Origin of the sequence: Lacihabitans sp. CCS-44 (genome assembly GCF_024343735.1) — a bacterium.
Taxonomy (GTDB): Bacteria; Bacteroidota; Bacteroidia; order Cytophagales; family Spirosomataceae; genus Leadbetterella.
Genome location: NZ_RJUE01000005.1, coordinates 1 through 57,671, shown reverse-complemented (window position 1 = coordinate 57,671; position 57,671 = coordinate 1). Strand labels below are relative to the sequence as shown.

The 57,671-nt window shown below is 37.7% G+C and carries 53 protein-coding genes, 4 tRNA genes and 2 pseudogenes (1 of these 59 running past the window's edge); 37 read left to right on the top strand and 22 right to left on the bottom strand.

Features of this window, described 5'->3' with window-relative positions; translation table 11 throughout:
- From EGI26_RS04480 to EGI26_RS04470, 3 genes are all read left to right on the top strand, one after another.
- On the top strand, positions 1-366 hold the 3' portion of the coding sequence (locus EGI26_RS04480; RefSeq protein ID WP_255076680.1) for an anthranilate synthase component I family protein. It extends 1,056 nt beyond the left edge of the window; the window shows 366 of its 1,422 coding nt (coding positions 1,057-1,422); its start codon lies off the left edge, out of view; the stop codon is at positions 364-366.
- Between the two features lie 70 nt (positions 367-436).
- Positions 437-892 carry a hypothetical protein gene (locus tag EGI26_RS04475; protein ID WP_255076679.1) on the top strand — a complete coding sequence of 152 codons (456 nt, stop codon included), beginning with the start codon at positions 437-439 and terminating at the stop codon, positions 890-892.
- Positions 893-930: 38 nt separating this feature from the next.
- Positions 931-1,497, top strand: coding sequence for an aminodeoxychorismate/anthranilate synthase component II (locus EGI26_RS04470; RefSeq protein ID WP_255076678.1), 567 nt, complete (start codon positions 931-933; stop codon positions 1,495-1,497).
- Here EGI26_RS04470 and EGI26_RS04465 read toward each other — a convergent pair.
- Positions 1,494-2,072 (bottom strand): hypothetical protein, encoded by a 579-nt coding sequence (locus EGI26_RS04465; protein WP_255076677.1) that lies wholly within the window; start codon positions 2,070-2,072, stop codon positions 1,494-1,496. The two genes, EGI26_RS04470 and EGI26_RS04465, sit on opposite strands and share 4 nt — an antisense overlap.
- Positions 2,073-2,291: 219 nt before the next feature.
- Entirely contained in the window at positions 2,292-2,561 is a 270-nt protein-coding gene (locus tag EGI26_RS04460; RefSeq protein ID WP_255076676.1) for a hypothetical protein, read from the bottom strand.
- A gap of 157 nt (positions 2,562-2,718) precedes the next feature.
- On the opposite strand from EGI26_RS04460, the gene EGI26_RS04455 reads away from it, so the two are divergent.
- From EGI26_RS04455 to EGI26_RS04405, 11 genes are all read left to right on the top strand, one after another.
- A complete protein-coding gene (locus tag EGI26_RS04455; RefSeq protein WP_255076675.1) occupies positions 2,719-3,381 on the top strand; it encodes a SprT-like domain-containing protein in 663 nt (220 codons plus the stop codon).
- A gap of 57 nt (positions 3,382-3,438) precedes the next feature.
- Complete coding sequence (gene porU / locus EGI26_RS04450; protein WP_255076674.1) at positions 3,439-6,753, top strand: type IX secretion system sortase PorU; 3,315 nt, start codon at positions 3,439-3,441, stop codon at positions 6,751-6,753.
- 72 nt (positions 6,754-6,825) lie between these two features.
- Positions 6,826-7,995: a type IX secretion system outer membrane channel protein PorV gene (gene porV, locus EGI26_RS04445; RefSeq protein WP_255076673.1), complete on the top strand. Its 1,170-nt coding sequence runs from the start codon at positions 6,826-6,828 to the stop codon at positions 7,993-7,995.
- 66 nt (positions 7,996-8,061) lie between these two features.
- Positions 8,062-8,886: a 50S ribosomal protein L11 methyltransferase gene (gene prmA, locus EGI26_RS04440; RefSeq protein WP_255076672.1), complete on the top strand. Its 825-nt coding sequence runs from the start codon at positions 8,062-8,064 to the stop codon at positions 8,884-8,886.
- A 10-nt stretch (positions 8,887-8,896) separates the two neighbouring features.
- The gene (locus EGI26_RS04435) at positions 8,897-13,630 is read left to right on the top strand and encodes a hypothetical protein (protein ID WP_255076671.1); all 4,734 of its coding nucleotides are present in this window, start codon (positions 8,897-8,899) and stop codon (positions 13,628-13,630) included.
- A 749-nt stretch (positions 13,631-14,379) separates the two neighbouring features.
- A complete protein-coding gene (locus tag EGI26_RS04430; RefSeq protein ID WP_255076670.1) occupies positions 14,380-17,550 on the top strand; it encodes a SusC/RagA family TonB-linked outer membrane protein in 3,171 nt (1,056 codons plus the stop codon).
- 20 nt (positions 17,551-17,570) lie between these two features.
- The gene (locus tag EGI26_RS04425) at positions 17,571-19,028 is read left to right on the top strand and encodes a SusD/RagB family nutrient-binding outer membrane lipoprotein (RefSeq protein ID WP_255076669.1); all 1,458 of its coding nucleotides are present in this window, start codon (positions 17,571-17,573) and stop codon (positions 19,026-19,028) included.
- Positions 19,029-19,043: 15 nt separating this feature from the next.
- Positions 19,044-19,517, top strand: coding sequence for a hypothetical protein (locus EGI26_RS04420; RefSeq protein ID WP_255076668.1), 474 nt, complete (start codon positions 19,044-19,046; stop codon positions 19,515-19,517).
- 22 nt (positions 19,518-19,539) lie between these two features.
- Positions 19,540-20,718 carry a histidinol-phosphate transaminase gene (locus EGI26_RS04415; RefSeq protein ID WP_303626717.1) on the top strand — a complete coding sequence of 393 codons (1,179 nt, stop codon included), beginning with the start codon at positions 19,540-19,542 and terminating at the stop codon, positions 20,716-20,718.
- An 83-nt stretch (positions 20,719-20,801) separates the two neighbouring features.
- The gene (locus EGI26_RS04410; protein WP_255076667.1) at positions 20,802-21,908 is read left to right on the top strand and encodes a hypothetical protein; all 1,107 of its coding nucleotides are present in this window, start codon (positions 20,802-20,804) and stop codon (positions 21,906-21,908) included.
- A 193-nt stretch (positions 21,909-22,101) separates the two neighbouring features.
- On the top strand, positions 22,102-23,286 hold the full coding sequence (locus EGI26_RS04405; protein WP_255076666.1) for an MFS transporter: 1,185 nt from the start codon (positions 22,102-22,104) through the stop codon (positions 23,284-23,286).
- 195 nt (positions 23,287-23,481) lie between these two features.
- On the opposite strand, the gene fmt is transcribed toward EGI26_RS04405, so the two are convergent.
- The 3 genes from fmt to EGI26_RS04390 all read right to left on the bottom strand — a co-directional run bounded on the left by fmt (position 23,482) and on the right by EGI26_RS04390 (position 25,370).
- A complete protein-coding gene (gene fmt / locus EGI26_RS04400) occupies positions 23,482-24,411 on the bottom strand; it encodes a methionyl-tRNA formyltransferase (protein ID WP_255076665.1) in 930 nt (309 codons plus the stop codon).
- A 13-nt stretch (positions 24,412-24,424) separates the two neighbouring features.
- Entirely contained in the window at positions 24,425-24,892 is a 468-nt protein-coding gene (locus tag EGI26_RS04395; RefSeq protein WP_255076664.1) for a DUF4293 domain-containing protein, read from the bottom strand.
- A gap of 61 nt (positions 24,893-24,953) precedes the next feature.
- Positions 24,954-25,370: a cupin domain-containing protein gene (locus EGI26_RS04390; RefSeq protein ID WP_255076663.1), complete on the bottom strand. Its 417-nt coding sequence runs from the start codon at positions 25,368-25,370 to the stop codon at positions 24,954-24,956.
- Positions 25,371-25,512: 142 nt separating this feature from the next.
- On the opposite strand from EGI26_RS04390, the gene gldG reads away from it, so the two are divergent.
- Positions 25,513-27,162: a gliding motility-associated ABC transporter substrate-binding protein GldG gene (gene gldG / locus EGI26_RS04385; protein ID WP_255076662.1), complete on the top strand. Its 1,650-nt coding sequence runs from the start codon at positions 25,513-25,515 to the stop codon at positions 27,160-27,162.
- A 50-nt stretch (positions 27,163-27,212) separates the two neighbouring features.
- On the opposite strand, the gene EGI26_RS04380 is transcribed toward gldG, so the two are convergent.
- The 15 genes and pseudogenes from EGI26_RS04380 to EGI26_RS21300 all read right to left on the bottom strand — a co-directional run bounded on the left by EGI26_RS04380 (position 27,213) and on the right by EGI26_RS21300 (position 36,298).
- Complete coding sequence (locus tag EGI26_RS04380; RefSeq protein WP_255076661.1) at positions 27,213-27,578, bottom strand: hypothetical protein; 366 nt, start codon at positions 27,576-27,578, stop codon at positions 27,213-27,215.
- 347 nt (positions 27,579-27,925) lie between these two features.
- Positions 27,926-28,477 (bottom strand): transcription termination/antitermination protein NusG, encoded by a 552-nt coding sequence (nusG, locus tag EGI26_RS04375; RefSeq protein WP_255050084.1) that lies wholly within the window; start codon positions 28,475-28,477, stop codon positions 27,926-27,928.
- 15 nt (positions 28,478-28,492) lie between these two features.
- Positions 28,493-28,684 carry a preprotein translocase subunit SecE gene (secE, locus tag EGI26_RS04370; RefSeq protein WP_255038556.1) on the bottom strand — a complete coding sequence of 64 codons (192 nt, stop codon included), beginning with the start codon at positions 28,682-28,684 and terminating at the stop codon, positions 28,493-28,495.
- Positions 28,685-28,725: 41 nt separating this feature from the next.
- Positions 28,726-28,796: transfer RNA gene (locus tag EGI26_RS04365), tRNA-Trp, on the bottom strand.
- Between the two features lie 48 nt (positions 28,797-28,844).
- Positions 28,845-30,068 carry a TCR/Tet family MFS transporter gene (locus EGI26_RS04360; RefSeq protein WP_255076660.1) on the bottom strand — a complete coding sequence of 408 codons (1,224 nt, stop codon included), beginning with the start codon at positions 30,066-30,068 and terminating at the stop codon, positions 28,845-28,847.
- A gap of 128 nt (positions 30,069-30,196) precedes the next feature.
- On the bottom strand, positions 30,197-31,129 hold the full coding sequence (locus EGI26_RS04355) for a sugar phosphate isomerase/epimerase (protein WP_255076659.1): 933 nt from the start codon (positions 31,127-31,129) through the stop codon (positions 30,197-30,199).
- Between the two features lie 41 nt (positions 31,130-31,170).
- Positions 31,171-31,485 carry a type II toxin-antitoxin system RelE/ParE family toxin gene (locus tag EGI26_RS04350; RefSeq protein ID WP_255076658.1) on the bottom strand — a complete coding sequence of 105 codons (315 nt, stop codon included), beginning with the start codon at positions 31,483-31,485 and terminating at the stop codon, positions 31,171-31,173.
- Complete coding sequence (locus EGI26_RS04345; RefSeq protein ID WP_255076657.1) at positions 31,470-31,706, bottom strand: hypothetical protein; 237 nt, start codon at positions 31,704-31,706, stop codon at positions 31,470-31,472. The genes EGI26_RS04350 and EGI26_RS04345 overlap by 16 nt, the downstream gene beginning before the upstream one ends.
- 124 nt (positions 31,707-31,830) lie before the next feature.
- Positions 31,831-33,018, bottom strand: a complete 1,188-nt coding sequence (gene tuf / locus EGI26_RS04340; protein ID WP_255050089.1) for an elongation factor Tu — start codon at positions 33,016-33,018, stop codon at positions 31,831-31,833.
- A 103-nt stretch (positions 33,019-33,121) separates the two neighbouring features.
- A tRNA-Thr gene (locus EGI26_RS04335) sits at positions 33,122-33,193 on the bottom strand.
- A 13-nt stretch (positions 33,194-33,206) separates the two neighbouring features.
- Positions 33,207-33,279: transfer RNA gene (locus EGI26_RS04330), tRNA-Gly, on the bottom strand.
- 14 nt (positions 33,280-33,293) lie between these two features.
- A tRNA-Tyr gene (locus EGI26_RS04325) sits at positions 33,294-33,379 on the bottom strand.
- Between the two features lie 408 nt (positions 33,380-33,787).
- Positions 33,788-34,882, bottom strand: a complete 1,095-nt coding sequence (locus EGI26_RS04320; protein ID WP_255076656.1) for a hypothetical protein — start codon at positions 34,880-34,882, stop codon at positions 33,788-33,790.
- Between the two features lie 5 nt (positions 34,883-34,887).
- A complete protein-coding gene (locus tag EGI26_RS04315) occupies positions 34,888-35,724 on the bottom strand; it encodes a hypothetical protein (protein ID WP_255076655.1) in 837 nt (278 codons plus the stop codon).
- 12 nt (positions 35,725-35,736) lie between these two features.
- Positions 35,737-36,298, bottom strand: a pseudogene (locus EGI26_RS21300) (RNA polymerase sigma factor).
- A gap of 74 nt (positions 36,299-36,372) precedes the next feature.
- Between EGI26_RS21300 and EGI26_RS04305 the strand changes: the two are divergent.
- The 4 genes from EGI26_RS04305 to trpB are packed head-to-tail and all read left to right on the top strand — an operon-like array spanning position 36,373 to position 39,713.
- Positions 36,373-36,951, top strand: coding sequence for a Crp/Fnr family transcriptional regulator (locus EGI26_RS04305; protein WP_255076654.1), 579 nt, complete (start codon positions 36,373-36,375; stop codon positions 36,949-36,951).
- A gap of 31 nt (positions 36,952-36,982) precedes the next feature.
- The gene (trpC, locus tag EGI26_RS04300; protein ID WP_255076653.1) at positions 36,983-37,774 is read left to right on the top strand and encodes an indole-3-glycerol phosphate synthase TrpC; all 792 of its coding nucleotides are present in this window, start codon (positions 36,983-36,985) and stop codon (positions 37,772-37,774) included.
- Positions 37,775-37,822: 48 nt separating this feature from the next.
- Positions 37,823-38,458, top strand: a complete 636-nt coding sequence (locus EGI26_RS04295; protein WP_255076652.1) for a phosphoribosylanthranilate isomerase — start codon at positions 37,823-37,825, stop codon at positions 38,456-38,458.
- 58 nt (positions 38,459-38,516) lie between these two features.
- The gene (trpB, locus tag EGI26_RS04290) at positions 38,517-39,713 is read left to right on the top strand and encodes a tryptophan synthase subunit beta (protein ID WP_255076651.1); all 1,197 of its coding nucleotides are present in this window, start codon (positions 38,517-38,519) and stop codon (positions 39,711-39,713) included.
- Between the two features lie 5 nt (positions 39,714-39,718).
- Here trpB and EGI26_RS04285 read toward each other — a convergent pair whose 3' ends face one another.
- The gene (locus EGI26_RS04285; RefSeq protein WP_255076650.1) at positions 39,719-41,224 is read right to left on the bottom strand and encodes a ComEC/Rec2 family competence protein; all 1,506 of its coding nucleotides are present in this window, start codon (positions 41,222-41,224) and stop codon (positions 39,719-39,721) included.
- Between the two features lie 181 nt (positions 41,225-41,405).
- Between EGI26_RS04285 and EGI26_RS04280 the strand changes: the two genes are divergently transcribed.
- Positions 41,406-41,744: a Dabb family protein gene (locus EGI26_RS04280; protein WP_255076649.1), complete on the top strand. Its 339-nt coding sequence runs from the start codon at positions 41,406-41,408 to the stop codon at positions 41,742-41,744.
- A gap of 6 nt (positions 41,745-41,750) precedes the next feature.
- Positions 41,751-42,533, top strand: coding sequence for an SDR family oxidoreductase (locus EGI26_RS04275; protein ID WP_255076648.1), 783 nt, complete (start codon positions 41,751-41,753; stop codon positions 42,531-42,533).
- A 49-nt stretch (positions 42,534-42,582) separates the two neighbouring features.
- Here the strand turns inward: EGI26_RS04275 and recF are convergent, their stop codons facing one another.
- Complete coding sequence (gene recF, locus EGI26_RS04270) at positions 42,583-43,647, bottom strand: DNA replication/repair protein RecF (RefSeq protein WP_255076647.1); 1,065 nt, start codon at positions 43,645-43,647, stop codon at positions 42,583-42,585.
- A 180-nt stretch (positions 43,648-43,827) separates the two neighbouring features.
- On the opposite strand from recF, the gene EGI26_RS04265 reads away from it, so the two are divergent.
- The 16 genes and pseudogenes from EGI26_RS04265 to EGI26_RS04190 form a co-directional block, all read left to right on the top strand.
- Positions 43,828-44,112 carry a 4a-hydroxytetrahydrobiopterin dehydratase gene (locus tag EGI26_RS04265; RefSeq protein ID WP_255076646.1) on the top strand — a complete coding sequence of 95 codons (285 nt, stop codon included), beginning with the start codon at positions 43,828-43,830 and terminating at the stop codon, positions 44,110-44,112.
- A gap of 47 nt (positions 44,113-44,159) precedes the next feature.
- The gene (gene pdhA, locus EGI26_RS04260; RefSeq protein WP_255076645.1) at positions 44,160-45,179 is read left to right on the top strand and encodes a pyruvate dehydrogenase (acetyl-transferring) E1 component subunit alpha; all 1,020 of its coding nucleotides are present in this window, start codon (positions 44,160-44,162) and stop codon (positions 45,177-45,179) included.
- Positions 45,180-45,321: 142 nt separating this feature from the next.
- Positions 45,322-46,017: a tetratricopeptide repeat protein gene (locus tag EGI26_RS04255; RefSeq protein ID WP_255076644.1), complete on the top strand. Its 696-nt coding sequence runs from the start codon at positions 45,322-45,324 to the stop codon at positions 46,015-46,017.
- Positions 46,018-46,095: 78 nt separating this feature from the next.
- Complete coding sequence (ribH, locus tag EGI26_RS04250) at positions 46,096-46,575, top strand: 6,7-dimethyl-8-ribityllumazine synthase (protein ID WP_255076643.1); 480 nt, start codon at positions 46,096-46,098, stop codon at positions 46,573-46,575.
- A gap of 69 nt (positions 46,576-46,644) precedes the next feature.
- Positions 46,645-47,976 carry an aspartate kinase gene (locus EGI26_RS04245; RefSeq protein WP_255076642.1) on the top strand — a complete coding sequence of 444 codons (1,332 nt, stop codon included), beginning with the start codon at positions 46,645-46,647 and terminating at the stop codon, positions 47,974-47,976.
- A gap of 2 nt (positions 47,977-47,978) precedes the next feature.
- Positions 47,979-48,422 (top strand): DinB family protein, encoded by a 444-nt coding sequence (locus EGI26_RS04240; RefSeq protein WP_255076641.1) that lies wholly within the window; start codon positions 47,979-47,981, stop codon positions 48,420-48,422.
- A complete protein-coding gene (gene serS, locus EGI26_RS04235) occupies positions 48,410-49,681 on the top strand; it encodes a serine--tRNA ligase (RefSeq protein ID WP_255076640.1) in 1,272 nt (423 codons plus the stop codon). The genes EGI26_RS04240 and serS overlap by 13 nt, the downstream gene beginning before the upstream one ends.
- Before the next feature lie 266 nt (positions 49,682-49,947).
- Positions 49,948-50,727 (top strand): succinate dehydrogenase cytochrome b subunit, encoded by a 780-nt coding sequence (locus EGI26_RS04230; protein WP_255076639.1) that lies wholly within the window; start codon positions 49,948-49,950, stop codon positions 50,725-50,727.
- 30 nt (positions 50,728-50,757) lie between these two features.
- Positions 50,758-52,737 (top strand): fumarate reductase/succinate dehydrogenase flavoprotein subunit, encoded by a 1,980-nt coding sequence (locus EGI26_RS04225; protein ID WP_255076737.1) that lies wholly within the window; start codon positions 50,758-50,760, stop codon positions 52,735-52,737.
- Between the two features lie 37 nt (positions 52,738-52,774).
- Positions 52,775-53,527 (top strand): succinate dehydrogenase/fumarate reductase iron-sulfur subunit, encoded by a 753-nt coding sequence (locus EGI26_RS04220; protein ID WP_255076736.1) that lies wholly within the window; start codon positions 52,775-52,777, stop codon positions 53,525-53,527.
- Between the two features lie 232 nt (positions 53,528-53,759).
- A complete protein-coding gene (gene rseP / locus EGI26_RS04215) occupies positions 53,760-55,091 on the top strand; it encodes an RIP metalloprotease RseP (RefSeq protein WP_255076638.1) in 1,332 nt (443 codons plus the stop codon).
- Positions 55,092-55,095: 4 nt separating this feature from the next.
- Positions 55,096-55,587 carry a DUF6702 family protein gene (locus tag EGI26_RS04210; RefSeq protein ID WP_255076637.1) on the top strand — a complete coding sequence of 164 codons (492 nt, stop codon included), beginning with the start codon at positions 55,096-55,098 and terminating at the stop codon, positions 55,585-55,587.
- A gap of 94 nt (positions 55,588-55,681) precedes the next feature.
- Positions 55,682-56,146 carry a MarR family winged helix-turn-helix transcriptional regulator gene (locus EGI26_RS04205; protein ID WP_255076636.1) on the top strand — a complete coding sequence of 155 codons (465 nt, stop codon included), beginning with the start codon at positions 55,682-55,684 and terminating at the stop codon, positions 56,144-56,146.
- Positions 56,147-56,155: 9 nt separating this feature from the next.
- Entirely contained in the window at positions 56,156-56,602 is a 447-nt protein-coding gene (locus EGI26_RS04200; RefSeq protein WP_255076633.1) for a hypothetical protein, read from the top strand.
- Positions 56,603-56,608: 6 nt separating this feature from the next.
- The gene (locus tag EGI26_RS04195; RefSeq protein ID WP_255076632.1) at positions 56,609-57,043 is read left to right on the top strand and encodes an NUDIX domain-containing protein; all 435 of its coding nucleotides are present in this window, start codon (positions 56,609-56,611) and stop codon (positions 57,041-57,043) included.
- A gap of 131 nt (positions 57,044-57,174) precedes the next feature.
- Positions 57,175-57,671, top strand: a pseudogene (locus EGI26_RS04190) (IS4/IS5 family transposase); the annotation flags it as partial.

Sequence of the window (57,671 nt, the reverse complement as noted above, 5' to 3'; positions counted from 1 at the left end):
GTGATACATTTGGTTTCGAAAGTTACAGGACACATGACCGATGGTACAAACCCGTTGCAACTGGTGGCAGATACATTCCCTGCAGGTACGCTTTCGGGTTCACCAAAACACATGGCGATGTCATTAATCAACGAAATGGAACCAACAAATAGAAGTATTTACGGGGGAGCAATTGGCTTTATGGACTTTAAGGGCAATTTTAATCATGCGATAGCCATCAGAACATTTCTGAGCAAAAACAATACTTTGTATTTTCAGGCAGGTATGGGCGTAGTAGCAAAATCTGTCATAGAAACAGAAATGGCAGAAATTCATTTGAAACTAGGAGCATTAAGAAAAGCCATTGAAATGGCGGCAGAAATTTAAAAAGTTTCATAAAAAAGCGATAAATTTTTTTTTGAAAAAATAAAACGAAATTTGAAAAAATAAAACGAAAATGGACCCATTACTAAAAAAACTTAATTTTAAAGAACACAAAAAGATTGCCATTCTCAATGCTCCAGAGGAGTTTTCGGAGCAAATGAAAGTTTTCTCTGATTATTTAGAGGTAACAAAAAAACTATCGGAAGAAAAACTTCCGTTTGTTTTGGCATTTGTAAAAGAACAGGCTCAAATAGACGATTTAGCTCCAAAGATTGATGCCATTCTGGATAAAGACGGACTGTTTTGGTGGGCTTATCCCAAAGGAAGCTCAAAGAAACACAAGTGTGATTTCAACAGAGATAATGGCTGGCAAATAATGGGTAAGTTGGGTTATGAATCTGTAAGAATGGTAGCAATAGACGAAGATTGGAGTGCCTTCAGATTCAGAAAGGTAGAATTTGTAAAAACTATGACAAGAGACCAAAGTTGGGTGATGACGGAGGAGGGGAAGAACAAAACGCAGAAATAAATATCAAGCTGAAACAGGAAGTTTAAATAAGAAATAACATGAAAATATTAGTACTTGACAATTACGATTCATTTGTATATAACTTGGTTTATATTCTCAAAGATTTGGGAGGAAATGTAGACGTAATTCGCAATGACAAAATAGCTGTAGAGGATGTAAGAAAATATGACAAAATATTGCTGTCTCCCGGCCCAGGTATACCTGAAGAAGCAGGAATAATGATGGATTTATTGGCAGAATATAAGACTTCTAAGAGCATTTTTGGAGTATGTCTTGGGCATCAAGCCATTGGCGAAGCATTTGGCTCAAAGCTACACAATATGGATGAAGTATTGCACGGCGTTACTACAAAATGTATAGTTCAGGATAATAAGGAGCTGCTTTTCAAAGGCATTCCACATTCTTTTGAAGTTTGCCGCTACCACTCTTGGACAGTTGTACCAGAAAGCATGCCTATAGACCTAAAAATCACAGCTATAGATGAAAAAGGGTACGTGCTAGGCGAATCTCACCAAAAATATGACATCAGAGGTGTGCAATTTCACCCAGAAGCGTATTTGACCGAACATGGTGTAAAAATGGTAGAAAACTGGATGAAGAGCTAAGTATCAACAACTCTGGATTTCCAAAGTCCATAACCCAATATAAAGTTACCTGTTGAAATAAGGACAAAAGAAACCACAAAGTCTTTATCAACATTATGATTAAAAATATTAAAACCTCCAAAAACGTCATGAAGTGACAAAAACACCAACCCCGCCCTGACAAAATTAACTCCACTGGCGTTTTTGAAATAAAAAATATAACTAAACACCAAAGCTTGGACAACTGCATCTATAATTATTAAAAAAGAGATAGAAATATCTAGGTTTGAATCATTATAAATCATATATCCAATAGCAAATGACATCACCTGAGGGCCTAAGATTTTCAAAAAATCGTTCAACTTTGTAAGTCTAAAATCCTTTAAGGTGTTTCTAAATACCAATATCAAAGCAATCTTTGAAAAAAGATAAAAGGACATTCCTAGTTTAAGAAAATCAAGATCTTCATAAAAGACAATAATAATCTCACCAATGGTGATAAGCAGAAAATACCACAACACACTTACACGGGGTTGGAAGAAATTTGCCTTAAAAAAAGGATAGGTAAGTAAAATATTGGCACCAACTAAAAACAAAACTTGAAGAGGTGGATCAAAAAATATTTGAAAATAAATTTTAGCAATACAAAATAGGGAATATATAAGCAATAAAAAAATGTTTTCATATACAACACTGTCTCGAAATATTGTTTTAATCATATTCATAGGCTATTTAATATTAGAAAGAGAAGCACAACAAACTTACTAAAACAATTGCGTTTTAGTCAAAAATAGAGCTCAACAAGCAAAGCTTTTTTACAAGTCATTACAATTCAAATCTTTAATTGAATCGTTAGCTTCTTTTACTTCGGCTGCTGTAAGTGATGGGCAATCTTTGAGGTAATTGGAGGCTGTACTTTTGAAAGCTTCACACTTGCTTTTGCTGGTAAAGTCAGAAAAAAAGGCAGTGGCCGCTGCAGTAAACTTTTCTGCAGATTTTTCACAACCAGCCAAAGGATCAACTAATTTTGAACCACAAGAAGACATTAATAAAATTACTGACAATAGGCTTAATACTTTTTTCATGTTATTTGTTTTTTTGTCAAATTTAGTCCTTGAAGGCAATTAAAAAAGGATTAAAATCATATAATTGAATAGAATTTTATTTTGCGGTTTTGAGTCAGAATAATTTTCAAAGCAGAGTTTCAGTTATATTTGTAATTAATATTTAAATAGAATTTAGTTGTTTGGATTTCTAAAGAAAAAACCAGAATCAGTAGTAAAAACATCTTCAGAAAAGCTAGAAAAATTACTTTCGGCAAAGATTCCTATTGCCTCTTTACCATACGTAATGAACCTTTGGAAAACTCACCCTTTCAACTTCTCTATCACAAAATCCAGAAAATCTTGTTTAGGAAACTACCGCTTGAAAGATGGTCAGCACTTTATCACTGTGAACGGCGATTCAAACGCATACTCGTTTTTGGTGACCCTAATTCATGAAATAGCACATCAGCATGTGGCTCTTACAGCTAAGCTTTTCAGAAGAAAACCAGCCCCGCATGGAGTTGAATGGAAAACTACTTTTTCAAACCTCATGCAACCTTTACTTACTGAAGAGGTTTTTCCAGGAGAAATTTTAAAAGTATTGCAAAAACACATGATAAATCCAGCTGCTTCATCTACTAGAGATCCATCTTTAGTAAAAGTATTGGGTATTTTCAACGAAAAAGAGAATTCAGACGCTCCCTTATTGTCAGAAATCCCCTCCGGTAAAATATTTGTTTTTAATAATAAGAAATATCGAAAGCTCGAAAATAGAAGAACAAGAACCCTGGTTGAATGTACCTCTTCAAAGAAAAAATATACGATAGCTTCTTATGCTCCGATTCAAATAATCGATTGATATGAATACCAACTTTACTCTCAGAACGTTCTATTCTTGTTGTATTATAAACCATTTATGAGAATATCATTTTGCTTCTTTATGATTATCAGTTTTGGGCTTTTTGGCCAAAAATCTGTCTTATCAGAAGGGGAATGGATAAAAGTAAGTATAAGAAAATCTGGAATTTATAAGATAGACTATCCTTTCATTAAAAAGTACTTAGCCAACTATAAAACGATAGACCCAAAAAAAATACGAGTATTTGTTGGTCATATTAAGGGCTTACCACAAAACAATCTAGGCGAAAGAATTGAAGACTTAAAGCAAATTCCTGTTTTGGACAACGACATTGATAGAAAATTGGACATTAATGATCAAATATTATTTTATGGAGAATCTCCACATGAAGAATATTTCGACACCCAAATTTCTAGAATCACCCACAAGCTAAATCCGTATTCTGACGAAAACTATTATTTCATAAATATTGGAAATGCAGACGCACTAAAAATAGAAACCCTAGCCTCCTCTAGCCAGTCAAGTTCTTCGGCCATATCGGCACTTACTTATTATGCTTTTGAAGAAAAAGAAATTAAGAACTTGCTTTCCTCTGGCAGAAATTGGTTTGGAGACTTTTTCTATAATACTTATTCACTAAATGTCGCCAATTCTGAGGCACAGACAGACATTAGATTCAATATGAGTGTGTTGGGAATGGGTAGAAGCGACCAAACCATAAATATAAAAATTGGCAATGAAAATGTCACAAAGCTTACTTTACCCAAGTCGCTATACAATTCTGCCGATAATTATGCGAGATACAATAGAGTCTCCAATCCTACAGATTTTGAATTAACACTATCCAAATCTAACCCTAATATTACGCTAGAGTTCAGTTTGAGCACCGTCGGTTCTGCCAATGCAGGAGCTTATGTAGACTACTATGAAGTTCAATATGAGCGTAATATCACTTACAGCCCTAAAGAGTCTATAAAATACTGGTACTTAAAAAAGTCGAGGGAAACCAATTTCCGCATAAATCTACCCGACAAAAACACAGAAGTGTGGTTAGTGGACAACCCATACATATCTAAAAGATTTGATGTAAAAAGTGATGGGACATTTGGAGCTGACCTCCACGAGCAGTCCATATCACAACTCTTCGTATTTAATAAAGAAAATACTGATATTCCTACATTTGTTGAGAAAGTCACAAACCAAAACATAACTGGTTATAGTACTCCAAACTTGATCATAGTTTACCCTGAAAAATTCAAAGCAGAAGCCGAAAGACTAATTGTATTTAAAAAACAAACACAGAACATTGAGGTGTTGGGTTTCAGCACAAAAGAAATTTTCAACGAGTTTAGCTCAGGAAAAACCGACCCATCCGCCATTCGAAACCTTTGTAGGCATTACTGGCTAAAAGACAAAACAAAACTTAAATATTTGCTGCTGATTGGAGATGCTACCTTTGACTATAAAAACAATAATGAAATCACTTATGTAGATACAAAAAACTTCGTCCCAACTTATCAATCGAGAGAATCTTTGGAACCTATCTATAGCTTTTCTTCCGATGATTACTTTGGGTTTCTTGAAGACCATGAAGGAGCTTGGACAGAAGGATTTAGTCAAAAAAATATTTGGATTAGTAACCGAGACAACGACCACTCGATGGATATCTCTGTGGGAAGGCTTCCTGCCAAAACAATGTTTGAAGCTAAAGGACTCATAAGTAAAATCATTAACTACCAAAGTACTGATATAAAAGAAGGCGACTGGAAGACCAAGATTGCTTATGTTGCCGACAACAGAGACTATAATATTCATCAACAAGATGCAGAGTCACTGAGTCAACTTTCAAAATTAGCATACGGAGGGTTTGAAATAGAAAAAATATATATGGATCAGTTTCCAGTAAGCACAAATACCACTGTTCCTAAAGCAACGGAGGCTATAAGCAATGTGCTAAAAAATGGTTCGTTCTTGATTAATTATAACGGCCATGGCTCTGAAGATGGATGGGCAAATGAAAAACTACTGACCATAGCCAACATTCAAAATTTCAGAAACTCAACCAAACTTCCCATATTTTTTACGGCTACCTGCCAGTTTGGCAAATTCGACAACCCTTCGTTGGTTTCTGGAGCTGAGCTTGCATTACTCAATCCAAGTGGGGGGTGCATAGCACTGCTAACAACCACTCGCCCTGTATATTCTAGCACAAACGAAAGAATAAACAGTGCTTTTTATAACAATGTAGGTAATGCGAAAACTTTAGGAGAACTTTTTGTATTGACAAAAAACCAATCAATCGAAGGAGAAATCAATCGCAATTTTAGTCTTTTAGGAGATCCTAGCCAGCCTCTTCCAGAATTTAAAAATAATATAGAACTCCTCAAAGCAAATGAAAAACTACCCAGTGGCCAAACATGGAAGTCTTTAGAGAAAATTCAAATTGTGGGTAAAACCGAAAAAAAAATAACTGGAAAAATAAAAATTTCTATTTTTGACAAACCTACTCAAAGTGTAACATTAGGTACATTTGCCGATGGCCCAAAATTCACTTATCTTTCATCAGAAAGTAAATTATTCGAGGGTTTGTATTCTCTTATCAATGGTGAATTTATAGCAAACATTATTTTACCTAAGGACCAAGCTTTCGGCTCTGGGAAAGGTTTAATGACTTTTTACGCCACAAATGAAGATTCTACAGAAAATACGTATGGTTATTTTGATGATTTTATTCTTACTCAGCAATCTAGTTCAGAAATTGAAGATAACACCGGCCCTGAAGTAAAAATAAGTCAAAAATCAAATGAAATTCTACATTTCGAAGTCTTTGACGAAAATGGGATAAATATTTCAGACTACGACGCCAACCACAAAATTCAGGTTTTCATAGATGACACTCTTATAAGTAGTCTTAATAGGCTTTACATTCCCTCCCAAGGTGCTTACCAAGGTTACATAAATTTCTACACAGGAAACTTAGCAAATGGAAAACACAAATTGAAATTTATTGTATTTGACAACTATAATAATAAGACGGAAAAGACGTTTGAATTTAACATCGAAAAACCAGACTTTGCCATAATAAATTATCTCAATTATCCCAATCCGTTTTCCAACTATACAAATCTTATTTTTAATCACAATAGAGTTGGGAATGATTTACTTGCTCATTTGGTGGTTTATGATGTATTTGGAAGAACTATTGCTGATTATCAAAAATCCTGCAAAAATTGTGACGGAAAAATTGAATTTGGACTGGATTTTGAGGGAAATACTCATATTTCGAGTCAACTATATTATAAACTAAACCTATTGTCTGTTTCAGAAAACCAAACTGCCCATACCTCTGGGAGATTAATCTTTTGGAAATGACAATAAAAATACATTATTTTGAACACTTTTTTGATGAAAATTAGGATAAAAGAATTCGTGAATACCTCATATATGAATAAAAAATCGCTTTTAGGAATCTCCATTCTTCTGATGATTTCTAGCATTGTCCATGCTCAATCCCAACCAAAGAACTACCAAGTTGTCACTACCGCTGTACCTTTTCTCACGTTAACTCCCGACTCAAAATCTGCTTCTATGGGAGACGCAGGCGTTGCTTCGGCTCCTGATGCCAATGCAATGTATTGGAATACATCAAAACTTGCTTTTGTTGAGAATAAGTTTGGGGCGAGTTTTTCTTATGCCCCTTGGCTAAGAGATATCGTTCAAGACATGGGTTTGATGAGTGCAAATGGCTATTACAAAGTAAGCGACAAACAAACTATTGGGGCTAGCATAACTTATTTTGACCAAGGAGACATTCAGTTCACCAACACTTTCGGTGATAATCTTGAAAAATTTCATTCGAAAGAATTCAACTTAGCCTTAGGAATAGCTCAGAAACTAAACTCAGACTTTTCAATGGGTCTGAATCTTAAGTTTATTAATTCCAATTTAGTGGGAAACACGGTGATAAATGGCCAAGCTGGAAAACCCGGCAGAACAGGAGCAATAGATTTGGGTTTTTATTACAACAAAACAAGACCAACAGACAAAAATGCCGACAAGCCTAAAAAAACTGATGTTGATTATGGCCTAGTACTTCAAAATCTTGGTGGTAAGGTAAACTACGGCTTTGGAGAATACTTTATACCCGCAAATCTGAAATTTGGCACCAAAATATCTCATAAACCAGACGATCTGAACACATTCACTTTTTTGATTGATCTGAACAAATTATTGGTACCAACTCCATTGGCCAATACACCCATAAGTAACAAAAGTATCTTCTCTACTATGTTTTCGTCTTGGAGTGATGCACCCGGTGGTTTGCAGGAAGAGTTAGAAGAAGTAATGGGTTCTCTTGGAGCGGAATATTCTTATGCCGATTTGATAGCCTTGAGAACTGGCTATTTTTATGAATCAGGGAACAAAGGAGCTCGTCAGTATTTTACTACAGGATTTGGCATAACTCTAAAAGAAATTTATAAATTAGATATGGCCTACCTAATACCGACCAAAGCAGGAAATCCTTTGGCAAATACTTGGAGAATTTCTTTAAATATCGGAATTCCAACCAAAAACCTAAAATCTAAAGAGATTAAAGGAGACGAAGAAGAATAACAAACATAAAATATTATACAAAAAGCCCGATGTCGGGCTTTTTGTATTTATAAAAAACCAAAGAAAATGGATTATTTTGAACTTTCACTGACCGTAGAACCTGATTTTTCTGAAATACTAATGGCCGAACTGGCGGAAATTGGTTTTGACTCCTTTGTAGAAACGGACGAAGGACTTCAGGCATATGTGCTTGAAAGTGAGTTTCAGGAACGCAGCCTGAAGCAGTTGATGGAAACTTATGCCGACAAAACACCCATGAGCTACAGTCTCAAAAAAATAGAAAAACAAAACTGGAACGAGGAATGGGAGTCTAATTTCTCTCCTATTGAGGTATTAGATAAAGTATATATTAGAGCTACTTTTCATGAGCCTGCAGATCAAAAATATGAGCATGAAATAATCATCACACCCAAAATGTCCTTTGGGACGGGTCACCACGAAACTACTTCGCAAGTGATGGAATTACAGCTTGAAATAGACCATCAATGTAAAAGTGTATTAGACGTCGGCACTGGAACGGGCATTTTGGCCATACTTGCAGCCAAGCTCGGGGCTACCAAAATACATGCTTTTGATATTGACGAATGGTCTGTAGAAAACACAACAGAAAACATTCAGCTAAACGATACTAATCTAATAACCATTGAGTTAGGAACCATTGACAGCCAAAAGACAGCAATATACGATATTGTTTTGGCTAACATCAACAGAAACATTCTTTTGGAGGAAATCCCAAAATACGCAACATTCACGAGCGACTACCTTCTATTGAGTGGCTTTTATGAGCACGACATTGCCGATATTCAGGCAAAAGCAGAAGCCCATGGTTTGAAAAAAATAAAACATATAAGTAAGAATAACTGGGCAGCAGTCGTTTTTAGAAAACATTGAGCGTAATACTATGCACCTAAAGCCGATTATTGTATTATTATTTGCATACACACTGTTCTTGGCAAAAGTCCAAGGTCAGGTACTTACTTTGGCCAACGAACCAGAGCAATTTATCGTGGATTTTCCGAAGCAAATGGAAAAACAGCTCGGGGCGTATGCCAAAGCTCCAATGGGCGAATTCTCGACTTTCTTCAAAAACACATTAGATCAAAAAGGCAAAGTAGAGGCCGTAGCTCTGATACAATTTTTAACAAAAAAAGGCATTAAACCACTCGAATTGCTCCATGCCACCAATATTCTACAGTTTTACCAAAAATCAGGCAATGTTGATATCTCCGTATTGGCCACATTTACACAATACTTAAGAAAAACCCTAGAACCTCAAAACACAAAGATTATCAACGAGGTTTTGTACCAAATCAGTAGTTTCTTTAAAAATAGTAACATATACACTTCAGCATTCAACAAAGTTAGAGTCGTAAATGGCCAATATAAATTTGCTTTTTTTGACAAAAAACAAGATTTCTTCAACCCCGCTGTAGTTATACCAGAAACCACCCAAAAAGAAAACGAAAAAGAAGATATTGGCTGGGGTGAAAACGAAAAAGCCGAAGAATATGACCCTTGGAATGACCCAAGCCTTAATGTCAGTCAAAGTAGCAAACAAGAAGAGGTTTTGGTAAAAATTCCGAAAATAGAAGGAATTCACATTATTTTTGAAAATGCCGATTTGGTACTTATCAGTCCTTCAGACTCTATTGTAATCAATAAGGCATCAGGAGCTTACGATTTCATAAACGGGGTTTTTGTAGGACAAAACGGCGAGCTCAGTTGGTTGGCTGCTAACGAAAATGCCAAGGCGACTTTTGACAAATATTATCTAAAATCAAGCAATGGTAAGCTACTTGCTGATAAAGTAAAAATTGAACACCAGAATATTTTAAAAAAACCAGTGGAAGGCGTTTTAGAAATAAAACTTGAAAAAAGGCAAAAAAATGAAACCTCATCATATCCACGATTTAAGTCTTATCATAGTGATGCCGAAATTGTTCTGAACATTCCGAGCTACGAATACCATGGCGGATACACGTTAGTAGGTTCTAAAATATCAAGCGGCTCAGCTTTTGACCCATACACCAAGCTAACGGCCAACAAAAATCAAAAGAACACTTTTGTAGTCATAGGTAGAAACTTCACGATAACAGACTCTTTAATTACTTCAGACAAAGTTAGTTTCGTAACAAAGTTTGGTAATGACTCGGTATCCCATCCAGCTGTAAGGATGGAATATAGCCTCAAGAAAAACCATTTGCAGCTCAATAAACTACAGAAAAGTGGCTTCAGGTCGAGTATGTACTCCGACACTTTCCATCAGGTAGATATTCGTTGCGACGCCATGTCGTGGGATTTGACTGGTGGCAAAATGGACTTTTACATAGTATCGGGCAAAACTGAAATCCCAGCACTTTTTGAGTCGTTCAACTATTACAACCCAGAGCGAGTACGTGCTTTGGGTACAGCCTCAGGCTTTAATCCTTTGATAGCTGCGGGTAATCTTTTTGCAAGAAAAAAAGTCAACGCTTTCACAATTGAAGAAATGATGAATATCACCAAAAAAGAGCGTTTTCAAGTGAGTAACGGTATGTTAATCGGCAACCAAATGGGCTTTTTTGACTATGATCCCTACAAAAATATTTACTCTCTAAGCCGCAAAGGCCAGCATTATTTTTTGTCATTTAATGGCAAAACCGACTTTGACGACCTCGTGTTATCATCCTTGGCATCAGGGAATGGCTCGGGAAATGCATCTATAAACTTGGAATCCAAGGCTTTGGACATAAAAGGCACGCAAGACTTCAAACTTAGCGATTCCCTTGGCATCAGTTTTGTACCTGCGGACCAAAGTATGAAAATCGTTGGTAACAAAGTATTCAGATTTAATGGAAAAATTGTTGTGAAGAACTTCAAATTCTACGGCGACTTCGAGGTAGAATATGAAAATTTTCTTGTTAAACTCAAAAGAATAGACTCTATTACTTTTATACCACTTGAAAGTTTCAAGAAAGGAGGCAAAAACGAAATCGGGGCACACTTTGCATACGGGCAGACTGGTACGCTTTACCTTAACAGCCCAAATAACAAGTCTGGTCGTAAAAAATTGGATGAATTTCCGAAGTTAAACATCCCAGGCGGTGTAACAGTAAATTTTGCGGAAAATGGGAGAATTCAAAAATATGAAAACAACGTGATTTTTAAAGCCACAAGTTTGAATATTGATAGTCTAAATGCCGTCAATCCTGTTTTTGCTGGAACATTTACCCCTGGAAATATATTCAAGGCAGTTCCTGAAAACCTTGTGGTATTGGCCGATAGCACCATGGGAATTGTTCATAAAGCCAAAATCCCCTACAAACTCTACGGAACCGAAACAACCATAAAAACTGATTCTGAAATAATTCTCAACAAACGAGGAATAAAAACATCGGGTGAAATTGCTCATTTAGCAGGTAAACTTAAAGCTACCGAAGTGCGTTTTTATGATGATTACTTGACTGCCAAAGGCGAAACTGGAAGAATAATAGAAACCACCAACACCACCACGTATTTTCCAGAAGTGGCCATTTCAGAATATCAAATGCTCTGGAATCCGGCTCTTGACAGCATGCTTGTAAATTCGGCTAAAGGCTTTAACTTCTATGCGGGTTCTTCCGTGCTTAAAGGAGATATAATTTTAAAGAAAAATGGACTTTTCGGCAACGGAACTTTGGATAGAATCGACTCCGATACAAAATCTGAAAATTTCAAATTTAACAAATCGGGTTACTTGGCTGACAAAGCCACTTTCAATATCAAATCCGCCGAAACGAGTGGAAAACCAGTATTTTCTGGCAAAAAAGTAGGTGTGGACTTCAACGTACTAAAATCTATGGTCAACATTGCCTCTCAAAACAGTGATTTCAGTGACGCTCAAAGTTCTGTTTTGGAGTTTCCCTACTCATCTTACAACACTACTATAGACAAAGCCACATGGAGCATCAAAGAGAAAAAAATAACCATGGAGGGTGTGTTAGAAAACTCTTTATTTACCTCTACGTTGACCTCTCAATATGGCTTGAAATTCAACGGAACTGCAGCTACTTATGACATAGCCAATCTCAATTTGAAAATATCAGGTGTAAACGAGATTCACTCCGCAGATGCAGCCATAATACCCAACAAAGGACTTGTGGCAGTAAAAAAAGACGGCTTACTTGAAGACTTCACAAACGCCAAAATAATAGCAGATACGCTTAATAGATATCATAATTTAACAAAAGCTTCAGTAAAAATAAACTCTAGAATATCGTTTTCGGGTAATGCCGACTATCAATTTGTCAATGTAAGTGCTGACACGTTTAATATCAAACTGGGTAATTTTGAATTTGCCGAACTCGCCGCCGACGGTTCATTATTGAGTTCGAAAGCTTCAAATAAACTTTCTACCATAGCCAAAGCCAAGGTCTCAGAAAAAGACGGAGTTTATCTATCTCCAAAAATGCTCTATAAAGGAGAAATAACAATGTTAGCTCCTTTCAAAAATCTATCTTTAAACGGTCAAGTATTGCCTGATCTCAAGAAATACCCCATGCTCGGAGGCTCTTGGATTAATTATAGTGGCAACAAGTCAGAGGCCATCAGCATAAACGTGGACGAAACCCTCAAAGATGGTGGTAAGCCACTTTATGTCGGGCTTCATCTAAAATCAAACGCCCAAATGGACGCCATTTATCCGACATTTTTATCTTCGAAAAAATCAGAGGATGACCTTGATGTAATGGCTGTTACAGGTATATTCAAAAGAGACGAACCTAACAAAAAATTTGTGGTGAGTTTGGCCGACGAAAACGCAATTGGCAACAAATATGAATTTTATGACGAAAAAGGTATTATAGCCCTAGAAGGCCAATTTAATTTATTAGGCGGGCCATCCAAAATATTCGAAACAGTAGGAATTGCCAACATTAGGTTAGATTCTATGAAATATCAGTTTTCTACACTAATGAAATTTGATTTCCCGATATCTATCCCTACCACTCAAAAACTGGGTGGCAATATAGTAAAAGCCAACCTCGATGCCGGAAACAGTGACCCAGCCATAGAGCCGGAGTCGCCGTATTTTATATCAAAACTCAGCCAATATGTGGGTTACAAAGATGCTGAAGCTTACAAAATAAAAAGCCAAAAAGAACACCTACCATTGTATAAGCATTCAATGAAGTTTCTGAGTACAATAGTGCTTTCAGACGTAGACCTCAAATGGAATCCTATCTCCAATTCTTACTACAGCGTAGGCAAAATTGGTATCTCAAACATTGGCGACGTGGACATAAACGCAATGACGCAAGGCTACGTTGAGATTGCAAAAAGTCCTCAAACAGGTGACGAAGTACATGTATTTTTTGAAATATCGCCAACAACCTGGTATTACTTTGTGTACAGAAACGGTGCTTTGGGCGTAACCTCCACCGACGAAGAGATAAACAAAATCCTGAACACACCCGCAGCTGGTGGCAAAGAAAAGAAGTCGGGCTCTGAATTCATTGATGCAGCCGAAGCCATGAAATTCAGAAAGAGGTTCCTTCAAGTTTACCTAGGCATAAAAGAAAACGAAGTAGTAAAAAAACCAGCCGACAAGGCCAAACTCACCCCAACACCTAACGCCAAAACTCCTACCAAGAAAGAAGAAGAAAAAGAGGGATTCTAAGATTTGTCACAATTTTACTCTTTCCAATAAAACATACTTAATAAAGAGTATGAGGCCTTATTGTGGCCAATTCTGATGGTGATGAAGGGATAAAAACCAAGGAAATCAAAAAATACTTCATAGAAATAGTACAACAATGCCGAAATCTATATCATGTGTGATTTTTTGACAATTAGGTCGATATTTTTGCAAAAATGAATAAAATAAGTTTCAAAAAATATGAATTCTAACCAATAATTGTCAAAATAAGCAAAAACATGTATAAATATTTGCCAATTTTCAAAAAATCAATTTCTTAAACAAAACAATTTTTCTCAAAATACTCTCAAGATATTGAACAAAACAGATTTTTAATTTACCTATTTCAATATTATTCAAAAATACACTTCTTTTTATTTAAAATAATTTTCTAAATAAAATCCACCACATTAATATTGGTACATAAATATTAAAAAATTACAATATTTATAATTCTTCAAGTATTCATTTCCGACCGCAGAAAGTGAATATTTAAAAGGTTTCTTTTTTTGGACACAACCAAATATAAGCGGGTTTCTTAGGGCTCTTTTGAGTCAGTACAACGACAATAAATTTAATAAGATTTTAAAAATGAGTAAGGTCAAAAGACCTGAATCCATTTAAAGACTTTGCCACCGAAGCTTAGCTAATCAATCACTGAGCGGTCGGAGTTTTGTATTCGCTATGGCGATGGTGGCATTTATTTTCTAAACTGTTAACCAATGAAAAAGATGAAGAGAATTCTACGATTAAGTTTTATCCTTCTTTTCGCACCTGTGCTGTTGATGGCACAAGAAAAAAAGGTCACGGGCATCGTCAGCTCAGTGTCTGATGGCATTCTACCTGGCGTTTCCGTTTTAGTGAAAGGCACCAGCCAAGGTACAGTAACAGACGCTCAAGGAAAGTTCTCTGTTACATTATCAAACCCCGACGCCGTTCTGGTTTTTAGTGCAATAGGTTTTACACCTATGGAAGTGGCAGTAAAATCTAAAACTTCCCTAGACATTTTGATGGAAACAGATTCTAAACTTCTAAACGAGGTAGTCGTAACTGCACTGGGTATTTCAAGAGAAAAAAAGTCGTTGGGCTTTTCACAACAAGAAGTGAAAGGCGAAAGTCTGACAGAGTCGAGATCTACTAACGTGGCCAATGCCCTCTCAGGCAAAGTGGCTGGTGTAAGAATAAGTGCAAACGGAGGCCCAGGAAGTGGCTCAACTATCCAAATTAGAGGTTCATCGTCGGTATCTGGTAATAACCAACCACTCATTGTGGTGGATGGTGTGCCATTGCAGCAGGACAATAATAAACAATTTGGAGGTGGTATTTCGGAAATCAACCCAGATAATATCAAAGAAGTATCAGTACTTAAAGGACCGAACGCAGCTGCCTTGTATGGTTCAAGGGCGGCGAACGGTGTAATCCTGATTACGACCAAAAATGGTGCTGGCACCAAAGGATTGGGTATAGAATTCAATACAAACTACACCATGGAAAGACCACTTGTTAAGCCTGATTTTCAGGATATCTACGGTGGTGGAAATGGCTACAGAACTTGGTATTCAGATGGTTGGAGTGGTGTATTGGCACCAGATGCTTACGATCAATACGCTGCGGCTTATGGTTCGGTGTCTCCGGGTAGAACTACTGGTACCGACGGTACCGACGAAAGCTGGGGTGCTCCCATGGATGGCCGATTGGTTAGACAATGGTGGACCGGAAAGGACGTAGCTCCTTTAACTCCGCAACCCAACAACTGGGAGGAATTTTGGGATACGGGTACATCCGCTACCAATTCAATAGCCCTTTCAGGTGGAAACGACAAGGGAAGTTTCAGGATAAGTTATTCTAATCTTACTCAAAAAGGTATAGCTGCTTTCAATGGTTTCAACAGAAACAACTTCAAGCTGAATTCGGCTTACACCATCAATAAGTTTTTGTCAGTAAATACTTCTGGTGAGTATATCAAATCGGGTGGAAACAGAACCTTTACAGGTGGAGACCAATTTATCTGGTCGCACAGACACATTTCATGGGATCAACTGGCCGACTGGAGAGATTACACTGGCGTACATATTCAAAGAGCTGTAGCCGGCAGACTTCCTGACAATGACCCTCCTAACTGGCAGCACACATTTTTCACTAATCCATTCTATTTGAATGAGTTATTGCCAAACATCAACGACAAAGACAGACTTGTGGGCAATATTTCATTGAGTATAAAAATCAATGAACACCTAAAAGCTTTGGTAAGAACTGGTACTGACATGTGGACAGATACCAGAACGAACATCGTGAATTTTGAAAGAGTTAGAAATGGTAATAAAACTCCAGGAAGATATTCGGAGGAGGTACTGAGAAGTCAAGAAACTAACCACGATTTCCTTTTGACTTACGACAGAATGTTTGGTAAAAACTTCTCACTGGTTGCTTCGGCTGGTGGTGCACAAAGAACCAATTTCTACAAAAGAAACTTCACAAACGTGGGTGAATTGGTAGTTGACGGCGTTTATAACCTTGGAAACTCCAATCCAAGCCAAAACACCGTAGCCAGCACTATTACCGAGTCTGAAGTACAAAGTGTTTATGCTTCGTCGCAGTTTGGATACAAGAATGCTTTGTTCTTAGACGTAACTGCTCGTAACGACTGGTCTAGCACATTGCCATCAATTGATAGATCTTATTTCTATCCGTCGGTATCAGGAAGTGCAGTTTTGACAGATTTGCTCTCTATCTCTAACCCAATATTATCCTATGGAAAAGTAAGAGCATCATGGGCACAAGTAGGAAATGATGCAGATCCATATCAATTGGCTCAAACTTTCAGAGCGTCGGGTTCATGGAACGGCAGTATTCCTCAGTATTATGAAAATTTGACCATTTCAAATGCCACTCTTAAGCCTGAAATCACAACCGGTATAGAATTTGGTTTAGACTTGAAATTCTTGAAAAACAGATTATCACTTGATGCGACTTACTACGAACAAACGACTAAAAATCAAATACTTGGTGTAGAAATTTCAAAAGCCAGTGGATACGACAAGAGAATCTTGAATGCTGGTAAAATATCTAACAAAGGTGTAGAAATTTCATTATCTGGTTCTCCATTGAGTGCAAGCAGCAAACTGAAATGGGAGATCGGTGTAAACTATGCCAGAAACAGAAACTTGGTAGAAGAACTTGCCGAAGGCTTGGATACCTACACTTTACAAGAGAGAAGAGGACTAATCTCAATAGCCAAGGTTGGTCAACCTTACGGTACATTGTTCGGTATTGGTTTTGTACATTCTCCTGATGGTCAAGTAGTTTACAGCAATGGCTTACCAGTTGTGGATAACACTCCTAAGATACTTGGAAACGTACAACCTAAATGGACAGGTGGCCTGAGCAATTCATTCACTTACAAAAGATTTGTGTTGAGTGCATTGCTTGATGCTAAAGTGGGTGGCGACTTATTCGACGAAGGAACAGGTACCGCCAGATGGACTGGTCAATATGAGGAAACTGCCATTGGTAGAGAAGAAGGAGTAATTGGAACAGGTGTTATGAACATCGGTACAGCCGAAAACCCTAACTACGTGGCCAACGATGTGGTTGTAGCAGCCAATCAACTCTATGGATATAACAATCCAAGAAGATACCACGAGGCCTCAATTTATGATGGTACTTATGTAAAATTGAGAGAGATGTCGTTTGGCTACAAAATACCAGATAGAATTGCTCAAAAACTTAAAATCCAAAGTGCGAAGTTTTCGGTAGTGGGTAGAAACCTAGCCATACTGTTTAAAAACACGCCGCATATCGACCCTGAAGTGGACAGATTCGGAGGTAACTCACAAGGATTTGCTTATGGCGAATTACCAAATTCAAGAAGCTTAGGTTTCAATCTAAATCTTGGTTTTTAATCAATTAAAATTTCAGAATTATGAAAAATAAAAGTTTGATATTCCTGGGTGTTTTTTGCTTGAGCATTTTCTCTTGCACCGACGGTTTCGACGAAATGAACACCGACCCAAACAACCCAACAAACATCAGCCCGCAGTATTTGTTGCCTTTTGCTATCGAAAGAAGCGTAGATCGTTACTGGGGCGGCAATGCCCGTTTTGAAAGATTAAATATAGACGGAGCCATGCTTTGGGTGCAGCAGTTATCTCGTAATATTTATTCCAATGAAGGAGACAATTACGGAATAACGCCTACTTTTTATAACAATACTTGGAAGTCTTTTTACACTGACGGTCTTGTAAACTTCCAAAGAATTATTGAGCAGTCAAAAGCTGACGGAAACCTTCCGAACACAAATTATGAAGGTATAGCTCTAGTAATGAGATCATGGACTTTCTCTCTTTTGACAGACCTTTACGGACCAATTCCTTACAAAGAAGCCATAAAAGGTTCGGCGGCTGAGCCAGTTTACAATCCAACTTTTGACAACATGGATGTGGTGTATTCAGGTCTCTTAGCAGATTTGAAAGAAGCAAACGAAAAACTTAAGGTTGGCGGACCAGCCGTTTCAGGAGATATTCTTTATAATGGAGATATTATGAAATGGAAGAAATTTGCAAACTCATTAAGAGTACGATTAGCCAATAGACAAGCCGCCAAAAAAGCTGCTGAAACGAAAGCTGTTTTAGCAGAAATTCTCGGCAACCCTTCAACGTATCCAATTTTTACCTCAAATGATGACAATGCTGTTTTGAAAAACACCGATTCCCGTCCTTCAAACAACGAGTTCAATGAAGTAATGATAGTAGGTGGAAGAACAGACTGGAACTTAAGCAAGACTGTTGTTGACAAACTTTTGGCTCTGAAAGATACCAGATTGGCTGTATTCGGAACTCCAGTGAAAGGTGTTTATGAGGGAATTCCGAACGGATTACCAGACGCTATTGCCACTACATATTTGAGTTCGGCGGCCACATTGGGCAACTATTTCACCAAAGCCAGTGCTCCTAGTGTACTGATGACCTACAGCGAACTTCAACTTGACTTGGCCGAAGCAGCAATAGATGGGGACATAACTGGTAGTGCTGATGAATACTTCAAAAAGGGTATCAATGCATCATTTACACAGTTCGGTGCTACTATTCCTGCCGACTATTTCACGACGGTTGGAGCGGTGAGTAAAGAGAAAATCTTAGACCAAAAATGGATTGCCCTTTTCGGACAAGGCGTAGAAGCTTGGACAGAATACCGCAGAACGGGCTATCCAATTATGCCAGCCAAAGACCCGAGAGCGGTTTTTGAAAACAACGGAATTATTCCTACTCGTTTACCCTACCCTACTACAGAGTATTCGTTGAACAAGACCAAATTAGATGCTGGTATAAGCCTAATAGGCAAAGACGACATGCAAGTAAAACTTTGGTGGTCAGAAAAATAAAACATAGAAAAAATCATGAAGAAATTAATAAACATATTCGTAATAACGCTATTGGGAGCTGGTTTAAGCTCGTGCGAAAAAGCTGATCCATTCGTGGCAAGGGTTGTATCCCCAGTTCTACTTTTGGTACAAGGAAGTGATGGTGTACTTTCTAGCGGAATGACAACAGAACCAAGCGTTCCTGCACTAATAGCATCAGACGCAAGCGTAAACCTAAAAGTCCTTGAGTTGGACAAAACAGGTATTCTTGATTACAAGGTGGGTATAGACTCACTTCCTGTTTCAGGCGTAAAAATCACTTTCAAACTACGCACAGGAGCAGTAATCAAAGAAGTTTCGACAGACACAAAAGGCGTGGCGGCATTATCTACTACTTGGGCATCATTAGGAGTGGCAACTCCCAAAGCGGGGTCTGCCGTTAGGCTAACAGCATCAGGTACTTACAAAGATGTCTCATTTTCGAAATATTTCATAATCACCGGTAAATAATAAAACTTTAAATATCAAAACAATGATGAACAGACGTAATTTATTGAAAAATGGCTTGCTAACTTTGGGTGGATTGGGCATAGCTCCTCACCTTATGCAAGGTGCATTTGCAGCCACTACATTAAAGGTTGATGCTAAAAATAGGATCGTTTACAGCCCATATATGCGTGAACACTTCTTAGACGAATCTATAAACCCCGCCCCCATAATCAAAGCCAAGTTAAATTCTAACGAAAACCCATACGGACCTCCGATGAGTGCTCAAACCGCCATCAAGGAGTCCGTAGCGGGCGGCAATCGTTATGCTTGGAAAGAAATGTTTGACTTGGTTGCAAAAATTTCGAAAAAAGAAGGCGTGCCTGCTGACCACATCATGATGGGACCTGGATCATCTGATTTGTTGGAAAAAGTAGCTCTTGTATTGTTTATGAATGGTGGAAACATCGTTTCGGCCGACCCAACTTATATGTCGCTTATCAGAGTTGCAGAGTCTGTTGGTGCCAAATGGAAAGCCGTGCCATGCAAAAAAGACTGGTCGCACGACTTACCAGCCATGGAAGCAGCCATAGACAAAGACACCAAATTGGTTTACATCTGTAATCCAAACAACCCTACGGGTAGCTTAACCTCAGCAAAAGAACTTTTTGATTTCTGCTCAAGAGTTTCTGAAAAAGTGCCGATTTTCATAGACGAAGCCTATTTAGAATTGGCCGCTGGTCAGACAGAATCTATGGTTTCATTATTGGGTCAAAAGAAAAACGTTATCATAGCCCGTACATTCTCCAAAGTAATGGGAATGGCTGGTATCAGAGTAGGTTATATGGCAGCTCTTCCAAGCTTCTTGGAGTCTATCAATAAAATAACAAGAGGCGGAATGGGTATTTCATTGACATCTATTTTGGGTGCCACTGCTGCTATTGACGACAAAGAATTCCAAGATATGAGCATCAAACTCAATGCCGAAGCCAAAGAATATGTATACGGTGAACTCACCAAAATGGGTTATACTTATATTCCTTCTTATACCAACTTCATCCTTTTCCCAATAAAAATGAACGGAAAAGAAATGCTCAAAAAGATGGCAGACAAAGGCGTAGGTGTGAGATCGTTCGACATCCAAAACCAGACCTACTGCAGAGTAAGTATTGGTACCATGGACGAAATGAAGATGTTCACCAAAGGATTTGCAGAATTAAGTTAACCCTTCTCCTATAAAACAAAAATTTCGAGCTGCGGCCATTGTCGCGGCTCGATACTTCAACAACACCTTTAAGACTGTCAGTGATGAACGAAGCATTACAAAAATCTCTAACGCTTATTTTTCTAATCTTGCTCGGGATATTCCTGAAAGCAAAATACAAAAACAAAGACATGGTGGGCGGTATCAAAGAAATGGTGCTTACAGTGGCACTACCCTCAACCATCTTTATTGCCCTGATGAAAATTCCGCTTGACTCCACCTTAGCTATGGTGCCGCTCATTACGGTGGTCTTCAACTTCTTCTTGTATTTTCTCATTCCACCAATATTAGGTTTTTTCAATATCGACAAAAACTCTTCGAGAGGCCGAACCATCAAGATGTTGATGCCCTCATTGGCACCTGGACTTTCTTGCTTTCCGTTTGTTGCGGAGTTTTTGGGAGAAAAGAGCCTCGCCTTGGCAGCCATGGCAGACGTAGGCAACAAGTTTTTTGTGCTTATTTTCCTCTATATTATTGCCCTGAATATGTTTCTGGAAATAAACAAAAACGAAAATGCAAATGCTTGGACAAAAGTTAAAAGCCTACTGATGAGCATGGTAAAAGAACCTATCAACTCCATAATGATAGTAGCCATAGTACTTTTGGTATTTAATGTCAGTTATAAAAGCCTACCCACACTCATCACCGACATATTCGACAAAACCAGTGCCATGATGACCCCGCTTATTCTGCTTTTCATTGGCTTGGCAGTAGAGCTAAAGCAAAGCCAAAAAAGAGTCATCGTTTCCCTGTTGTTTTTTAGGGCTGGCATAAGTATTTTATTCAGTGCACTCCTGATTACCCTGCTCGGCATCAATGACCCAACCCTCATGTTGCTGGCCCTAGTGGTACCACTGAGTTCGGCCAGTTTTTGGCCATTTGCACACATTTCGGCTTTCAATCTCAAAGAAGATAAACTCGATATAACCAAAGAAAAAAGAACGTTCGACATAGAATTTGCCGTTTTGATTTTAGCCTTTTCGCTACCTTTTTCATCAGGACTTATCTTAGGTATATTATCGTTTGGAACATTCTTTGCTCATAGCTCCACCATGATATATATGGGTATCGGCATGATTGCCATATCTGTAATTCCCATCTTTATCAATAAACTTTCACTTCGCTTCTCAAATACAATCGCTAAAAACTGAAATCATAAGGGGTTTCTGGATTCAATTCTGGAAGCCCTTTTTGTTTCTCAAACCAGATTTTTTATCCGCACAAAATATAAACATTCTCATAATCAATTTGATATAAACCAAAAGTCCGAACATTCGGCGTGATTATTGGCATAAAACAAATAGCTAAGAATTAATTTTGTGTACACTTTAGCATTTGGAAACCATGACAATAGCAAGTCAACAATTAGACAGAGGGCTCGCCACCAACATCGAATCTACCCGATCTCGAATTAGATGGGCCGTTTCGGCATTTTATTTCTTTCAAGGTTTGTGTTTTGCATCTTGGGCGAGCCGAATACCAGATATCAAAACAGCCTTGCAACTTTCCGACGGAGCCATGGGTTCTATACTTTTTGCCCTTCCGGCTGGACAAATGCTCACTATGCCTTTTTCAGGTTATTTGGCCGGAAAATATGGCAGCAAAAAAATTATGTACTTTGGTCCTCCCTTATACGCTCTGGCTATGATTGCTCTAGCTTTGGCAACCAGTCCATTTCAGTTGGCACTAGCCTTATTTTTCTTCGGAATTTCAGGAAACTTAAGCAATATTTCTATAAACACACAAGCCATAACGGCCGAGAAAATGTATCGCCGCCCCATAATGGCCTCATTTCATGGCTCGTGGAGCTTGGCAGGATTTGCAGGAGCTCTCATCGGACTTTTGATGGGCGTGTTGCAGGTTTCCCCTTTGTTTCATTTCATCCTTGTTGCGGCTATATCCATAGGAGCTACTTTGCTCAATTCAAAATACCTTTTGGAAGAAGTGAGCGTTCGACAAGAAAAGACAAAACTCTTTCCAAAACCCGACCGTTTCATACTTTCGTTAGGCGTAATTGGTTTCTTTGCCATGTCCTGCGAAGGAGCCATGTTTGACTGGAGTGGTGTATATTTTAAAGACATTGTGGGAGCAACCGGCGGTTGGGTGACTTTGGGTTATGCCAGTTTTATGGTGATGATGACTACTGGCAGGTTTATTGGCAACAAACTCACCGCACAGTTTGGAAAGAAAAAAATGATGCAAATCAACGGTGTTATGATAGCCGTGGGTTTATTGATAGCCGTTATTTTCCCCTATATTCCCACCGCAGTTTTTGGGTTTTTATTGGTTGGTTTTGGTATATCCACCAATATTCCAACTGTATTCAGTTTGGCCGGAACACATAAAAATATGTCTGCCAGTACAGCCCTAGCCTCCATTTCCAGCATCAGCTATCTCGGCTTTCTTTTAGGCCCGCCCATGATTGGCTACGTTTCGGAAGTCTTCAATCTCCGTATTTCTTACTTACTGATCGCCGTTTTTGGTTTGATGATAAGTTTGCTGGTGAGTAGGATTAAGGCGATTCGGTGATGGCTCCTAATACTAGTTTTAAATCGTTGTATTTTCCATAGGCTCTTGGATTTTCAATAAATTGGTATCTTTTTGATTTTGGATAACATAAATCCGCTGTCCGGGATGTTCTGCAGGACAATCCAGAAGTGATATAGTAAGGATTTTCAATCCGCTTTTTCTCTTGCTGAACTTGAAAGATTGTCAAAAACCTATCTAAAACCTATAGCCCCTCAAAAACTCCTCAGTAGTCATTCGTTTTTTGCCTTCGAGTTGAAGGCTTTTTATGGCTAAGTAGCCGTTTGAAGTTTGAATGAGTAGATGTTTTTTGTGATCGGTTTTTAGTATGAAATGTTCAAATTTCAGATTGTCTAATAATTCTGGTAATTCTTCACTAACAATTTCTGTTTCAAAAATCTTCAAAACTTTACCATCTAAAGTTGTCCATGCAGCGGGGTAAGGGCTTAAACCTCGCACAAAATTGTATATAGTTTTAGCATCTTTCTGCCAATCTATTTTGCAAGTTTCCTTAAATATCTTCGGAGCAGGTTTTAATTCTTGCGAAAAATCTTGCTTCAGACTAGGATAAACTCCAGATTGTATGGCCTTTACAGTTTTCACCATCAAATCGCCTCCAATCCACATCATGCGGTCGTGCAAATCTCCAGCAGTATCCGTAGCTTTGATTTCTATGTTTTCAGAAAAAATAATATTGCCCGTGTCTATCTCCTTTTCAATGAAAAAAGTGGTTACACCTGTTATGGTTTCGCCATTTATAACCGCCCAGTTGATGGGAGCAGCACCACGGTATTGTGGCAGCAAAGAACCGTGTAGGTTTATAGTACCCATTTTTGGCATAGCCCAAACTGACTCAGGCAGCATTCTGAAAGCCACCACCACTTGAAGGTCGGCTTGATAAGTGGCCAGTTCTTCCAGAAAAGCCTTATTCTTTAATTTTTCAGGCTGCAAAACAGGTATTCCCTGCAGAACTGCGTATTTCTTTACGGGCGACTCGCTCATTTTTTGGCCTCTCCCCACGGGCTTATCAGGGGCAGTTATGACAGCCACTACCTCAAAGCCATTTTCCACCAATCTTTGCAAAGTAGCCACTGCAAAGTCAGGCGTACCCATAAATATAATTCTCATTTATTTCTAGATTTTAACGCATTCTGTCGGCATCCTTCACCAACTTTTCGTCTTTTTTGATGAATCTATTGGCCAACCAATTGGCAGCCAAGGCCACAAAAGCAGCCCACATGCCCAAGCCGTAGGTACCTTCGCCACTGCCCAGTTTTATGGCGTCTGTTTGGATATGATAAACCGTGATGGCCAATGCCGCACCTATCAGTAAAGAATTCAGAGCCACAAAAAGCATCTGACGGATACGATTTTTATACTGAAAAATAGTAAAAACTGTGAGAATCAGGGCCAAGCCACCCAAAACAGCCACGTAATAAATGTCTTTATTAAAACTCGCCAAATTGCCTGTTTGATGAAAAACATGATATGGATTCACCACAACTTTTTCACTCGGACTTATGGCCTTCACAAACGAATTTGTACCTAAAAATACGCCTAGTGCTAAGGCTGTTAACAACAACAAAACGGATTGAACTCTCTGTAACATATCAAAATTTAAATATTTGCAAAATTAATATATAGATTCAGTATTCGAACAAAGTATTTGATTAATGGGTCAATTTCAAGATAATATCGCTGAATTCAGGATAAAGTTTTAGCAATTCGTCTCTTTCGGCCATTTCAAAATCTTCAAAATCAAAACCTGGCGAAACGGTGCAACCTACCAAAGCATAGTCTGAGTTTTCGGGCAAATAACTCCCAAACCAACAATTGGCAGGTACTACAGCTTGAAAAACTTCATCTTTTTCAAAATCTCTACCCAGTTTTATAAAATTCAATGTTCCGTCTGAATCTATATAGCAAATTTCCATAGGATAACCTTCGTAGAAATGCCACATTTCGTCAGATTTTATTTTGTGAAATGCCGAAAAATGACCCTTTTTTAACAAAAAATAAATGCCAGTAGAAAAAGCCCGTGCTCCAGAAAACCTTTCAGGAAGGCCCTCATGACCAAAACTTTCCAAAGATTTATACGTTTCTTAAAAAAAACCACCTTCTGGGTGAGCTTCCATGCCGAGTTTTTCTATCCAATAATCCGCCGATTGCATTTCTAACTTTATTTTTAGCCAAATTTAGCGTAATTTTAGGTCAAATTTAAATTACCGAATGAGCAAAATATTGAAAAACAATATTATTCTGATTCTCTCCATAATAGCACTCAACATCTTAGGTTTTTGGGTTTATTTCAGAGCAGACTTAACTGCCGACAAAAGATATTCTATTTCAGAATCAAGCAAAAATCTCCTTAAAAACCTCAATGACGAAGTCATCATAAAAGTTTATCTCGATGGCGAAGGCCTACCAGGAGGTTTTGAAAGGCTAAAAAGAGCCGTAAAGGAAACTTTGGTAGAGTTCAAATATTTTGGCAAAGACAATATTGATTATCAGTTCATTAACCCTTACGATGGCTCAGAAGAAGAACGCAATACACTTTTCAAAGAATTGGTAACAAAAGGCATGCAGCCTACTAATATTTTTGCTAAAGAAGACGGTAAAAAAGTCGAGAATCTGGTTTTTCCTTACGCCACCATTTGGTATCAAAACAAAGAAGTTCCGGTTTTGCTCTTAAAGGCCAATTTAGCCCAAGATTCACAAACGAAGCTCAATCAGTCTTACGAAAATGTAGAATATGAACTGGCAACAGCCATTCAGAAACTTACAAACACCAAAAAGAAAAAAGTAGGATTACTTTCCGAATTTACCAATTTACAACCTATAAACTTCGCGGGATTAATCAATACACTTCAAGAATACTACGACCTTTACATCATTGATTCCAAAAAGTCGCCATCATTTGCAGGTTTAGACGCACTTATTGTTCCAAAACCCGACAAACCGGTGGACGACAGCACAAAAGCCAAAATTGACCAGTACATCATGAATGGTGGTCGTGTTCTATTTTTTGTGGATGGCCTCAAAGTAGACTCTGTGGGTTTGGAAGGCTCCTTTGCCCAACCATTAGATGTCAATCTTGATGACATGCTTTTTAAATACGGAGTTAGAATAAATAAAAACATTGTTAAAGATGGATTAAATGCGGCCATCATACCGATGGTAGTAGGCAATATGGGCGACAAGCCCAATATTCAACCTATGCCATATCGTTATTTCCCATTGATAAACAACTTTAGCAATAGCCTAATTACCAAAAACATAGACATGGTTTTTACGAAATTTACGGCAAGTATAGACCCTGTAAATGGCAACGATGGCTTGAAAAAGACACCACTTTTATTGACTTCACAATATACCAAAGTATTGAATGCTCCGGCTCTAATTACCTATAATGAGGCTCGCACAGACACAGACGAAGCTGAATATCAGGGTGGAGTAAAAGCTGTCGCTTATTTGATAGAGGGAACTTTTAAGTCTATACTTCAAAAGAGTTTTACAAATTCAGAAATAAAAACTACTTCGGTTCCAACAAAAATATTGGTTTGCTCTGATGGAGATATTATTGTAAACGAAATTGACAGAAAAACCGGCAACCCCTATCCTATGGGATTCGACAGATTCTCGCAACATCAATATGGTAATCAAGACTTTGTGATAAATACCTTGAATTATTTATTGGATGAGCAAGGTTTACTTACAGCAAAATCAAAAAGTGTAGGATTAAGGCCATTGGATAAGTTGAAAATCAGCAATCAGAAAACTAAATGGCAGCTGATTAATATAGTTTTGCCATTGGTCCTATTGGTGTTATTTGGTTTCTTGAGATTCTATTATATCAAGAATAAATACGCTCAGGCATAAAATACAAAAGGCAGCCAATGGCTGCCCTCTGTACTTTTTATTACCTAAACTTATAAAATAATTTTTTTCTCTACTTCCACTTTCTCGGTGTTTACAACGTTAAGGTCTTTCACAAAAACCTCTTTGTCATTGGTAATTTCGAGCTGGTAGGTACCAGAATCCAATTGAGCCAAATCGAAGCAGTAAGCAGCTTTGTCGCTTTTCTTATCAGCATATTTGGTCACCATCACCGAACCGTTTTTGTCCTTCAACTCTACTTTCAGATTATCCCCTTTTTCTTTCTCAACGAAAACTTTTAGCGAGTGAGAGTTCTGAACATTGTACATACCAACTTTAAAACTTTGTGGCTTTGGAGTAGCCATAGAAAGTGAAACTGAGAACAACAACAACGCGAATGTTTTAACTAGCTTTTTCATAATTGTACTTTTTTTAAATTTTAATTGTAATAGCTTTTCATTTAATTAACGATACAAATGTAATAGTACTATGTACTACAAGGTACTATTTATACATTAGTGGTTGATTGGTTTATGTGAACGGTAATTATCTTGTAATAGCTTTGAATGATAGATGTGATAAAGCCCCCAAACGTTGCATTGGATATGTTAAGAAAGGTTAAAAGAAATATTAGACCGAAAACTTTAGCAAAAAACTCAACGAATTAATAACCAAAAACAGCGATACTGAAGAATTCAAAGGTATAAAACGCAAAAAGAGCCGACTCTTATGAATCGGCTCTTCCAATATTTTTTAAAAACCAGTATTACATCTTTTCTACCTGAAGATATCCCAACTCCACTGGAGTGCTTCTTCCAAAGATTTTTACGCTTACACTTAGTTTCTTCTTCTCGTCGTATACCTCTTCTACAGTTCCTTCAAAGCCATTAAATGGACCATCCACAACTTTAACAGACTCCCCTTTTGCAAACGATACGCCTGAATCAACACTTTCCTCAGAATTTTGTTCTTGAACACCCAAAATTCTATTCACTTCAGATTGTCTCAAAGGCTCAGGCTCTATAGATGCACCACCGTTTTTACCTAAAAAACCGATTACACCAGGAATACTCTTGATTAAGTGAAGAACCTCTCCATTACTCAAGTCTGCATTCACCAATATATACCCAGGGAAGAAATTTTTCTCTCTAACAGTTTTCTTGCCGTTTTTTACAGAAACAACTTTCTCAGACGGTATCATAATCTCAGGAATAAAATCCGTCAATTTTCTTCTACCTGCCTCATTCTCAATGTAGTTTTTGATTTTTTTCTCTTGTTGAGAAACCGCTCTTACTACATACCAATTGAATTCACTCATGATGGGAATTTATAATTATATTGATTGATATAACAATCTAAGGGCGTTATCAATCAAAAAGTCAATACTACCTACTACTAAAGCAAATATAATAGATGCAATCAACACGAGCGTGGCACTTGCTTGTAATTCACTCATTTTAGGCCAATGAACTTCATTGGTAACCTCATGCCATGAATCTTTTACAAACTGAACTAAACTATTCATAATTCTTTATTTTTTTCAGACAATTCTCTTGTCATTTTTTGCACAGGTACTAGGACTCGAACCCAGACCGACGGTTTTGGAGACCGTAGTTCTACCTTTAAACTATACCTGTTTATATCAATCGGGCTGCAAATTTAGTTTATTTTTTTTGTCAGAGCAATTAATCCTTTAAATTTTCTTTCTTAATTGTCCTAAAAACCAATAATAAACTTATCAAAGACAGCAATCCACCCATCAAAAACGGTGCCCCAGGGAAATAGATAGGTGCATTTTCTTTGGTGAATGTTCTAAATAAACCCAACATCAACGGCTGACCAACGATAGCGGCAATGCTCATCAAACTTGTCAAACCTCCTTGTAATTCCCCTTGCTCATTTTTCCCTACTTGATTAGAGATAATTCCTTGAAAAGCTGGGCCAGCCAACCCACCAACTGCAAATGGAACCATAATGGCGTACATCATCCATGAAGAAGATGCAAACGCAAAAGCGGCTAAACCCAATGCATTTATGGCCAAACCTAAGAATAATGACTTTTCCTGGCCAAGTTTTGGAATAATAACCCTGATTAAACCTCCCTGAACTATGGCTACCATCAATCCTACAAAACCTAGGGATAAACCCACTTCTAACTTTGACCATGAAAATTTCTCAATTCCATAGAAGGACCAAGTGCCTTGAGTAGCAAAATTTGACACATTCACTAAAAACAAAGACAAAACCAATGCCAAAACGTAAGGATATTTTTTTAGATTCAACAAACTTCCGATTGGATTCGCTCTTTTGATGTCAAACTTTCTTCGGTTTTCTGGCAATAAAGATTCCGGTAAAATAAAATAGCCATACAACCAATTGAGAAGGGCTAAACCAGCCGAAACCCAAAACGGAATGCGAGTCCCATATTCACCCAAAATACCCCCTAAGGATGGCCCAATGATAAATCCTAGTCCAAATGCAGCACCTATCATACCAAAACTTTGAGCTCGTTTTTCTGGCTCAGTAATGTCAGCAATATAAGCATTAGCCGTAGTAAAACTCGCTCCCGCAATTCCTGAGATAATACGACCAACAAAAAGCCAACCGATATTTGGAGCCAATGCCAAAAAGATGAAGTCTAAGCCAAAACCAAAAAGAGACATCAACAGCACTGGTCTTCTACCGTATTGATCACTCAAACCACCGATTATTGGTGAAAAAATAAACTGCATCAAAGCATAAATAAAAACCAAATAGGCAGAATATTGGGAGGCTTCGCTTACTGTTCCTCCAGTAAGCTCTTGATACAAACTTGGCATTATAGGAATAATTATACCGATGCCAATAACGTCTATGAGTACAGTTACGAGGATGAAAAATATAGCCTTTGAGTTCTTTTTGTCCGACATAAATATGGGTTAATCCTACAAAGATACGAAAATTCAGGAAATTGGATTGAATAAGAAAATTCTAAACTAGGTCCGATAACATTTATTCTGCATAAAATATCGAAACTAAAAAGATTAAAACCGACCTATTAGACTAATGCTTCGTTTACAACTTTTCTCATTTTATCAATCCCCATTTTACAAGCAGCCAAAGTGTCCATTTTCCAAACATCTTCATTGAAAATCTCCAAAGAGAGTACGATTGGCGTATTTTTTTTATTCAAAATACCTAAAATTTCCTTGAAAGGAGCCACTCCATCTCCCGGCATAACACGCATTCCATCTGTGATTGTGTTTTTATCGGCATTGGCAGGGAAGTCATTCATGTGGAACATCTGCATTTTCTTCCCAGCAATCATACTCAGAGCCTCAAAAGGTGAACCTCCTCTGAAAAGATGATAAACATCCGGTAAAATTATGGCATCAGGATGACCACTTTCTGCGGCTACAAACAAAGTTTCACCAAACAAATGGAGGTTTTTAGAAAATCCCCAAAGTTCTAGTTGTGGTAAAACACCCATTTCCTTGCCCAATTCTACCACTTTATTAAAGCGTTCCGCAGCTTTTTTAAGATCAACATCAGCACCTGTTGTTGCACCGAAAGGTGGAGCAGCAATGCGTTTACAACCAATCTGAGCCAACATATCCATTTCCCGCTTGAGCTGTTCCATGGCCTTACCTCTTTCTGTTTCGTCATCAACAATCCATTTGGCAAAGCCAATAGAATCTTCAATCACAATACCCAAATCGTTTGATTTTTTCTTTACATCAGAAAGTTTTCCTCCATCTTTTACAAACTTCTCTAAAGTATTCATCCAGATTTCTATCCCATCAAAACCTACTTTGGCAGCCGTTTCGATTTCGGCCATTAAACCAATGTTTTGTTTACGAATGGTGCTGGTGTTTAAGCAAAACGTGAAATTGTGCTTGCTTTTCTTGGGTTTGGCAGCAAAGCTGTCTATGCTAATTGAGGTAACTGCAGCTCCTGAGAGAACTGTCTTTAAAATATCTCTACGTTTCATTTTTATGGGTTGAATAATTACAGAAATATACTAAAAGAATTTTAGTTTTTATGTTTCATAAGAAGCTTTTCAAACTTAACAGGGTTTTGCCTCGAATCCCAAATTGCCAAAATTCTTATTTCAAGTTCGTGGTTTTCGTAAACTATAAGATATTTCTCAGAAATCTTAATTCTAACAAAGGGCAAATTTGATGGTTTCCCCATTTCAGGAAAATGGCTCATTTTCTCTATTGCGGAAGTAATTCTAGAATATAATTTTAAACTGTAGGCATCCGAATTGTTATGCTCTTCCCAAAACTCTAAGATTTCGTTAAACTGTTTGATGGCAGATTCCGACCAAACTATTTGCTTTGCCATTTAACAAATTTTTCCTTTAAATCTGAGTGGGAAATGAAATTACCAGATTCAATTTGCTTCCTTGAAATTTCTATTTCGTCAATTTGTGACTGGCTAAAAGTTGCAACAAGCTGATTACCATCTTCAAATTCAATTAAATCCAAAATTTCGTTCAAAAGAGAATCTTCCCTTATGCTATCAATCTTACTTTTAACTCTGGTTTTCAATTCTAAAGAAGTCATAAAAATCAATTATTAAAATCAAATGTAAAAAATTGAAGCTAATAAATCAAATATAGATGCTATATACACAAAAAAAGCACCCCATTTCTGGAGTGCTTTCTTATAATATGATTAATCTAATCGATTACTCAAGGATTTCAGTTACCTGACCAGCACCTACTGTACGTCCACCTTCACGTATCGCAAAACGAAGACCTTTGTCCATCGCAATAGCGTTAATCAAGTTTACAGTAATAGTGATATTATCACCAGGCATAACCATCTCAACATTTTCTGGAAGGAAAATCTCACCAGTTACGTCAGTAGTTCTGAAGTAGAACTGAGGACGGTATTTGTTAAAGAATGGTGTGTGACGTCCACCTTCTTCTTTCGAAAGAACGTAAACCTCAGCTTTGAATTTAGTGTGAGGCTTCACAGAACCTGGCTTACAGATTACCATACCTCTTTTGATAGACTCTTTGTCGATACCTCTCAACAAAAGACCTACGTTATCACCAGCTTCACCTCTGTCAAGGATTTTACGGAACATCTCAACACCAGTTACTACTGACTTAAGACCTTCAGCTCCCATACCAAGGATATCTACTGCTTCACCAGAGTTGATGATACCAGTTTCTATACGACCTGTTGCTACAGTACCACGACCCGTGATTGAGAATACGTCCTCAACTGGCATCAAGAATGGCTTGTCAGTAGCACGAGCAGGAAGCGGAATAAATGTATCAACAGCTTCCATCAATTCTTCGATTTTAGCAACCCACTGAGGCTCGTTGTTCAAACCACCAAGAGCTGAACCTTGAATCACAGGAATATTGTCACCGTCGAATTTGTAGAATGAAAGTAACTCTCTGATTTCCATTTCTACTAGTTCAAGTAATTCTGGATCATCAACTAAGTCAACTTTGTTCATAAATACTACAAGCTCAGGAACACCTACCTGACGAGCAAGAAGGATGTGCTCACGAGTTTGTGGCATTGGACCGTCTGTAGCAGCTACCACGATGATGGCTCCGTCCATTTGGGCAGCACCAGTTACCATGTTTTTAACGTAGTCAGCGTGACCTGGACAGTCAACGTGTGCGTAGTGACGATTAGCAGTCTGATACTCCACGTGAGAAGTATTGATTGTAATACCACGCTCTTTTTCTTCAGGTGCATTATCAATTGACGAGAAATCTCTAACCGCAGCTAGACCTTTATTGGCCAAAACTGAAGTAATAGCAGCTGTCAATGTAGTTTTACCGTGGTCAACGTGACCGATTGTACCGATGTTTACGTGAGGTTTACTACGGTCAAAATTTTCTTTTGCCATTTTATTTGATAAAATTTATGTTGTTCAAAATTGTTTTTACTAAAAAAGAGTAATCAGAACTTCTAATTACTCGAAAATCTTTCCACATTCAAAATCAGTGCTGAGCCTTTGAGCAGAATCGGACTGCCGACCTCTTCCTTACCAAGGAAGTGCTCTACCACTGAGCTACAAAGGCTTTATGGAATTAGAGCGGGAGACCGGGCTCGAACCGGCCACCTATAGCTTGGAAGGCTATCGCTCTACCAAATGAGCTACTCCCGCTTAAACACTTTTATTGGTGGGGGCGGATGGATTCGAACCACCGTAAGCGTAAGCTAGCAGATTTACAGTCTGCCCCATTTGGCCACTCTGGTACACCCCCAAATACTCTCAAAGAACACACCCTTTTCGAAAGGAGATGCAAAAGTAGAATCTTTTTTTAGAACCACAAAACTTTCACAAAAAATTTCTTGATAAAATTTCAGATTTTCCGTCTTCTTCCCTTCAAAAAATCAATATTTGCCTTATTATAAGGATTTAGAATAGTTGTGCAACTGATGAAAGTATTTTAATATTACATCTTCTAAAATGTAAATATTCGCTGTTTGATTCTGAATTCTAAAAATACGTCCTTGATACTTTTATCAGCTTACAATATTGAATATTGTTCAAATAATAAAAACCAACGAGAAATGCCCAAATCAAGCGTTTTTTTAATCAAGAAAGAGATTTAAGGTCTAAAATGCAAGAAAGGGCTATTCGCCCTTTCTTGCTTGGTTTTCTGAAGTTTTTACAACCTAAAACCTACACTAAATGCTTGTATATCATTAAAGCTGGTTTGGTTTTCCTTGAAAAGTTTGTTCATGTCGTATCTCACAAAAAGCGTCATTCCGTTCTTTTTACCAATTTCGGCGGTTACTCCGTACACAAAATCGTTGAGTCCGTAACTACCTTTTACCTTGTTCTCACTTCTTTTAGAATACTTTTCCATGCTGTATCCTCCAATTCTATATCCTGCGTAGCCACCGAGTCCGATTTTAAACTTATCTTCTTTGAATCCAAAATTTAACAATACCGGAAAATTCAAATAAGGCATCACCAGCTTGCTCTTTTCAGTTTCTTTGGTGTTTTTCACAAACTCCACTTTTGTCTTACCGCCAACTTCTACTTCTTGTGCCACGTTGCTGTTTTGAAGCATGAAGTTGTACCAGGCTATTTCAGGGCCATAACTAAAGGCCAAGTCCATTTTTTTTCCTTTAAGTAAGGTTGCATTTTTCCTCAAAGAAAGAGCCACATACCTCGACTGCCATGTGCGAAGACTGTTGAGTTCATTTGGCGATTTCGATTCATTGGCGTGTGCAAAATTATTTAGCCCCACATATATGCCAAAGTCGCTTTTTGAAAAGAACTTCTTCTCTTTCGGTGTTTTTTGTTTTTTATCATGGTGGTTTCCATGCTCTTTATGATCTCCGTGGTCGTCCTCAAAAGATTCAATCTCATCTTCCACCTCTTTTTCAATACGTCTTTCCATTTGTTGTTCTGTCTCCTTAATGGTCGTGTCTTTTTTAGAAATGATGTCTTTGGTAATGATTTTGATTCTTTGACCCTCTTTCGAGAACACTAGTAGAGTATCTCTTTTATCGCCACCTTTTGTTATCAAAATCAAGGCACGCTCTCGTTCGTTGGAATCTACGCCAACTGCTTTCAATACATTGTCCAAATTCAAAGACTTGGGCAACTCAATGGTTTTATTGTTTCCAGTTATGACTTTCACCTTGTTATTCGTGCCTTTATCGTTGAATTCAATAATGGTGGTGTCTTTGGGATATCCAAAAGCAAATGCTTGAAATCCAGTGAGTAATGTAATTAATAATAACTTTTTCATAATTGTTAATTGTTGTTTAATCTTGCTTTTATCCAGTTTATTTTGTCTTTTATTTGGTTTGTTTCTGACACTATAAATCCTTCTTTGTCTAAGGTCAACTCCTCAATAGGCTTGAATCCCAACTTGTTAAAATCTACTTTTTCGCCCTTTTTCAAATTCTTCACCTCATCCAAAACTCTTGTTACGAGCGATTTATCATCTGAAAAATATTCGTCAGAACTTGTAGTTACAATACTATTAGAATTCTCCAAAATTTTAGGATTCCCCCCAAAAGTGTTCAATTGATTCATAGCTAATATAGGTGTAAGAAAAATCAAGGTTTCTTCTATGTTTTCACTTTTAAATTCCGCCTTATTGGCCAATACTGTTTTTGAATCAATTCCTACTTTAGAATTGGTGTTCGTCGAACTAATTTCTTTTTGCTCATTAACATTATCAACCCTTTCACTTGGCACAACCGCCAATGCAATTACTTCATTTGGCTTTAGAATTAAAAATTCTTTAATTACTGTGCTCTCAGATTTAATTAATGGAACTACTTCAGTTATATTTTCATCAGATTTGCCGATCATTTCGTTCGTTTTGGAAGGAGAAATAACCTCGTCCGAACTTGGTATGGTTAAAGCCAAAGTATCATTAGAAACTTTTGACTTGTTGTAAAAATACACACCTACCAAAGAAACAATAAAGAATGAAGCGGCCATAGCAAAGTACCTGTAAGGCACAATCCTCTTCTTTTTTTTGTTTTCTAATTTACTCATAAACAATTGATTAGCCCTTTCACTTGGTTTCATCTCTTGGTTTGTGAGTTTTTCCCTAAAAAAATCATCTATAGGATTCATATTCAATTTTTTTTAAACGATATATCCGTACCTCTCATTTTTTGTCAATTGTTCTTGCAAAATTGCTCTTGCCCTGCTTAGCTGCGATTTCGAAGTTCCTTCTGAAATTCCGAGCATTTCAGCTATTTCGTTGTGGTTATAACCTTCAATAGCATAAAGATTAAAAACTGTCCTGTATCCATTTGGAAGCGATTGGATGAGTTTCATTAATTCGTCGGACTCAAAATCTAAACTTTGATCATAAGAATTATAAGAATCGTTTACTTCATCTATCCCCACTTCTAGCATTTTTTTTTCCTCGCAAATACATCAAAGCCTCATTCACAACTAATCTTTTTGCCCAACCTTCAAAACTTCCCTTAAAACCAAACTGACTAACTTTGTCAAAAATCTTCATCATACTTTCCACCATTAGGTCTTCTGCGGCCATTCTATCACTGATATATCTGCAACAAATAGCTAAAAACTTGTATGAAAACTTTTCGTAGAACATACGCTGTGCATCAGCGTCTCCCTTTACGAGAGCCTTAGCTAAATCGTACTCAGTTTCGAAAAGTGATAAAATTTTTGCCATATAATCGGTTTCAATCTCAAGATGCAATTTTTTTATGTTAGGGTTGCATTATATTTGTAAAAAAATATAAGCTTATGTTTACTTCTTTTGTGGAATCATTGAAAGCGATACATCCTATAAAAAAGGAAACTGAAAAACTACTTATCAAAAAACTTACTCGCCATACGGGTAAGGCTGGCGATATCTTGGTGAAAGCAGGTGACATAAACGACAGGCTATACTTTATTGAAAAAGGTATGGTGAGGTCATATTATACGATTGAGGAAAATAAGACAAAAACTGATGTTACCTCCTGGTTTGTTGGAGAATTTGGTTTTATCTATATTCCTCACAGCTACATTCCTAAAGTTCCTTCTGTCGAAACTATCGAACTTTTGGAAGATTCGGAGATGATTTCAATAACAAACAAAGCCATGCAGGAGTTGTATGATACTGTTCCGGAAGCAAACTACATTGGGCGAATACTCACAGAAATGTATTTGGTGATGTACGATGAGCGAATACGTTTCCTTAGAATGATGAGTGCACAAAAACGCAACGATGCGTTCAGAGATATGTTTCCTGACATTTATGACCGAGCACCGAAAAAATATATTGCTTCATTTTTGGGCCTTTCGCCTGAAACCTTGAGTAGAGTAAGAAAAAAAGCCTAATTAGAATTTTTTTAGAAAGAAAAGACAATAGATGACGATTTTAGATCAAATAATTGAAAACAAAAAAACTGAAGTAGCCCGAGCTAAAGAAAAAGTATCTATTGAAGAACTCAAAAGCTCAATTTATTTCAACAAAAAAACCCTTTCTCTAAAATCTGCATTAATTGCTGATAATTCAACAGGAATTATTTCGGAATACAAAAGGAAATCACCGTCAAAGGGAAATATAAACGTAGGTGCAGGCATTGCCGAAACTACCATGGGCTATACCAAAGCTGGAGCGGCAGGCATAAGTGTACTCACTGATACCATGTTTTTTGGAGGATTTAAAGAAGATTTGTTCATAGCGAGAGAAAACAACCCTTCTACTCCACTGCTTAGAAAAGACTTCATGATTGATGAATATCAAATATATGAAGCCAAAGCTTGGGGTGCGGATGTGATTTTGTTGATTGCCGCCAACCTAGAAAGTAAAGAAATAGAAATTTTGAGTAAAAAAGCACACGAATTGGGCTTGGAGGTGCTTTTAGAGGTTCATAACAAGGAAGAAATAGATAAAAGCCCGCTGTCTAATGTAGATATAGTAGGTGTAAACAACCGCAATCTGAAAAACTTTGCTGAAAACAATGTAAATGCTTCCATCGAGCTTTTTGATTTTATACCCAACGACAAAGTGAAAATATCAGAAAGTTGTATCAGTCATCCAGATACCGTAAAACAGTTAAGAGAAATCGGTTATAAAGGGTTTTTAATGGGCGAAAATTTCATGAAAACAAGCAACCCAGCCAAAGCCTTAGAGGAATTTGTAGAATTAATAATGTAAACTATTGCCTTGATGCCTTTTGCCTTGGTGCCTTAATGCCTTCAAAAAATGCTAAAAATCAAAGTATGTGGAATGCGGGAAAGTCAGAATATTCTGGCTTTAGTGGAGCTACAACCTGATTTTATGGGTTTTATTTTTTACCCCAAGTCGGCAAGGTTTACCGGAGATATTTTAGAAAAGGAAATACTAAAATCCTTACCTCGGAGTATTCAAAAGACAGGAGTTTTTGTGAATGAAAGCTTCGAAAAAGTAATTGAGATTTCAAAAGAATACAGCCTAAATTTTGTGCAATTACATGGAAATGAGACCGTTGAGTTTTGTGAAAAGCTAAAAGAAGAAGGCCTAAAAACCATAAAAGTATTTTCGGTTGACAATTCATTTGACTTTTCAGAAACCATTCATTTTGAAGACTTTGCAGATTATTTCTTGTTCGATACCAAAGCAGAAGGCGGTTATGGTGGACATGGAAAAGCTTTCGACTGGAAAATTTTAGAAGAATATAAAGGCAGAACCCCATTTTTGCTAGCGGGAGGTATTTCTTTAGAAAATTTAGCAAATTTAGATAAAATAAAAAATAAGCATTTTGTGGGAATTGATGTCAATAGCAAATTTGAACTCAGCCCTGCAAACAAAGATATTGAAGCTTTAAAAGAGCTTTTTGGAAAAATTAAACTTAACCAATAATTCGATAAGCCAAAGAAAAATCTTTGCGACCTAGCGACTTAGCGGTAAAACCAAAAAAATGAAAAGTCTAAAAGAAAACTCACCATTTCAGGTGGACGAAAGAGGGTATTACGGAAATTTCGGTGGGGCATTTATTCCCGAAATGCTCTATCCAAATGTAGAAGAATTGCGTGAAAACTATCTCAAAATCATGTATGAGCCGAGTTTTCAAGAGGAGTTCCAGCGTCTGCTGAAAGATTATGTAGGTCGTCCCACGCCGCTTTTTCATGCCGAACGACTTTCAGAAAAATACCAAACCAATGTCTACTTAAAAAGAGAGGACCTTTGCCATACAGGAGCTCACAAGGTAAACAATACACTTGGACAGATACTTCTTGCCAAAAAACTCAATAAAAAGAAAATAGTAGCCGAAACCGGTGCCGGGCAACATGGCGTAGCCACCGCGACGATGTGTGCATTAATGGGCTTGGAATGCATCGTGTACATGGGCGAAATTGACATCGAACGCCAAGCACCAAATGTTGCCCGAATGAAAATGCTTGGAGCCGAGGTTAGGCCAGCAAAAAGCGGCTCAAGAACCCTGAAGGATGCCACCAACGAAGCCATGAGACACTGGATAAACAACCCTACCGATACGCATTATATCATCGGTTCGGTGGTTGGGCCTCACCCCTACCCCGACATGGTGGCGAGATTCCAGTCGGTTATTTCGGAAGAAATAAGAACCCAGCTTTTTGAGCAAACTGGCTCCGAAAACCCAAATTATGTGATAGCTTGTGTGGGTGGAGGATCCAATGCAGCCGGTACTTTTTATCATTTCCTAGACGAACCTTCTGTAAAAATAATAGCGGCAGAAGCCGCAGGCCATGGTGTAAAAACTGGAAAATCAGCCGCGACAACATTTCTTGGTAAACCGGGCATATTACACGGAAGCAAGAGCCTTTTGATGCAAACATTTGATGGCCAAGTAGTGGAGCCACACTCCATTTCTGCTGGTTTGGATTACCCCGGTATAGGGCCATTGCATGCCCACTTGTGGGAAAGCAAAAGGGCCACTTTTTATGGAATTACCGACGAAGAGTCACTTGCGGCAGGCTTCGAACTCACCAAATTGGAGGGTATAATCCCAGCCATAGAATCGAGCCACGCTTTGGCAGTTCTTAATTATTTGGGAGCCGGAAAAGACGAAACTGTGGTAATAGGACTATCTGGCAGAGGCGATAAAGACTTGGCAACTTACATGAAGCATTTGTAAGGGTTTTACGCTTTTCGCTCAAAACGGCCTGTATTGGTATCAAATTCCATTTCTTGGATATCCCATTTACCGCTTGGGGCATCACGTTCATATTTTTGAGCAATTATCATTCGGTTTCCATCCGAACGGAGATTTATCATACCAAAACGTGTAAGAAATGAGTTGATGTCCTTCTGAATATCAGTAGTTTTTACATCTAATTCCTTCAAAAGTTCGGCCTTATTTGCAGCATTTCCGTCAATAATAGCCTTTCTTTGAAGTTTCAAATCAGCCACTTTCTTTCCCCAATCGTTCAAATTAATGAGATTTTTATAGGTGATTTCTTTATTTGACCTGGCCAATTCAGTACTAAAAATCATGGGTCTTTCGCCATAGCCATGCTTACCCAAAGCTCCCAAAGTATCAGGTCTTGGATGAGAATAGGGCTCATCGTCTCCACTCGAAATAACCGTGGCGGCAGCATTTACTGCTTTCAAAAAGTCCAAATCAAAGTGATTGGAACCATGGTGACAAGCTTTTGCGGCATCAACTACTAGCTCATCGAGAATATTATTGTCGGCATAATGTTTATGCATAATCTTACCAAATTCTTCGTTCAAATCACCTCCAAGTAAAAGCCGAAGATTTCCGTACCTGAGTTTTATTATCACCGAATGCCCATTTTTATCCTTACCGCCTTTGTCGATTGATTTCAGACCTTTCTTTCCGTTTTTTGTTTGCGGAATCGGCCCAAGAATTTTCATCGAAAACTCTTTACCATTTACAAAATTTTGGTCTGTAAAAGCATCCAAGTAATTGTTTTCGATATTGAGCATCATAAAATTTACATTCGTATTGCTTTTTAGTGCCTCGGCAAGCGTTTTTGGGTAAGTAGATCCTTTCCCACTTAACTTGTTCGGATCAGTAATTATAGCATTCATTTCTGTGGTGTTACTTACCAACTCAGTTATTAATCCTTCCTCAATTTTTCCGAAAGAAACTTTCCCTGCTTCTGGTCGTTCTACAATACCTTGGTGATAAACATTCGAAAAACGTAATGCCTTATTTTTGAACAAACCACGAAAACCGCCATAATGATCCATGTCACCATGACTGATTATGGCCTTGAAATCCAATTTAATCGGCACGTTTTTTTTGTACAAATTAAACCTCCAAGTAAGGTAGCGATTCATATTGTCCCCTTCGCCGGCATCAATTATAAAGTGCTCGTCAGCAGGAGTTACAACATGGCATCCGTCCCCTTGGCCAATATCTATAAAGTTGACCTCAAGCACTCTTTCTTTTCGGATTTTACTCACAGAAATCCACCCAAAATTGTTTCTGGCTTTTACTTTTACTCGGTTATTTTTGATTTCTAAGTCAATAATCTGTATAAAATCGCCAAACAACAGATGCTGCACCCAGTCTTTTGAATTCTCATTTTTAAAGACTTTAGCGTCAGGAAATTCAGCAAAAGTGTAATAATAATTATTTGCTCCTTCCACATACTTTGAGATGTCCAACTTTGCCATGCTTTTGTTTTTTTGATAAATAAAACTACATCTCACGATTATTTCTTCCTAATTAATTTTATTAAAAGGAAGGTATTTCTATTTTTGCTGAGATTATATTTTTAATAAAATTCAACCATTCTCAAACATGCATATTTTCAGCACCTTATCATTCAAATCATTCTTAATCGCGGCGTTATTTATGGCAATTTCAACTTCTGGTTTTTCACAAAAAAAAGAATTAAGACATGTGGTGATGTTTAAATTTAAAGAAACATCCTCTGCAGCAGATGTTAAAAAAGTGGAAGATGCTTTTCATGGATTAAAGGGTAAAATCAAACAAATAAAAGACTACGAATGGGGAACAAACAATAGCCCAGAAGGCCTTGACAATGGTTTTACGCATGTATTTTTTGTAACATTCAGCAGCGAAGAAGACAGAGCAATTTATTTGCCACACCCTGACCATAAGGCTTTTGTGGAAGTTTTGATGCCGCACCTTGACAAGGTAATGGTTTTGGATTATTGGGCTAAAAAATAAACTACAGTGAATCTAAATCTAAAAGAAAAAGTAATAATTGTCTCCGGTGGTGCGAAAGGAATTGGAGAAGGAATTGTTAGTCAGTTGGCCTTAGAAGGTGCATTTCCGGTAATTATCGGAAGAAATGCAAAAGACAACGAATTGGCCTTGGAAAAGGTAACCGCTGCTGGTGGATTTGGATTTACGGTAGAAGCCGAACTTTCGAATCCTGATGAATGCAAAAAAGCTGTAGATGCGGTTTTAGCTCGTTTTGGAAAGATACATGGTTTGGTAAATAATGCAGGAGCCAACGACGGAATAGGCCTCGAAAATGGCGATTACGAAGGCTTCATGGCCTCACTTCACCGCAACGTGGTACATTATTATCTGTTGGCGAAATATTGCCTTCCGTCATTGATAGAAACAAAAGGCTCTATAGTAAACGTAACCTCAAAAACCGCCGAAACAGGTCAAGGAGGCACCTCAGGATATGCTGCAGCCAACGGTGCTCGCAACGCCCTAACCCGTGAGTGGGCAGTGGAATTGTTGAAGTATGGTATCAGAGTAAATTCAGTTGTGGTGGCAGAATGTTACACGCCTCTTTACGACAAATGGATAAAAACCTTACCCAATCCTGAAGAAACTTTAGAGAAAATAAAGGATAAAATACCACTAGGAAAACGTATGACCACAGCCGAAGAATTGGCAAATATGGTGGTTTTCCTATTGTCAAATCGCTCGAGTCATACCACTGGCCAGCTCATACATGTGGATGGTGGTTATGTGCATTTGGATAGGGCTTTGTTGTAAAATAACTGAATGCTGTCGGTTGTGTCCTCACAACCGATGGCAATAAACTTCACCCGATTTCTAAAAACCTAACCTCAATTCCTTTCAACAATTCCTTGGTTCTGTTCGGGCGAGCATCTGTCAAAAAAACCTGACCAAAGACTTTGTTATCAATCATTTCCACCAATTTCTTGATTCGCTTTTCGTCTAGTTTATCGAAGATATCGTCTAACAAAAGTATAGGTTTAAAACCTTTAATTTGTGTAAGTATATCAAACTGAGCCATTCTTATAGCCATAATAAAAGCTTTTCGTTGGCCTTGCGAACCAAATTTCTTCACCGGTTTTCCTTCCATCCAAAACTCATAGTCGTCTTTGTGAATACCTTTGGTGGTACGTTGTGCTGCCAAATCATTGGCGATGGATTTTAGAAAAGTCGCTTCAAAGTTTTCATCCGCCCACTCAGAGTTATAGTTGATTTCCACCATTTCTCTGTTGTCTGAGAGTTCGTCATAATGTTTCTTAAACAAGGGCAAAAACTGTGATACGAAATTATTCCTAAGTTCAAATATTTTCCTACCCGTTACCAAAAGCTGATCTGAGTAAATTCTAACCAAATCTTCATCAAAATAATTATGCTCGGCAAATTGCTTCAACAAACTATTTCGCTGATCAAGTGATTTATTATAAGACAAATACAGTTTTAAATATTCTGCGTCAATTTGTGAAAGTATGCCATCAAAAAGTTTTCGTCGTGTTTCACTTCCATCGCGTATGAGGTCTGTATCGTCAGGAGCTATCAACACTACTGGATATTTACCAATGTGCTCAGAGAGTTTTTCGTAAGGTACTTTGTCATAAAAAAATGACTTTTTGCCGCCTCTTTGCATAGAACAAGTGATTAACTCCTCACCAAAACGGCCTTCAATTTGAGCAAAATCCTCTTCAAATTTAATACTCAAAGCATCCTGACTGTGTATAGAACTTTTACTCAAGGACAGAAAATAAACGGCGTCGAGTAGATTAGTCTTGCCGCTTCCATTTTTACCAACAATACAATTCAATCCCTCCGAAAACTCATAAAATTGATTTTCGTAATTTCTAAAATTGGACAATTGGAGTTTTTGCAAATGCATAATGACTACAAAGGTGCGGAAGAATTATGGCTTGGTCAAATTCAAACATTATTCTTTTTGAATGAAAAAATCTAATCCAAGACTTTCCAAATTCAATTAGAACAAATTAGAACCCACAAACAAATACCCGAAAAACTCCGTTATCAATATACAGAGGCAATTAAATAAACAAAAATATCAATGGAAATCTTAAAAGACCAACTTGAAGAATTAGCGATAAACAATTGGAGAATAGCAAATGGTAAGCTCACCAAAGTTTACATTTTTAAAAACTATACCGAAGTAATTAATTTCGTCAAAAAAGCTTTTGAAGTGGTAGAAAAACACAACCACCATCCTGAAATTACGGTGAATTATAGCAAAGTTGAGGTTTCGGTAAATAACCATGAAGAGAAAAACATCTCTGACAAATGCTATCTTTTGGCCAAAGACATAGATTTTATCAATAATATTCCTTCTATTTAGTTTTAATTCTTATTTTTGCAATCCAAAAAATTCTAAGCGAAAACTTTATGGCAACCAGCAAAAAGAAAGAGGCAGCTCAAGTAAAATACACAAAAGAACAATACATCTTTTGGTACGAAACCATGCAATTGCAACGCAAGTTTGAAGAAAAAGCAGGTCAATTATATGGTCAGCAAAAAATAAGAGGATTCTGTCATTTATATATAGGCCAAGAAGCATGTTCTTCAGGAGCAGTTTCGGCATTAGAAAAAGGCGACAAATACATCACTGCTTACCGTGACCATGGCCATCCCTTGGTGCTGGGCACAGACCCTAAGCGTATCATGGCGGAACTTTATGGCAAAGTAACAGGTACCACCAAAGGCAAAGGAGGCTCGATGCACATTTTTGACAAAGAAGTGGGTTTTGTAGGGGGCCACGGTATAGTAGGTGCTCAAATACCTATGGGAGCAGGTCTTGGTTTTGCTGAAAAATATCTAAATACTGGTAAAGTTTGTATCTGCTATTTTGGTGATGGAGCCACACGTCAAGGTGCTTTGCATGAAGCTTTTAACATGGCTATGACTTGGAAAATACCAACAATTTTTGTGGTAGAAAATAACGGTTACGCCATGGGTACGTCGGTAGAAAGAACCTCAAACGTTAGAGAACTCTATACATTGGCAGAAGCCTACGACATGCCAGCTGAGCCAGTAGATGCTATGGACGTAGAAATTGTACATGAAGCCGTTGGTAGAGCAGCCGAGAGAGCTAGAAAAGGTGATGGACCAACCTTTTTGGAGTTCAAGACATACAGATTTAGAGGACATTCGATGTCTGATCCGCAAAAATATCGTACCAAAGAAGAGGTAGCTGAATGGAAACAAAGAGATCCAATTGAACTGATAAAAGACAGAATTCTATCTCAAAAAATTGCCTCTGAAGAAGAACTCACCGCTATTGATGCTAAAATAAAGGTTCAAGTCGAAGAATCTGTGACATTTGCTGAGGAATCGCCTTGGCCAAAACCAGAGGAGGCTTTTGAAGACATTTATGTTCAGCAAGACTATCCGTTCTTAAGAGAATAAAAATATAATACGTAATTAAAGACCGACAATTCGGTCTTTTTTTGTGCTAAAATCGTTTTGGCACATTTTTTAGGAGTTTTTATATAAATTTTATGAAGGTTTTTCATAAATTTGCACTCCAAAAATTTTGAACAACAGAAAAATGGCTGATAAAGAGAATAAAGGCATAGAAATTATAGAAAACGCTGACGCACTGAAAAAAGAATTTTTCAAGTACGAAGGTCTTTTAGAAAAAAACTCAAAAATACTTACATATTTAGGCGGTGCAATTATAGCTCTTGTAGCACTCTATTTTGGCTACAAATACTACACGGATTCACAAGAAAAAGAAGCCCAAGTAGCTCTTTACGACGCTGTCTTTTCATTTGAGGCAGATTCTCTAAATCAAGCATTAAAAGGAAAAGGTGGAAACGAAGGCCTATTGTCTTTGGCGGACAATTACAGCGGTACAAAAGCAGGTAAGTTAGCAAGCCTCTATGCTGGTATAGCTTTGATGAAACAAGCCAAATATGCTGAGGCTATCGAAAGATTGGATAAATTTTCTTCTGACGACCAAGTATTGCAGGGTAGAGCTTACATACTTATTGGTGATTGTTACATGGAAACCAAAAAAGTTGAGGACGCTATCAACTACTACGAAAAAGCATCAAACTACAAGCCTAATAAGTTTTCAACTCCAGGTTACATGATGAAATGGGCAAATGCTCTTACGGAATCTAAGAAAACAAAAGAAGCTGTAGAGGTTTATTCTGACCTCATAAATAAATATCCTACAGGTACGGAAACTCTTTTGGCTAAAAAGTACAAGTCTAGACTTGAAACCGAGATTGGCGAATAACCGAGATTAAAAATATTAAAAATCAAAGGGATAAGCCATCAGGTTTATCCCTTTTTTGTATCAATTATATAAAGAACTATGTCTTCTGCTCATAAAAACCTTAGTATTTTCAAAACCGAAAACTTGCCAGACATCAGTTGGAAGAAGTTTGTGGTCATCGTAGCCGAATGGAACGATGACATCACCGAACCACTAGCTCAAGGAGCTATAGATACACTTCTAAAGTATGGTGCAAAAGAGGCAAACATCTTGAAAGTTTACGTTCCAGGCAGTTTTGAACTCAGTTATGGCTCACAAGTATATGCACAAAAGACTGACATAGATGCAGTTATCGCCATAGGTTGCGTGATTCAAGGAGAAACCAAACACAATGACTACATCAATCATGCGGTAGCTGGTGGATTAACCGAAGTCTCATTGAAATATAACAAGCCAGTGATTTTTGGCGTGTTAACACCCAATACTCACCAACAAGCCCTAGACAGAGCTGGTGGCATACACGGCAATAAAGGTGACGAAGCTGCAATTACAGCGATAAAGATGCTCGGTTTAAAATAAAAACTCTGTGTCACTCTGTGCAAAACTCCGTGACACTCTGTGGTAAAAGAAAAAATATAACAATATAATATGCAAGTTTGGAAATTTGGCGGCACTTCAGTAGGAAAGCCAGAAAGAATGAAATCAATCAGAAACCTTGTAACAGAAGATAAAACAAGGAAAATAGTAGTATTATCGGCATTGTCTGGTACGACAAATGGTCTTTTGGCTATCGGTGAAGCCATAAAGCAACACAAAAACGAAGAAGCTTTTGAGGCTATTTCAACTCTTAAAAAACACTATCAAACTTTCATAGAGGACCTTTACACTACTCCCGAGGGCTTGGCTAAAGGTCAAAAAATCATCGACACCGAATTTGATTTTATAGCTTCTTTGGTCAATATCAGTCCGTTTACACTGAAACAAGACAAAGAATTGGTTGCCCAAGGTGAAATACTTTCTACGCAAATGTTCGCTGCTTACATGGAAGAAGTAGGCGACAGTGTCGTATTGATTCCAGCTTTGGATTTTATGCGGATAGATGCCGATAACGAACCTGAGCTGGCTGTAATTGAAGAAAAACTTGGTCATCTTTTATCAAAACAAACTGACAAACAAATAATTGTAACCCAAGGATTTATATGTAGAAACCCTCGTGGAGAAGTAGATAACTTAAAACGCGGTGGATCTGATTATACAGCTTCTTTGATAGGTGGAGCAACGGTTTCAGAAGAAATACAGATTTGGACCGACATAGATGGCATGCACAATAACGACCCAAGGATTGTGAAGCGTACGTTCCCTGTGCGTGAGTTGAGTTTTGAAGAAGCGGCTGAGTTGGCATATTTCGGAGCTAAAATTCTTCACCCGAGTACCATTACGCCAGCCAAAATGAAAGGCGTACCGGTAAGATTGAAAAACACCATGGAGCCCAACGCACCAGGAACTTTGATCAAATCGGAGGTTTCGCATACATCTGAAATTACGGCCATCGCTGCCAAAGATAATATCACGGCCATTTACATACATTCTACCAGAATGCTAAATGCTTATGGATTTTTGAGAAAAGTCTTTGAGGTTTTTGAAAAATACAAAACCCCGGTGGATATGATTACCACTTCAGAAGTATCGGTGGCTGTAACGATTGACAATAACGAAAATCTGGATAAAATCACGGAAGAACTTAATCAAATAGCGGATCTGGAGCCGCATGATTTCAACCAAAGTATTATTTGTATAGTGGGTAATTTCATGGCAGACAAAGCTGGAATAGCCATCAATGTAATGAACGCATTGAAAGATATTCCAGTAAGAATGATTGCTTATGGAGCATCCGAGCACAATATGTCTATTTTGGTCGATACAAAAGACAAAAATGCTGCCTTGGAAGCATTGAATGAGGGACTTTTTAAATTTGAATAAAAATGCAAAAATCACTTTCTGCCGTTTTCGAAAAAGATCTTATACGATTAAAAGCCGAAATTGAAGCTTATGCCGATGAAGAAAAACTTTGGCTAAAATCCGAAGGTATCAACAATTCGGCAGGAAACTTGTGTTTGCATATATTGGGAAATTTGAACAATTACATCGGAGCTATTTTGGGAAATACGGGTTATGTTAGAAATAGACCAGCCGAGTTTTCAGAAAAAACTTCCAAAGAATTTCTTATAAAATCTTTGGAGGAAACCACGGAAATGGTGAAAAATGTAATTTTGAGTTTAGATATATCCGTTTTCGACCAAACTTATCCCGATAATGTATTTGGCCATGAAATGAAAACAGACTTTTTCCTGATTCATCTTGTAGGCCATCTCAATTATCATTTAGGACAAATAAATTATCATAGAAGAATATTATGTTACAACTGAATTTCATCAAAGAAAACAAAGACTTGACGATAGCAGGTCTTGAGAGAAAGTATTTTAAAAATGCCGCTGAAACTGTTGAGCAGGTTTTGTCCTTGGATCAAAACCGTAAAGACACACAGCTGGAATTGGACAATACTTTGGCTCAGTCCAACAACTTGGCCAAGGAAATTGGTGGTTTGATGAAAGAAGGTAAAAAAGAAGAGGCCGAAGCCATAAAAGGCAAAACTGCTGAGCTAAAAGCCGCTTCAAAAGATTTGGAGGAAAAGCTTAAAGAGTTAGAAGTTTCTCTCCAAGACATATTAGTTACTATGCCAAATCTGCCCCACGAAAGTGTTCCAGCAGGAAGAACGCCAGAAGAAAACCTGAATATTTTTTCTCAAGGTGAAATTCCAAAACTGCATGCCGAGGCACAGCCACACTGGGAGTTGATAAAAAAATACGACATCATTGATTTCGAACTTGGCAATAAAGTATCAGGTGCTGGTTTTCCCTTTTACAAAGGCAAAGGGGCAAAAATCCAACGTGCCTTGATAAATTTCTTTTTGAACGAAGCCGAGGCCGCTGGATATTTTGAAATACAACCGCCTATCGTGATCAATGCAGCTTCAGGATTTGGCACTGGACAGTTGCCTGATAAGGAAGGTCAAATGTACCATGCCACAGTTGATGATTTGTATTTAATTCCAACAGCAGAGGTACCAATTACCAACATTTATAGAGATGTAATATTAAGCGAAAACGATTTGCCAGTAAAAAACGTGGCTTACACGCCATGTTTCCGGAGAGAAGCGGGCAGTTGGGGAGCTCACGTGAGAGGTTTGAACAGACTCCATCAATTTGACAAGGTAGAAATCGTGCAGGTTCGCAAGCCAGAAGAATCTTATCAGGCATTGGAGGAAATGTTGGAACATGTAAAAGGCTTGCTCACAAAACTTGAGTTACCATTCAGAATTCTTCGTTTATGCGGTGGTGACATGAGTTTTACCTCAGCATTAACTTTTGATTTTGAGGTATTCTCAGCAGCTCAGGAGCGTTGGTTGGAGGTAAGTTCAGTTTCAAATTTTGAAACTTACCAAGCCAATAGACTCAAACTAAGATACAAAGTTGATGGCAAAACAAAGCTTTTGCATACCTTAAATGGCTCTGCATTGGCCTTACCGAGAATTTTGGCTGCGATACTAGAAAATAACCAAACAGCTGAAGGCATAAAAGTACCAAAAGTACTCCAACCTTTTTGTGGATTTGATTTGATAAATTAAAACAAAGCCTTCAAGATTTTTCTTGGAGGCTTTATTTTTGAGTATAAATAACTATAATTAGAATTTTTTCATAAACAAAAATACTCCAATAATGTTTAAACACAAATCGGTATTATTTTGATTAATCACTTGTATTCTTGAATTAAAGCACAAATAAATTTCAGTATTTATATTGATTCTAAACGGTTTCAGAGTTAGATTTGAACCTCGAAAGTAAATTGGATTTTTCTAAGTATTTACTATTAATTAAATTTTAAAAATATAACATGTCTTGGTTAACAAAAACTTTAACAAGCTCTATAGGTAAAAAGCTACTAATGGCACTTACTGGCTTGTTTCTTTGTACTTTTTTAGTGGTGCATTTGATAGGTAACCTACAATTATTCAAAAATGACGGTGGTTACGCATTCAACAATTATGCAGTTTTTATGACCACTTTTCCTGTGATAAAAATTGTATCGTATGTAAACTATGCATTGATACTTTTCCATGCTTTTTGGGGACTTTACATCACTTACAAAAACCGTCAAGCTCGTCCGATTGGATATGCTGTTGTGAAAAACTCTTCAAGTGTATTTAGCCGAAACATGGCCATATTAGGTACAATCCTTTTGGTTTATCTGGTTGTTCACATGAGCGATTTCTGGTACAGGTACCACAATGAGGCACTTCCGTACGTTCAATATACAGAACAAATTTCAACAGGAAATGTTGAAACAACTCTGATGGAAACTGGTTATACACAAGAGGCCAAAAAAGTGGAGTCGTTCAATGAAGAGGCTGGAACTAAAACGATTATAGTAAAAGACTTGTACAGTGTAGTTTCGTTTTCGTTTCAAAACATCTTATTAGTACTTTTCTATGTACTTTCTATGTTTGCAGTCGCTTTTCACTTATTTCATGGATTTCAGAGTGCGTTCCAAACACTGGGTTGGAGTCATCCAAAATACACTCCCCTTATCAAAGGAATTGGTATTTGGATTTTTGCTGTTTTGATTCCAGTCGGATATGCAGCAATGCCCCTTTATTTTTATTTTTTAAAATAATTTCAGCTTAATTATAAAAAAATGGCAACAATAAAATTGGACGCTAAAGTGCCTGAAGGCCCAATAGGTGAAAAGTGGACGAAATATAAATCTTCAGTACCATTGGTAAACCCAGCCAACAAGCGTAGTCTTGAAATTATAGTGGTTGGTACTGGCCTTGCAGGGGCCTCTGCGGCAGCATCTTTAGCCGAAATGGGCTACAAAGTGAAGACTTTCTGTTTTCAAGATTCTCCACGTCGAGCACACTCTATTGCCGCTCAAGGGGGTATTAATGCAGCAAAAAATTATCAAAACGACGGTGACTCTACTTATAGATTGTTCTATGATACCATAAAAGGCGGTGACTATCGTGCAAGAGAAGGAAACGTTCATCGCTTAGCCGAAGTTTCAGCTAATATCATAGACCAATGCGTAGCTCAAGGCGTACCTTTTGCTCGTGACTATGGCGGAATGCTGCGTAACCGTTCGTTCGGTGGTACTCAAGTACAACGTACTTTTTACGCAGCGGGACAAACCGGCCAACAGTTGCTATTAGGAGCTTATTCGGCCCTTGAGAGACAAATAGGTAAAGGTTCGGTAATAAACTACTCTCGTCATGAAATGCTTGAAGTTGTAAAAATCGACGGAAAAGCTAGAGGAATTATAGCAAGAAATCTTATTACTGGTGAATTAGAAAGACACTTCGGACATGCTGTGTTGCTATGTACAGGCGGATATGGAAACGTGTTTTACCTATCTACAAACGCTATGGGTAGCAATGTAACTGCTGGGTGGAAAGCCCACAAACAAGGAGCATTGTTTGCTAATCCTTGTTTTACACAGATACATCCTACTTGTATACCAGTTTCGGGTGATCATCAGTCAAAATTGACTTTGATGTCTGAGTCACTTCGCAACGACGGTCGTATATGGGTACCAAAACAAAAGGACGACAAACGGGCAGCCAATGATATTCCTGAAGAGGAAAGAGATTATTACTTGGAGCGTCGTTACCCTGCATTTGGTAATTTAGTACCAAGAGACATCGCCTCTCGTGCAGCCAAAGAGAGATGTGACGCTGGCTATGGAGTTGGTGTAACAAAAATGGCAGTTTACTTAGATTTCAAATCTAATTTAATCAACAAATACGGTAGAGCTCAGGCTACAAAATTAGGTATTGAAAACCCTGATTTAGATACATTGATTCGCCTTGGAAAAGAAGTGGTAAAGGAAGAATACGGTAACTTGTTTGATATGTACAAGCAAATTACGGGCGAAGATCCTTACGAAGTACCTATGATGATATACCCAGCAGTACATTACACCATGGGTGGCGTTTGGGTAGATTATAACTTAATGACAACTGTTCCAGGTCTTTATTGTTTAGGTGAAGCTAATTTCTCTGACCACGGAGCCAACCGTTTGGGAGCTTCTGCTCTTATGCAAGGATTATCTGATGGATACTTTGTGATTCCTTACACCATTGGTGCGTATTTGTCAGCTGAAATCAAAACCAAGGCAATTCCAACAGATCACGAAGCATTTGTTGAAGCCGAGAAAGCAACACGTGAGAGAATTGAGAAATTAATAAATATTAAAGGAAAACAGTCTCCTGAGTCATTCCATAAGAGATTAGGAAAAATCATGTGGGAAAAATGCGGAATGGCCAGAAATGAAAAAGGCTTGACCGAGGCAATCGCCGAAATCCAGGCTTTGAAGAAAGAATTCTGGAGTGACTTAAGAGTTTTGGGTGACATAGACGGATTCAACCCTGAGCTAGACAAAGCGGGCCGCGTGGCTGACTTCATAGAATTAGGCGAACTAATGTGTATAGACGCCTTAAACAGAAATGAATCTTGTGGTGGCCACTTTAGAGAAGAATACCAAGAAGACGGCGGTGAAGCCATGCGTGACGACGAAAACTATATGTATGTAGCTGCATGGGAACACAAAGGCGAAAGCCAGTGGGAACTGCACAAAGAAGAGCTTAAATATGAGAACATCAAAATAGCTCAACGTAACTATAAATAATTATTTCAATTTTTTTTGAATTATGAGCACAGGCAATATGACCATTAATCTGAAAGTTTGGAAACAAAAAAACGCCAAAACTTCAGGTAATTTAGAAACATATAAAGTTGATCACGTTTCGCCAGACATGTCGTTTTTGGAGATGTTTGACGTACTAAACGAAAAACTTGTACAAGATAACAAGGAACCCATAGCATTTGACCACGATTGCCGAGAAGGAATCTGCGGAATGTGTTCTATGTATATAAACGGCCAACCACATGGGCCGCTTGAAGGCGTTACCACTTGTCAACTTCATATGAGAAGCTTTAGCGATGGTGACACCATCGTAGTAGAGCCATGGAGATCTGCAGCCTTTCCAGTTATAAAGGACTTGGTTGTTGACCGTACAGCATTTGATAGGATAATAGCCTCGGGCGGTTTCGTATCAGTAAATACAGGTAATGCCCAAGACGCCAACAATTTGCCAATTGGGAAAGACAAAGCTGATATGGCGTTTGCAGCCGCTGCATGTATAGGCTGTGGAGCATGCGTAGCCGCTTGCAAAAATGCCTCCGCCATGTTATTTGTGTCAGCAAAAGTTTCACAATTGGCTTTATTACCTCAGGGCCAACCAGAAAGAGAGTCAAGAGCATTAAATATGGTTGCTCAGATGGATGCTGAAGGATTTGGAGCTTGCACCAACACAGGAGCTTGTGCCGCAGAATGTCCGAAAGAGATTTCGCTAGACAATATCGCTAGACTAAATAGAGAGTTTCTTGGTGCCAGCATTAGCAATCAAGAAGTCTAAAAAATATTTTAAAAATCTATTGCAAGATTCAAATGTTTAGTTAACTTTGTTTCAAAGTTGTGTGGATTTAGTAGCGAGACACCCACGTCGGTTTCCGGTGTGGGTGTTTTTTTATGTATTATTTCTATGTAAATTCTCCGATTTTTGCTCGTTTATACTATTTAATTTGAATTTTATACCGATTTTTGCGTTTTAGATACAAAAGACAAACTATTAGGCTTAGCCAAACAATATGGAAGGATTAATTATGGCCGCTCAGCTTTTGCTGGCACTCACGATTTTAGTAGGACTACACGAATTTGGACACTTTATATTTGCTAGAATCTTCAATATCAGAGTTAATAAATTTTACATTTTCTTCGACTTTTTATTTCCACTTCCGAATGTCTTGAACTTTGCCCTTTGGAAAAAGAAAAAAGGTGATACCGAATATGGCCTTGGATGGTTTCCATTGGGTGGCTATGTAGATATAGCCGGCATGATAGACGAAACAAAAGACGCTTCGCAACTATCTTCAACTCCCGAGCCATGGGAATTTCGTTCAAAACCAGCTTGGCAAAGATTATTTGTAATGTTGGGAGGAATCATTGTGAATGTCATTTTAGGTATCTTAGTATTCTCGGGAGTGAAATACGTTTGGGGAGACGAAGATTATACAAAAGAAGAAATAAACAAAAGAGGAATATTTGCTTACCCAATGGCCGAAAAAATAGGCCTTAAAACTGGTGATAAAATCACCAAAATAAATGGTAAAAATTTTGCGACACTTAGTGAGTTAAGAGGCTCTATTACTAACGAAAATGTGCTATTTACAGTCGAAAGAGACAGCACAACCCTAGAAATTCCGATACCAAACGAACTGATTGACCAAATAGCACAGAAAAATTATTTCATTGATCCTATTATCCCATTTGAAGTTGACCGTGTAACCAAGGGTATGCCAGCAGAAAAATCTGGATTAAGAAGCGGAGATAAAATAGTGAGCTTTAACGGCACACCCATAACTTATTATCAACAGATACAGCCCCTAATAAAAAAATCAGCAAATAAAAAAGTCGATTTAGGAATAGAGAGAAAAGGCACAAGTTTAACCATTCATCCAGTAGTAACTGCAGACTCAGCAATAGGCTTTTATCCGAAAAGTTTACTGACCTCTACAAAAGCTATGTATTCGCTGCCTGAAGCATTTAAAGTTGGTTCTGTAGAGGCTCTTGGAGTTATTCCACAACAAATCAATGGCTTTGCAAGAATTTTCAAGGGTCATATCTCTCCCAAAAATGCACTTACTGGCCCTGTTGGATTAGCCCAAATGTTCTCTCCGAAGTGGGATTGGGAAAAGTTCTGGGGACTTACAGGATTGCTTTCTATGGCCTTGGCATTTATGAATGCCCTACCTATTCCTGCCTTGGATGGTGGACACGTCATAGTTTTGCTTTATGAAATGATCAGTGGCCGTAAACCTTCAGAAAAATTTATGGAACGCACGCAACAAATAGGAACTTTTATCCTTTTGGCTTTGATGGTGTATGTGCTATTCAATGACACCATAAAATTGATTTTCTAAAACAATGCTTAGAATTCTGTTATTGCTCTTTTTTTTCAATGTAAACACAGGTTCTAAGCACGATTTTCATACTTCACTTACCGAAATCAACTATAACCCAAAGTCTGGGTCTCTCGAACTTTCCGTTAGGGTTTTTACCGATGACTTAGAGCTGACGTTGACCCATTTTAACAAAGGAAAATTAGTAAGAATAGAGGACCCAGAAACTATCGTTGACCCGCTCATTGAACAATATATTCGCAAAAACTTAGCCTTGGTTTCGCCTGATAAAGAGGTGAAATTTGGGAAATTTTATGGCAAAGAGAAAGAAGCGGATGCCACATGGATTTACCTCGAAATGTTTGATTGCAAGCAAGTAAAAAACTATTCGCTTTATAATTCCATAATGCTTGAGATGTTTTCGGACCAAACTAATTTGGTCAATGTCCTATACCCTTCCCAGAAAAAAACAATCGTTTTTGATTCCGAAACCAAAGTTTCCAATTGGCCGTTTTAGTGCAAAATTTGGGCATAAAATCTCGATAGTATGCTTGCATAACATTAAAAATGCTTAGTTTTGCAAAACTATTGATTAGAATTCTTTGAGCAAGATGAAAAAAGAAAAAACCATTGACTTTCATATAAAGTGGGTTTGGCATGCAATATCACGCATGTATAATATATATGCGGCCAGTGAAGATATGACCATGTCTATCGGCTATGTTTTGCTCAATATTGATTTAGAAAAAGGCACCCCAGCTACTAAAATAGGCCCATCAATAGGTATGGAGCCAAGAAGTCTGACCAGAATGCTCAAATCTCTCGAAGAAAAAGGTTGGATTTATAGAGAAACCGATCCGGTGGATAAACGTTTTGTAAACGTCTTTTTAACGGATTTAGGAAAAGAAAAAAGAAATTTTGCAAGACTGGGCGTAATAGAATTTAACAATAAACTGAGTGAAACCTTGTCTAAGGAACAACTCAAAACGTTTTTTGAAGTGATTCAACAAATCAACGAAATTGTAGAAAAAACAGCAGCCGACGCAAAAAATACCGAATTGGCACTTCTAGATTAATCCTTTGTTATGCCCAAAAAATTAAAAATATATTTGCTTGGATTGATATGTGGACTCAGTTTTCCGAGTATTGCCCAAAGTGTAGTCTATTATCCTTTTAATTCTATTTTGGGGCTAAGTACCAACCCTTCCAAGGCTATTTGGTTAGATGTGAAATTTCAAACCAATTCTTACTTTTCTTCACTCAGTACAGACATTTCTCCAGAGATAAATCTCAAAAAAACACCAAAATCTATAACGTACATGGGAGCTGGAGTAAAAATGAATTACCTCAATGCCATAGAAAATAACAATATCTTAGAAGGTTATTTTATGAACTTCGGTGTGAGACTCATGCCCTTTGAAAAATACAAAAAAATTCAGCTTGCGTTTGAAGTTTCGCCGTATGCCGGCAGGAAATTTGATATCGGTGTATTTCGCACCCACTTTGGAATAGGGTATAATTTTTCAAGATAAGCGTAGATGAAAACCAGACCATCTGCTATAATTATAGCTGACAATAAACTACTTACACTCAAATACAATTACAACGGCAATACCTTGTATGCAATCCCGGGAGGTAATCTCGAATTTGGCGAAAAACTAGAGGAGGCTCTTACACGAGAATTAGAAGAGGAAATTGGACTCGAAATAGAAGTACAAAATTTGCTTTTCATAGCAGAGGTTCATCTGCAAAACAAAGACACGCTACACTGTATTTTTCAATCCAAAATAGCTTCAGGAACGCCAAAGCTCAACCCAAAGGAAACAACAGCCTTAGAGATTTGTTGGTTACCGATAAATCACCTTGATGATTATAATCTCTACCCCAATATAAAAACAGAAATAAAAGAACATTTTTTAGAAGGAAAAGACCACCAGGTGTTTTTGGGAGAAATTAACCAGCCTTGGCTCTAAATAAAAATGGCGACCGAAAGCTAGTCATGGTCGGAAGATTAAATATCTTCCGGCCATTTTTTGTTATTAATGATTTGTCGTTGTCTTAGACTTATGAATTTGTATCTTTGGCTACGCTTTCTTAAAATCTAATGACAAATTTCAAGAACCACAAGGTATCAGTAAGCCAACTGATAGGGTTAATACCAGAGGCTTTATTAACCCACCTATCCTCTAATACGAATGTTGACTATTATACTAAAGTATTGCATGCCAAAAAGGTATTCTATCTACTACTTTATGGAATTCTAGATAATGAGAAATTAAGCCAACGCACTTTAGAAGATACTTTTAACGATTCGGGATTTAAAGTACTGTTTGACTTAGATGAAAGGGAAACCGTAGTCAGAAGCTCCATTTCGGAAAGGCTTTCAAAGATTGACTATCATTACTTTAAGGAAGTCTATGAGTTCATCTACACTACTTTTTCAGATTATTATGCTTATAGTGAGCAGTTAAAGTACAATTTGATTCGGGTAGACAGCACCATGGTGAGTGAGATGTCTGGCAAACTTAAAGAGGGGCTCGATAATAAAAGCGGAAAGAAATCTGTAAAATATTCTGTGACATTTGATGGAATACTTCCTTC

Coding starts and splice junctions, on each gene's coding strand:
- EGI26_RS04320 (WP_255076656.1), bottom strand. CDS start 34,882: ATGAAAAAGTTATTATTAATTACATTACTCACTGGATTTCAAGCATTT.
- EGI26_RS04205 (WP_255076636.1), top strand. CDS start 55,682: ATGAAAAAAGAAAAAACCATTGACTTTCATATAAAGTGGGTTTGGCAT.
- ribH (WP_255076643.1), top strand. CDS start 46,096: ATGTCTTCTGCTCATAAAAACCTTAGTATTTTCAAAACCGAAAACTTG.
- EGI26_RS04410 (WP_255076667.1), top strand. CDS start 20,802: ATGAACGAAGCATTACAAAAATCTCTAACGCTTATTTTTCTAATCTTG.
- EGI26_RS04475 (WP_255076679.1), top strand. CDS start 437: ATGGACCCATTACTAAAAAAACTTAATTTTAAAGAACACAAAAAGATT.
- nusG (WP_255050084.1), bottom strand. CDS start 28,477: ATGAGTGAATTCAATTGGTATGTAGTAAGAGCGGTTTCTCAACAAGAG.
- EGI26_RS04405 (WP_255076666.1), top strand. CDS start 22,102: ATGACAATAGCAAGTCAACAATTAGACAGAGGGCTCGCCACCAACATC.
- porU (WP_255076674.1), top strand. CDS start 3,439: ATGAGAATATCATTTTGCTTCTTTATGATTATCAGTTTTGGGCTTTTT.
- EGI26_RS04255 (WP_255076644.1), top strand. CDS start 45,322: ATGGCTGATAAAGAGAATAAAGGCATAGAAATTATAGAAAACGCTGAC.
- rseP (WP_255076638.1), top strand. CDS start 53,760: ATGGAAGGATTAATTATGGCCGCTCAGCTTTTGCTGGCACTCACGATT.
- EGI26_RS04380 (WP_255076661.1), bottom strand. CDS start 27,578: ATGAAAAAGCTAGTTAAAACATTCGCGTTGTTGTTGTTCTCAGTTTCA.
- EGI26_RS04265 (WP_255076646.1), top strand. CDS start 43,828: ATGGAAATCTTAAAAGACCAACTTGAAGAATTAGCGATAAACAATTGG.
- EGI26_RS04425 (WP_255076669.1), top strand. CDS start 17,571: ATGAAAAATAAAAGTTTGATATTCCTGGGTGTTTTTTGCTTGAGCATT.
- EGI26_RS04230 (WP_255076639.1), top strand. CDS start 49,948: ATGTCTTGGTTAACAAAAACTTTAACAAGCTCTATAGGTAAAAAGCTA.
- EGI26_RS04245 (WP_255076642.1), top strand. CDS start 46,645: ATGCAAGTTTGGAAATTTGGCGGCACTTCAGTAGGAAAGCCAGAAAGA.
- EGI26_RS04360 (WP_255076660.1), bottom strand. CDS start 30,068: ATGTCGGACAAAAAGAACTCAAAGGCTATATTTTTCATCCTCGTAACT.
- EGI26_RS04350 (WP_255076658.1), bottom strand. CDS start 31,485: ATGGCAAAGCAAATAGTTTGGTCGGAATCTGCCATCAAACAGTTTAAC.
- porV (WP_255076673.1), top strand. CDS start 6,826: ATGAATAAAAAATCGCTTTTAGGAATCTCCATTCTTCTGATGATTTCT.
- EGI26_RS04460 (WP_255076676.1), bottom strand. CDS start 2,561: ATGAAAAAAGTATTAAGCCTATTGTCAGTAATTTTATTAATGTCTTCT.
- EGI26_RS04210 (WP_255076637.1), top strand. CDS start 55,096: ATGCTTAGAATTCTGTTATTGCTCTTTTTTTTCAATGTAAACACAGGT.
- EGI26_RS04395 (WP_255076664.1), bottom strand. CDS start 24,892: ATGTTACAGAGAGTTCAATCCGTTTTGTTGTTGTTAACAGCCTTAGCA.
- tuf (WP_255050089.1), bottom strand. CDS start 33,018: ATGGCAAAAGAAAATTTTGACCGTAGTAAACCTCACGTAAACATCGGT.
- secE (WP_255038556.1), bottom strand. CDS start 28,684: ATGAATAGTTTAGTTCAGTTTGTAAAAGATTCATGGCATGAGGTTACC.
- prmA (WP_255076672.1), top strand. CDS start 8,062: ATGGATTATTTTGAACTTTCACTGACCGTAGAACCTGATTTTTCTGAA.
- EGI26_RS04220 (WP_255076736.1), top strand. CDS start 52,775: ATGACCATTAATCTGAAAGTTTGGAAACAAAAAAACGCCAAAACTTCA.
- EGI26_RS04240 (WP_255076641.1), top strand. CDS start 47,979: ATGCAAAAATCACTTTCTGCCGTTTTCGAAAAAGATCTTATACGATTA.
- EGI26_RS04415 (WP_303626717.1), top strand. CDS start 19,540: ATGATGAACAGACGTAATTTATTGAAAAATGGCTTGCTAACTTTGGGT.
- EGI26_RS04280 (WP_255076649.1), top strand. CDS start 41,406: ATGGCAATTTCAACTTCTGGTTTTTCACAAAAAAAAGAATTAAGACAT.
- EGI26_RS04420 (WP_255076668.1), top strand. CDS start 19,044: ATGAAGAAATTAATAAACATATTCGTAATAACGCTATTGGGAGCTGGT.
- EGI26_RS04285 (WP_255076650.1), bottom strand. CDS start 41,224: ATGGCAAAGTTGGACATCTCAAAGTATGTGGAAGGAGCAAATAATTAT.
- fmt (WP_255076665.1), bottom strand. CDS start 24,411: ATGAGAATTATATTTATGGGTACGCCTGACTTTGCAGTGGCTACTTTG.
- recF (WP_255076647.1), bottom strand. CDS start 43,647: ATGCATTTGCAAAAACTCCAATTGTCCAATTTTAGAAATTACGAAAAT.
- trpB (WP_255076651.1), top strand. CDS start 38,517: ATGAAAAGTCTAAAAGAAAACTCACCATTTCAGGTGGACGAAAGAGGG.
- serS (WP_255076640.1), top strand. CDS start 48,410: ATGTTACAACTGAATTTCATCAAAGAAAACAAAGACTTGACGATAGCA.
- EGI26_RS04470 (WP_255076678.1), top strand. CDS start 931: ATGAAAATATTAGTACTTGACAATTACGATTCATTTGTATATAACTTG.
- EGI26_RS04295 (WP_255076652.1), top strand. CDS start 37,823: ATGCTAAAAATCAAAGTATGTGGAATGCGGGAAAGTCAGAATATTCTG.
- EGI26_RS04435 (WP_255076671.1), top strand. CDS start 8,897: ATGCACCTAAAGCCGATTATTGTATTATTATTTGCATACACACTGTTC.
- pdhA (WP_255076645.1), top strand. CDS start 44,160: ATGGCAACCAGCAAAAAGAAAGAGGCAGCTCAAGTAAAATACACAAAA.
- EGI26_RS04315 (WP_255076655.1), bottom strand. CDS start 35,724: ATGAATCCTATAGATGATTTTTTTAGGGAAAAACTCACAAACCAAGAG.
- EGI26_RS04195 (WP_255076632.1), top strand. CDS start 56,609: ATGAAAACCAGACCATCTGCTATAATTATAGCTGACAATAAACTACTT.
- EGI26_RS04430 (WP_255076670.1), top strand. CDS start 14,380: ATGAAGAGAATTCTACGATTAAGTTTTATCCTTCTTTTCGCACCTGTG.
- gldG (WP_255076662.1), top strand. CDS start 25,513: ATGAGCAAAATATTGAAAAACAATATTATTCTGATTCTCTCCATAATA.
- EGI26_RS04305 (WP_255076654.1), top strand. CDS start 36,373: ATGTTTACTTCTTTTGTGGAATCATTGAAAGCGATACATCCTATAAAA.
- EGI26_RS04200 (WP_255076633.1), top strand. CDS start 56,156: ATGCCCAAAAAATTAAAAATATATTTGCTTGGATTGATATGTGGACTC.
- EGI26_RS04355 (WP_255076659.1), bottom strand. CDS start 31,129: ATGAAACGTAGAGATATTTTAAAGACAGTTCTCTCAGGAGCTGCAGTT.
- trpC (WP_255076653.1), top strand. CDS start 36,983: ATGACGATTTTAGATCAAATAATTGAAAACAAAAAAACTGAAGTAGCC.
- EGI26_RS04345 (WP_255076657.1), bottom strand. CDS start 31,706: ATGACTTCTTTAGAATTGAAAACCAGAGTTAAAAGTAAGATTGATAGC.